This is a genomic window from Piscinibacter gummiphilus (genome assembly GCF_002116905.1).
GTDB classification, from domain to species: Bacteria; Pseudomonadota; Gammaproteobacteria; order Burkholderiales; family Burkholderiaceae_C; genus Rhizobacter; species Rhizobacter gummiphilus.
In genome coordinates, this window is the sequence record NZ_CP015118.1 from 2,928,505 (window position 1) to 2,983,870 (window position 55,366).

The 55,366-nt window shown below is 70.6% G+C and carries 58 protein-coding genes (2 of these 58 running past the window's edge); 48 read left to right on the forward strand and 10 right to left on the reverse strand.

From position 1 onward, the window contains the following. The 8 genes in view from bamA to A4W93_RS13115 are tightly spaced (at most 14 nt apart) and all read left to right on the forward strand, a layout consistent with a single transcriptional unit that may run on beyond the window. Positions 1-2,156 carry the 3' portion of an outer membrane protein assembly factor BamA gene (bamA, locus tag A4W93_RS13080; RefSeq protein WP_085751019.1) on the forward strand. It extends 163 nt beyond the left edge of the window, so 2,156 of the gene's 2,319 nt are visible here — the last part of the coding sequence; the start codon falls outside the window, past its left edge; the stop codon is at positions 2,154-2,156. Continuing rightward, positions 2,156-2,671, forward strand: coding sequence for an OmpH/Skp family outer membrane protein (locus tag A4W93_RS13085; RefSeq protein WP_085751020.1), 516 nt, complete (start codon positions 2,156-2,158; stop codon positions 2,669-2,671). Before bamA ends, A4W93_RS13085 begins: the two co-directional genes overlap by 1 nt. 3 nt (positions 2,672-2,674) lie before the next feature. Next, positions 2,675-3,700, forward strand: coding sequence for a UDP-3-O-(3-hydroxymyristoyl)glucosamine N-acyltransferase (gene lpxD, locus A4W93_RS13090; RefSeq protein ID WP_085751021.1), 1,026 nt, complete (start codon positions 2,675-2,677; stop codon positions 3,698-3,700). Positions 3,701-3,712: 12 nt separating this feature from the next. Beyond that, positions 3,713-4,153, forward strand: a complete 441-nt coding sequence (gene fabZ, locus A4W93_RS13095) for a 3-hydroxyacyl-ACP dehydratase FabZ (RefSeq protein ID WP_085751022.1) — start codon at positions 3,713-3,715, stop codon at positions 4,151-4,153. A 14-nt stretch (positions 4,154-4,167) separates the two neighbouring features. Beyond that, positions 4,168-4,959: an acyl-ACP--UDP-N-acetylglucosamine O-acyltransferase gene (gene lpxA / locus A4W93_RS13100; protein ID WP_085751023.1), complete on the forward strand. Its 792-nt coding sequence runs from the start codon at positions 4,168-4,170 to the stop codon at positions 4,957-4,959. Between the two features lie 5 nt (positions 4,960-4,964). Then, positions 4,965-6,110, forward strand: a complete 1,146-nt coding sequence (lpxB, locus tag A4W93_RS13105; protein ID WP_237357776.1) for a lipid-A-disaccharide synthase — start codon at positions 4,965-4,967, stop codon at positions 6,108-6,110. Further along, positions 6,082-6,747 carry a ribonuclease HII gene (gene rnhB, locus A4W93_RS13110; RefSeq protein ID WP_085751025.1) on the forward strand — a complete coding sequence of 222 codons (666 nt, stop codon included), beginning with the start codon at positions 6,082-6,084 and terminating at the stop codon, positions 6,745-6,747. Before lpxB ends, rnhB begins: the two co-directional genes overlap by 29 nt. After that, entirely contained in the window at positions 6,744-7,514 is a 771-nt protein-coding gene (locus A4W93_RS13115) for a TrmH family RNA methyltransferase (protein WP_085751026.1), read from the forward strand. Before rnhB ends, A4W93_RS13115 begins: the two co-directional genes overlap by 4 nt. A gap of 10 nt (positions 7,515-7,524) precedes the next feature. Here the strand turns inward: A4W93_RS13115 and A4W93_RS13120 are convergent, their stop codons facing one another. Next, positions 7,525-8,454 (reverse strand): LysR family transcriptional regulator, encoded by a 930-nt coding sequence (locus A4W93_RS13120; RefSeq protein ID WP_085751027.1) that lies wholly within the window; start codon positions 8,452-8,454, stop codon positions 7,525-7,527. Between the two features lie 150 nt (positions 8,455-8,604). Between A4W93_RS13120 and A4W93_RS13125 the strand changes: the two genes are divergently transcribed. Next, a complete protein-coding gene (locus A4W93_RS13125) occupies positions 8,605-9,585 on the forward strand; it encodes an MBL fold metallo-hydrolase (protein WP_085751028.1) in 981 nt (326 codons plus the stop codon). Between the two features lie 46 nt (positions 9,586-9,631). Here A4W93_RS13125 and ppsR read toward each other — a convergent pair whose 3' ends face one another. After that, the gene (ppsR, locus tag A4W93_RS13130) at positions 9,632-10,453 is read right to left on the reverse strand and encodes a posphoenolpyruvate synthetase regulatory kinase/phosphorylase PpsR (protein ID WP_085754156.1); all 822 of its coding nucleotides are present in this window, start codon (positions 10,451-10,453) and stop codon (positions 9,632-9,634) included. A gap of 209 nt (positions 10,454-10,662) precedes the next feature. Here ppsR and ppsA point away from each other — a divergent pair, with 209 nt between their 5' ends. The 9 genes from ppsA to dnaB all read left to right on the forward strand — a co-directional run bounded on the left by ppsA (position 10,663) and on the right by dnaB (position 18,996). Beyond that, positions 10,663-13,059, forward strand: coding sequence for a phosphoenolpyruvate synthase (gene ppsA / locus A4W93_RS13135; protein ID WP_085751029.1), 2,397 nt, complete (start codon positions 10,663-10,665; stop codon positions 13,057-13,059). Between the two features lie 18 nt (positions 13,060-13,077). Then, positions 13,078-13,374, forward strand: coding sequence for a hypothetical protein (locus tag A4W93_RS13140; protein WP_085751030.1), 297 nt, complete (start codon positions 13,078-13,080; stop codon positions 13,372-13,374). 80 nt (positions 13,375-13,454) lie between these two features. Further along, on the forward strand, positions 13,455-13,709 hold the full coding sequence (locus tag A4W93_RS13145; protein WP_085751031.1) for a DUF4212 domain-containing protein: 255 nt from the start codon (positions 13,455-13,457) through the stop codon (positions 13,707-13,709). 1 nt (position 13,710) lies between these two features. Continuing rightward, positions 13,711-15,822, forward strand: a complete 2,112-nt coding sequence (locus A4W93_RS13150; protein ID WP_237357777.1) for a sodium:solute symporter family protein — start codon at positions 13,711-13,713, stop codon at positions 15,820-15,822. 109 nt (positions 15,823-15,931) lie between these two features. After that, positions 15,932-16,294 (forward strand): 30S ribosomal protein S6, encoded by a 363-nt coding sequence (gene rpsF / locus A4W93_RS13155; RefSeq protein WP_085751032.1) that lies wholly within the window; start codon positions 15,932-15,934, stop codon positions 16,292-16,294. Between the two features lie 40 nt (positions 16,295-16,334). Continuing rightward, positions 16,335-16,634, forward strand: a complete 300-nt coding sequence (gene priB, locus A4W93_RS13160; protein ID WP_085751033.1) for a primosomal replication protein N — start codon at positions 16,335-16,337, stop codon at positions 16,632-16,634. A gap of 10 nt (positions 16,635-16,644) precedes the next feature. Next, complete coding sequence (gene rpsR / locus A4W93_RS13165) at positions 16,645-16,935, forward strand: 30S ribosomal protein S18 (protein WP_085751034.1); 291 nt, start codon at positions 16,645-16,647, stop codon at positions 16,933-16,935. A 12-nt stretch (positions 16,936-16,947) separates the two neighbouring features. Then, positions 16,948-17,400 carry a 50S ribosomal protein L9 gene (rplI, locus tag A4W93_RS13170; RefSeq protein WP_085751035.1) on the forward strand — a complete coding sequence of 151 codons (453 nt, stop codon included), beginning with the start codon at positions 16,948-16,950 and terminating at the stop codon, positions 17,398-17,400. Positions 17,401-17,559: 159 nt separating this feature from the next. After that, positions 17,560-18,996: a replicative DNA helicase gene (dnaB, locus tag A4W93_RS13175; protein WP_085751036.1), complete on the forward strand. Its 1,437-nt coding sequence runs from the start codon at positions 17,560-17,562 to the stop codon at positions 18,994-18,996. 21 nt (positions 18,997-19,017) lie between these two features. Here dnaB and A4W93_RS13180 read toward each other — a convergent pair whose 3' ends face one another. Both A4W93_RS13180 and A4W93_RS13185 read right to left on the reverse strand, forming a co-directional pair. Then, positions 19,018-19,836: a carbohydrate ABC transporter permease gene (locus A4W93_RS13180; RefSeq protein ID WP_085751037.1), complete on the reverse strand. Its 819-nt coding sequence runs from the start codon at positions 19,834-19,836 to the stop codon at positions 19,018-19,020. A 1-nt stretch (position 19,837) separates the two neighbouring features. Next, on the reverse strand, positions 19,838-20,728 hold the full coding sequence (locus A4W93_RS13185; protein WP_085751038.1) for a carbohydrate ABC transporter permease: 891 nt from the start codon (positions 20,726-20,728) through the stop codon (positions 19,838-19,840). A gap of 175 nt (positions 20,729-20,903) precedes the next feature. Between A4W93_RS13185 and A4W93_RS13190 the strand changes: the two genes are divergently transcribed. Further along, on the forward strand, positions 20,904-22,253 hold the full coding sequence (locus A4W93_RS13190) for a hypothetical protein (protein ID WP_157131649.1): 1,350 nt from the start codon (positions 20,904-20,906) through the stop codon (positions 22,251-22,253). A gap of 19 nt (positions 22,254-22,272) precedes the next feature. Here A4W93_RS13190 and A4W93_RS13195 read toward each other — a convergent pair whose 3' ends face one another. Beyond that, positions 22,273-22,872: a hypothetical protein gene (locus A4W93_RS13195; protein ID WP_085751040.1), complete on the reverse strand. Its 600-nt coding sequence runs from the start codon at positions 22,870-22,872 to the stop codon at positions 22,273-22,275. A 259-nt stretch (positions 22,873-23,131) separates the two neighbouring features. On the opposite strand from A4W93_RS13195, the gene A4W93_RS13200 reads away from it, so the two are divergent. Beyond that, a complete protein-coding gene (locus A4W93_RS13200; protein WP_085751041.1) occupies positions 23,132-23,386 on the forward strand; it encodes a hypothetical protein in 255 nt (84 codons plus the stop codon). A gap of 134 nt (positions 23,387-23,520) precedes the next feature. On the opposite strand, the gene A4W93_RS13205 is transcribed toward A4W93_RS13200, so the two are convergent. After that, on the reverse strand, positions 23,521-23,916 hold the full coding sequence (locus A4W93_RS13205; RefSeq protein WP_157782152.1) for an HrpB1 family type III secretion system apparatus protein: 396 nt from the start codon (positions 23,914-23,916) through the stop codon (positions 23,521-23,523). A gap of 21 nt (positions 23,917-23,937) precedes the next feature. Next, the gene (locus A4W93_RS13210; protein WP_085751043.1) at positions 23,938-25,947 is read right to left on the reverse strand and encodes an HrpF/NolX family T3SS translocon protein; all 2,010 of its coding nucleotides are present in this window, start codon (positions 25,945-25,947) and stop codon (positions 23,938-23,940) included. A gap of 363 nt (positions 25,948-26,310) precedes the next feature. Between A4W93_RS13210 and A4W93_RS13215 the strand changes: the two genes are divergently transcribed. Next, complete coding sequence (locus A4W93_RS13215) at positions 26,311-26,550, forward strand: hypothetical protein (protein WP_085751044.1); 240 nt, start codon at positions 26,311-26,313, stop codon at positions 26,548-26,550. On the opposite strand, the gene A4W93_RS13220 is transcribed toward A4W93_RS13215, so the two are convergent. Then, positions 26,484-29,018 (reverse strand): ATP-binding protein, encoded by a 2,535-nt coding sequence (locus A4W93_RS13220; protein WP_157131650.1) that lies wholly within the window; start codon positions 29,016-29,018, stop codon positions 26,484-26,486. The two genes, A4W93_RS13215 and A4W93_RS13220, sit on opposite strands and share 67 nt — an antisense overlap. Before the next feature lie 152 nt (positions 29,019-29,170). Further along, a complete protein-coding gene (locus A4W93_RS13225) occupies positions 29,171-29,476 on the reverse strand; it encodes a hypothetical protein (protein WP_085751046.1) in 306 nt (101 codons plus the stop codon). A gap of 201 nt (positions 29,477-29,677) precedes the next feature. Between A4W93_RS13225 and A4W93_RS13230 the strand changes: the two genes are divergently transcribed. The 18 genes from A4W93_RS13230 (at position 29,678) to A4W93_RS13315 (ending at position 44,593) form a co-directional block, all read left to right on the forward strand. Beyond that, the gene (locus tag A4W93_RS13230; RefSeq protein WP_169726535.1) at positions 29,678-31,207 is read left to right on the forward strand and encodes a class I SAM-dependent methyltransferase; all 1,530 of its coding nucleotides are present in this window, start codon (positions 29,678-29,680) and stop codon (positions 31,205-31,207) included. Positions 31,208-31,344: 137 nt separating this feature from the next. Next, positions 31,345-33,246, forward strand: a complete 1,902-nt coding sequence (locus A4W93_RS13235; RefSeq protein WP_085751048.1) for a secretin N-terminal domain-containing protein — start codon at positions 31,345-31,347, stop codon at positions 33,244-33,246. Continuing rightward, entirely contained in the window at positions 33,243-34,331 is a 1,089-nt protein-coding gene (locus A4W93_RS13240; protein ID WP_085751049.1) for a hypothetical protein, read from the forward strand. Before A4W93_RS13235 ends, A4W93_RS13240 begins: the two co-directional genes overlap by 4 nt. Further along, entirely contained in the window at positions 34,328-34,600 is a 273-nt protein-coding gene (locus A4W93_RS13245; RefSeq protein ID WP_085751050.1) for a hypothetical protein, read from the forward strand. The genes A4W93_RS13240 and A4W93_RS13245 overlap by 4 nt, the downstream gene beginning before the upstream one ends. A gap of 47 nt (positions 34,601-34,647) precedes the next feature. After that, entirely contained in the window at positions 34,648-35,100 is a 453-nt protein-coding gene (locus tag A4W93_RS13250; protein ID WP_085751051.1) for an HrpB1 family type III secretion system apparatus protein, read from the forward strand. Positions 35,101-35,204: 104 nt separating this feature from the next. Beyond that, the gene (locus A4W93_RS13255; RefSeq protein WP_085751052.1) at positions 35,205-35,447 is read left to right on the forward strand and encodes a hypothetical protein; all 243 of its coding nucleotides are present in this window, start codon (positions 35,205-35,207) and stop codon (positions 35,445-35,447) included. Positions 35,448-35,502: 55 nt separating this feature from the next. Beyond that, on the forward strand, positions 35,503-35,712 hold the full coding sequence (locus A4W93_RS13260; RefSeq protein ID WP_085751053.1) for a hypothetical protein: 210 nt from the start codon (positions 35,503-35,505) through the stop codon (positions 35,710-35,712). A gap of 37 nt (positions 35,713-35,749) precedes the next feature. After that, a complete protein-coding gene (locus tag A4W93_RS13265) occupies positions 35,750-36,187 on the forward strand; it encodes a hypothetical protein (protein ID WP_085751054.1) in 438 nt (145 codons plus the stop codon). Positions 36,188-36,291: 104 nt separating this feature from the next. Next, a complete protein-coding gene (locus tag A4W93_RS13270) occupies positions 36,292-36,765 on the forward strand; it encodes an HrpB1 family type III secretion system apparatus protein (RefSeq protein WP_085751055.1) in 474 nt (157 codons plus the stop codon). 16 nt (positions 36,766-36,781) lie between these two features. Further along, complete coding sequence (locus tag A4W93_RS13275) at positions 36,782-37,201, forward strand: hypothetical protein (RefSeq protein WP_157782153.1); 420 nt, start codon at positions 36,782-36,784, stop codon at positions 37,199-37,201. Positions 37,202-37,215: 14 nt separating this feature from the next. Next, positions 37,216-38,013, forward strand: coding sequence for a type III secretion system inner membrane ring lipoprotein SctJ (sctJ, locus tag A4W93_RS13280; RefSeq protein ID WP_085751056.1), 798 nt, complete (start codon positions 37,216-37,218; stop codon positions 38,011-38,013). Then, a complete protein-coding gene (locus A4W93_RS13285; RefSeq protein WP_157782154.1) occupies positions 38,010-38,714 on the forward strand; it encodes a type III secretion protein HrpB4 in 705 nt (234 codons plus the stop codon). The genes sctJ and A4W93_RS13285 overlap by 4 nt, the downstream gene beginning before the upstream one ends. Next, on the forward strand, positions 38,633-39,442 hold the full coding sequence (locus A4W93_RS13290; protein ID WP_085751057.1) for a FliH/SctL family protein: 810 nt from the start codon (positions 38,633-38,635) through the stop codon (positions 39,440-39,442). Before A4W93_RS13285 ends, A4W93_RS13290 begins: the two co-directional genes overlap by 82 nt. A 101-nt stretch (positions 39,443-39,543) precedes the next feature. Beyond that, complete coding sequence (gene sctN / locus A4W93_RS13295) at positions 39,544-40,863, forward strand: type III secretion system ATPase SctN (protein ID WP_085751058.1); 1,320 nt, start codon at positions 39,544-39,546, stop codon at positions 40,861-40,863. A gap of 10 nt (positions 40,864-40,873) precedes the next feature. Next, a complete protein-coding gene (locus tag A4W93_RS13300; RefSeq protein WP_085751059.1) occupies positions 40,874-41,392 on the forward strand; it encodes a hypothetical protein in 519 nt (172 codons plus the stop codon). Continuing rightward, positions 41,385-42,188, forward strand: coding sequence for a type III secretion system export apparatus subunit SctT (sctT, locus tag A4W93_RS13305; RefSeq protein ID WP_085751060.1), 804 nt, complete (start codon positions 41,385-41,387; stop codon positions 42,186-42,188). Before A4W93_RS13300 ends, sctT begins: the two co-directional genes overlap by 8 nt. A gap of 325 nt (positions 42,189-42,513) precedes the next feature. Further along, positions 42,514-43,974 (forward strand): helix-turn-helix transcriptional regulator, encoded by a 1,461-nt coding sequence (locus A4W93_RS13310; protein WP_157131651.1) that lies wholly within the window; start codon positions 42,514-42,516, stop codon positions 43,972-43,974. Beyond that, entirely contained in the window at positions 43,967-44,593 is a 627-nt protein-coding gene (locus A4W93_RS13315; protein WP_085751062.1) for a lytic transglycosylase domain-containing protein, read from the forward strand. The genes A4W93_RS13310 and A4W93_RS13315 overlap by 8 nt, the downstream gene beginning before the upstream one ends. Here the strand turns inward: A4W93_RS13315 and A4W93_RS13320 are convergent. Beyond that, positions 44,577-46,289, reverse strand: a complete 1,713-nt coding sequence (locus A4W93_RS13320) for a sensor histidine kinase (RefSeq protein ID WP_085751063.1) — start codon at positions 46,287-46,289, stop codon at positions 44,577-44,579. The two genes, A4W93_RS13315 and A4W93_RS13320, sit on opposite strands and share 17 nt — an antisense overlap. Positions 46,290-46,483: 194 nt before the next feature. Between A4W93_RS13320 and sctU the strand changes: the two genes are divergently transcribed. The 9 genes from sctU to A4W93_RS13365 all read left to right on the forward strand — a co-directional run. Next, positions 46,484-47,569: a type III secretion system export apparatus subunit SctU gene (sctU, locus tag A4W93_RS13325; protein ID WP_085751064.1), complete on the forward strand. Its 1,086-nt coding sequence runs from the start codon at positions 46,484-46,486 to the stop codon at positions 47,567-47,569. Beyond that, positions 47,566-49,632: a type III secretion system export apparatus subunit SctV gene (gene sctV, locus A4W93_RS13330; RefSeq protein WP_085751065.1), complete on the forward strand. Its 2,067-nt coding sequence runs from the start codon at positions 47,566-47,568 to the stop codon at positions 49,630-49,632. Before sctU ends, sctV begins: the two co-directional genes overlap by 4 nt. A gap of 13 nt (positions 49,633-49,645) precedes the next feature. After that, positions 49,646-50,233 carry a type III secretion system protein SctP gene (gene sctP / locus A4W93_RS13335; RefSeq protein WP_085751066.1) on the forward strand — a complete coding sequence of 196 codons (588 nt, stop codon included), beginning with the start codon at positions 49,646-49,648 and terminating at the stop codon, positions 50,231-50,233. Further along, complete coding sequence (gene sctQ, locus A4W93_RS13340; RefSeq protein WP_085751067.1) at positions 50,230-51,297, forward strand: type III secretion system cytoplasmic ring protein SctQ; 1,068 nt, start codon at positions 50,230-50,232, stop codon at positions 51,295-51,297. The genes sctP and sctQ overlap by 4 nt, the downstream gene beginning before the upstream one ends. Then, positions 51,275-51,934 (forward strand): type III secretion system export apparatus subunit SctR, encoded by a 660-nt coding sequence (gene sctR, locus A4W93_RS13345; protein ID WP_085751068.1) that lies wholly within the window; start codon positions 51,275-51,277, stop codon positions 51,932-51,934. The genes sctQ and sctR overlap by 23 nt, the downstream gene beginning before the upstream one ends. Positions 51,935-51,943: 9 nt before the next feature. Then, a complete protein-coding gene (gene sctS, locus A4W93_RS13350; protein ID WP_085751069.1) occupies positions 51,944-52,204 on the forward strand; it encodes a type III secretion system export apparatus subunit SctS in 261 nt (86 codons plus the stop codon). Positions 52,205-52,219: 15 nt separating this feature from the next. Beyond that, complete coding sequence (locus A4W93_RS13355; protein ID WP_085751070.1) at positions 52,220-53,119, forward strand: hypothetical protein; 900 nt, start codon at positions 52,220-52,222, stop codon at positions 53,117-53,119. 15 nt (positions 53,120-53,134) lie between these two features. Next, positions 53,135-53,590, forward strand: coding sequence for a CesT family type III secretion system chaperone (locus A4W93_RS13360; RefSeq protein WP_085751071.1), 456 nt, complete (start codon positions 53,135-53,137; stop codon positions 53,588-53,590). Between the two features lie 80 nt (positions 53,591-53,670). Next, positions 53,671-55,366 carry the 5' portion of a sensor histidine kinase gene (locus A4W93_RS13365; protein WP_085751072.1) on the forward strand. 137 nt of this gene lie beyond the right edge of the window, so the window shows 1,696 of its 1,833 coding nt (coding positions 1-1,696); the start codon lies at positions 53,671-53,673; the stop codon falls past the right edge of the window.

The following is a 55,366-nucleotide window of genomic DNA, read 5'->3' on the forward strand; positions in this document are numbered from 1 at the left end:
GCACCGTGTTCGCGGCGCTGCCGTTCCGCGTGGGTGACACCTACAACGACGCCAAGGGTGCCGCCGCGCTGCGCGCGCTGTTCGCCACGGGCCTGTTCAAGGACGTGCGCATCGAGATCGACGCCGACGTCGTCGTCGTGGTCGTCGAGGAGCGGGCCGTCATCGCGAACATCGACTTCGTGGGCCTGAAGGAATTCGACAAGGAAGCCCTCAGCAAGTCCCTGAAGGACTTCGGCATCTCCGAGGGCATGCCGTTCGACAAGGCACTCGCCGACCGCGCCGAGCAGGAACTCAAGCGCCAGTACCTGACCCGGAGCCTGTACGGCGCCGAGGTGGTGACCACGGTCACCCCGCAGGAACGCAATCGCGTGAACGTCACGTTCACCGTGACCGAAGGCGCAGCGGCCCGCATCAAGGAAATCCGCATCACCGGCAACAAGGCGTACTCCGAGAGCACGCTCAAGGGCCAGCTCGACCTGAACGACGGCGGCTGGCTCAACTGGTACACCAAGTCCGACCGCTACTCGCGCTCGAAACTCACCGCCGACCTGGAAACGCTGCGCTCGTGGTACCTGAACCGCGGCTACCTCGAGTTCGCGGTCGAGTCCACGCAGGTGGCCATCTCGCCCGACAAGCAGGACATCACGATCACGATCAACGTGAACGAAGGCCAGCGCTACATCGTCACGGGCGTGAAGCTCGAGGGCGAGTACCTCGGCAAGGACGACGAGTTCAAGACGCTCGTGAAGATCCGTCCGGGCGAACCCTACCGCGCGGAAGAGGTCGCCGAGACCACCAAGGCCTTCACCGAGAAGTTCGGCAACTTCGGCTACGCCTTCGCCCGCGTCGACTCGCGTCCCGAGATCGACCGCGCCAAGGGCCAGGTGGCCCTGACCCTCGTGGCCGAGCCCGCGCGTCGCGTGTACGTGCGCCGCTTCAACGTCTCGGGCAACAGCCGCACGCGCGACGAGGTGGTGCGCCGCGAGTTCCGCCAGTTCGAATCGTCGTGGTACGACGGCCGCCGCATCAAGCTCTCGCGCGACCGCGTCGACCGCCTGGGCTACTTCAAGGAAGTCAGCGTCGAGACCAACGAGGTGCCCGGCACGGCCGACCAGGTCGACCTGAACATGAACGTGGTCGAGAAGCCCACCGGCAACCTGATGCTGGGTGCGGGCTTCTCGAGCGCCGACAAGTTCTCGCTGAGCGGTTCCGTCAAGCAGGACAACGTCTTCGGCTCGGGCACGTACCTCGGCATCGAGGTCAACACCAGCAAGTCGAACCGCAATCTGGTGCTGAGCGCGTCCGACCCGTACTTCACCATCGACGGCATCTCGCGTTCGTACGACCTGTTCTACCGCACGAGCCGCCCGATCAACAGCCAGGGCGAGGACTACAAGCTCGTGACGCCGGGCGGTTCCATCCGCTTCGGCATCCCGTTCACCGAGTACGACACCGTGTACCTCGGCATCGGCGTCGAGCAGACCGAGATCCGCGGCGACTTCGGCCTGCCGTGGCAGTACCGCCGCTACCGCAACGAGTTCGGCGAGAAGAGCACGTCGGTGCCGCTGACCATCGGCTGGACCCGGGACGGCCGCGACAGCGTGCTCGTGCCGAACGACGGCCAGTACAAGCGCATCAACATCGACTGGGGCCTGGCCGGCGACACGCGCTACGTGCGCACCAACGCCCAGTTCCAGCAGTACTGGCCCATCACGAAGCAGTACACCTTCGCGTTCAACGCCGAGGTGGGCTACGGCAAGGGCCTGCAGGGGCTCCCGTACCCCATCTTCAAGAACTTCTACGGCGGCGGCCTCGGCACCGTGCGCGCCTTCGACCAGGGCTCGCTCGGTCCGGTCGACTGGGGCGGCGCCTACCTGGGCGGCTCCAAGCGCTTCAACATGAACGGCGAGCTGTACCTCCCGGTGCCCGGCTCCGGCAACGACCGCACGCTGCGCATCTTCGCGTACACCGACATCGGCAACGTCTGGGGCGAACTGGAAAAGGCCACCATCGACAGCCTGCGGGCCTCGGCCGGCCTGGGCCTGAGCTGGATCTCCCCCATCGGGCCGCTGAAGCTCAGCTACGGCACGCCCATCCGCTCCGAGCGATTCGATAGAATCAACCGTTTCCAATTCCAAATCGGGACCGCGTTCTAATGAAAAGCCCTTCCGTGAAGTGCGTCTTGGCGATCGCCGGCCTGGTCCTGGCCGCTTCGGCGGCACAGGCGCAGGAGCTGAAGATCGGTTACGTCAACAGCGACGTCGTGCTGCGCGATGCGGCGCCGGCCAAGGCCGCCCTCACGAAGCTCCAGGCCGAATTCACCAAGCGCGAGAAGGAACTCACCGAGATGGGCAACCGGCTCAAGGCCGCCGGCGACCGCTTCGACCGCGACCAGCCCACGCTGGTCGAGTCCGAGAAGGTGCGCCGCCAGCGTGAGCTGATCGAGCAGGACCGCGAGTTCCAGCGCAAGCGCCGCGAGTACCAGGAAGACCTGAGCCAGCGCCGCAACGAGGAACTGGCGTCGGTGGTCGAGCGGGCGCAGAAGGCGATCCGCCTGATCGCGGAACAGGAGCGTTACGACCTGGTGGTGCAGGAGGTGCTGTATGCCAGCCCCCGCATCGACATCACCGACAAGGTGATCAAGGCCCTCAACGCCCAAGGCGGCAAGTGAGCGGTGGCCACGATCACTCTGGGTGACATCGCCGCACACCTGGGCGGCGAACTGATCGGCGACCCGAACCAGCCGATCGACCGCGTGGGGCCTCTCGAGACCGCCACGCCCACCACGATCTCCTTCCTCTCGAATCCCAAGTACGAATCGCAGCTGGCCTCCAGCGCCGCGGCGTGCGTGATCGTGGGCCCGGCCTTGCGCGATGCCGCCACGGCCCGCGGCACCGCGCTCGTCATCGCCGACCCGTACCTCGCCTTCGCCCGCCTGACGCAGTGGTGGGCCGCGAAGACCCGCCCGGCGGCCGAGCCCGGCGTGCACCCGTCCGCGTTCGTTCACCCGTCGGCCCAGGTCGCCGCCAGTGCCAGCATCGGCCCGTTCGTGATGGTCGACGCCGACGCCGTGATCGGCGAGGGCGTGCGCATCGACTCGCACGGCCACGTGGGCCGGGGCGCCACCATCGGCCGCGGCACCTGGTTCAAGCCGCACGTGACGCTGTCCCACGGTTGCCACATCGGCGAACGGGGCATCGTGCATTCGGGCGTCGTCATCGGCGCCGACGGCTTCGGCTTCGCGCCGCACGAAGGCGGCTGGGTCAAGATCGAACAGCTCGGCGGCGTGCGCATCGGCGACGACGTCGAGATCGGCGCGAACACCTGCATCGACCGGGGCGCGCTCGACGACACGGTGATCGAGGAGGGCGTCAAGCTCGACAACCTCATCCAGATCGCCCACAACGTGCGCATCGGCGCGTACACGGCCATCGCGGCCTGCACCGCCATCGCGGGCAGCACCACGATCGGCAAGCACTGCACCATCGCCGGCGCCGCCATGTTCGTGGGGCACATCAGCCTCGCGGACCACGTCCACGTGACGGGTGGCACCGCCATCACCCGGTCGATCACGAAACCCGGCGTCTTCAGCGGCCTGTACCCGTCCCAGGAACACGCCGACTGGGAAAAGAACGCCGCCACCCTGCGCAACCTGCATGCGCTGCGCGACCGCGTGCGCGCCCTCGAAAAGAAGAACTAGCCCGAGCTCAACATGATGGACATCTACCAGATTCTCAAGAAGCTGCCGCACCGCTACCCGATGCTGCTCGTCGACCGCGTGGTGCACATCGAACCGGGCAAGGACATCAAGGCGCTGAAGAACGTCAGCATCAACGAGCCGTACTTCAACGGGCACTTCCCGAACCGCCCGGTGATGCCGGGCGTGCTGATGATCGAGGCCCTGGCCCAGACCGCCGGCCTGCTGTCCTTCGCGACGCTGGGCGTCGAGCTGGCCGACGACCAGGTCTTCTACTTCGTCGGCATCGACAACGCCCGCTTCAAGCGCCCCGTGCAGCCCGGTGACCAGCTGGTCCTGGACGTCACCCTCGAGCGCTCGAAGGCCGGCATCTTCAAGTTCAAGGGCCAGGCCTCGGTCGACGGCGAACTCGCCGTCGAGGCCGAGCTGATGTGCACGATGCGGCGCGTGTCCTGACCGGGAGACCTGCGATGGCCACGACGATCCACCCCACCGCCGTGATCGAGCCGGGTGCCCAGCTGGGCGACTCGGTGACCGTGGGCGCCTACAGCGTCATCGGCCCGAAGGTGCGCATCGGCGACGGCACCACCATCGGGCCGCACGTCGTGATCCAGGGCCGCACCACCATCGGCCGCGACAACCGCGTGTTCCAGTTCGCATCCCTCGGCGCCGCGCCGCAGGACAAGAAGTACAAGGGCGAGGACACCGAGCTCGTCATCGGCGACCGCAACCTGATCCGCGAGTTCGTCACGTTCAACACGGGCACCGTGCAGGACGGCGGCGTCACGCGCGTCGGCAACGACAACTGGATCATGGCGTACGTGCACTTCGGGCACGACTGCCAGCTCGGCGACCACATCACCATCTCCAACAGCGTGCAGCTCGCGGGCCACGTCACCGTGGGCGACTGGGTCACGCTCGGCGGTGTCACGCTGATCCACCAGTTCTGCAAGATCGGCTCGCACGTGATGACCGGCATGGGTTCGGCCATCGCGCAGGACGTGCCCCCGTTCATGATCACCACGGGCGCACCCGCCGAGGTGCGCGGCCTGAACAGCGAAGGCCTGCGCCGCCGCGGTTTCTCGCCCGAGCGCCTGGCCGTCATCAAGCAGATGCACAAGCTGCTGTACCGCCAGGGCCTCACGTTCGACGCTGCACGCGAGGCCATCGCGGCGCTCGCAGGCACGGTGCCCGAAGCCGATGGCGACGTGGCGCTGATGACGCAGTTCTTCGCAGCCTCCACCCGCGGCATCTTGCGTTAAGCCCCATGGCAACCGACACACCGCGTTTCGCGATGGTCGCGGGCGAGGCGTCCGGTGACCTGCTGGCCGGCCTGCTGCTCGGCGGGCTGAAGGCGCGCTGGCCAGGGCTCGAGAGCCACGGCATCGGCGGCCCCCGCATGGCCGAGCACGGCTTCCAGGCCTGGTGGCCCCACACGAAACTCGCGGTGCGCGGCTACACCGAGGTGCTGCTGCGCCTGCGCGAGCTGCTGCGCATCCGCCGCGAGATGGGCGACCGCGTGCTGCAGGAGCGGCCCGACGCCTTCATCGGCGTCGACGCGCCCGACTTCAACCTCGGCCTCGAGACGCGGCTGAAGGCGCAGGGCGTCAAGACGATCCACTTCGTGGGCCCGTCCGTCTGGGCCTGGCGCAGCGACCGCATCCTGAAGATCGGGCAGGCCGTCGACCACATCCTGTGCCTGTTCCCGTTCGAGCCCGCGCTGTACGCGAAACACGGCATCGGTGCCACGTACGTGGGCCACCCGCTGGCCGACACCATCCCGATGGAGGTGCCGCGTGACGCCGCGCGCGCCGCGCTGGGCCTCGCGCCGGGCGACACCGTCGTTGCGCTGCTGCCGGGCAGCCGGGGCGGCGAGATCAAGTACATCGCGCCGAAGCTGCTCGCCGCCGCCGAGCTGATGGTGAAGCAGCGGCCGGGCCTGAAGTTCGTGCTGCCGGTGGTGCCGGGCCTGCGCAAGCTGGTGGAACCGCTGGTGCCTCGCCTCGCGCCCACCGCCGGGGTCGTGCTGCTCGACGGGCGTTCGCACGAGGCGCTGGCCGCCTGCGACGTCACGCTGATCGCCAGCGGCACCGCCACGCTCGAGGCCGCGCTGTTCAAGCGGCCCATGGTCATCACCTACACCATCCACTACCTGGAGTGGCTGCGCCTGCGCCGGCTCCAGCTGCAGCCGTGGATCGGGCTGCCCAACATCCTGTTCAACGAGTTCGTGGTGCCCGAACTGATCCAGCAGAAGGCCACGCCCGAGGCGCTCGCGCAGGGCGCCTTCGACTGGCTCGACCAGCCCGCGCGTGCCGCGGCGCTGGCCGAACGTTTCGCCGGGCTGCACCGCGAGCTGCGCCGCAACACCGCCCAGGCGGCCACCGATGCGATCGAAAAAGTCCTCGCGGCCTGAGCAGCTGGGCCTGCACTTCGACGTCACCGGGCTGATGGCCGGGGTGGACGAGGCCGGCCGCGGGCCGCTGGCCGGTCCGGTCGTGGCCGCGGCGGTCATCCTCGACGACCTGAACCCCATCCAGGGCCTCGACGATTCGAAGAAGCTCACCGAGCGCGCGCGCGAGCGGCTCTTCGACGAGATCCGGGCGAAGGCGCTGTGCGCCTGCATCGCCGAGGCCACGGTCGAGGAGATCGACCGGCTCAACATCCTGCACGCCACCATGCTCGCGATGAAGCGCGCGGTGGAGGGGCTGCGCCTGAAGCCGGCCAAGGTGCTGGTCGACGGCAACCGCATTCCCGTGATCAAGATCGCGGCCGAGGCCATCGTGGGCGGCGACGCCAAGGTGCAGGCCATCTCGGCCGCGTCCATCCTCGCGAAGGTGCACCGCGACCGGCTGCTGCAGACGCTGCACGACGCCCACCCGCAGTACGGCTTCGCCGGCCACAAGGGTTACCCGACCGCCGAGCACCTCGCGGCGCTGCGGGCGCACGGCGCCTGCGTCCACCACCGCCGTTCGTTCGCCCCGGTGCGCGAGGCGCTCGAGATCGTGCGGCTGACCGAGGTCACCGCGGTCGTCGAGGTGCGGGCCCCATGACGGTCAAGCACGTCACCTCGCGCGACAACCCGCTGCTCGTGCGCCTGCGGAAGCTCGCGGGCGACCCGGGCGGCTACCGCAAGGCCGGGGAGGTCTGGCTGGAGGGTGACCACCTCGTGTCGGCCTTCCTGCATCGGGGTGGCCGTGCGCCGCAGGCCGTGATCACCGAACGGGGCTGGGAGAATGACCGGCTGCGTGAACTCGCCAACCAGGCGGACGCCGTGGCCATCGTGCCCGAGGCGCTGATGGCGGGCCTGGGCACGCTCGAGTCGCCCGTGCCGCTCGGGTTCGTCGTGCCGTGGGCGGGCGCGGGTGCGCCGCGGCCGAGCGAACCCACGGTGGTGCTGGACCGCCTGCAGGATGCGGGCAACGTGGGCGCCGTGTTGCGCAGTGCATCGGCCTTCGGTTTCACGCAGGTGGTGGCGATCAAGGGCACGGCCGCGCTGTGGTCGCCCAAGGTGCTGCGCGCCGGCATGGGAGCCCACTTCGCGTTGCACCTCGTCGAAGCCGCCGATCCATCGGTGCTCGATGGTCTGCGCGTGCCGCTCGTGGCCACCAGTTCGCATGCCGCCCAGGCGCTGCACGAGGTGCGATTGCCGTGGCCTTGTGCGTGGGTCATGGGACACGAAGGGCAGGGCGTGTCGGCCGACCTGATGGCGCGTTGCGCGCTGGCACTGCGCATTCCCCAGCCCGGCGGCGAGGAGTCGCTCAACGTGGCGGCCGCGGCGGCGGTGTGCCTCTACGAATCGGCGCGCCAGCGCGCCTGACCGGCCCGGATCAGTCCGCCGGTGCGTCGACGATCGACGCGATCACCTCGAACAGCCATCGCAGCGCTGGATCCTGCTCGCGCGCCGCATGGAACGCGATCACCACCTCGATGGGCGGCAACTCGAGTGGTGCCGGAGCGCGTACGAGCCCGAAGTCGCGTTGCCAGGACGGAGCCAGCACGTCCGGCACCGTGGCGATGGCGGGCACCTGCTGCAGCACGCGGGGCAGCGAGGAAAAACGCGGGCTGGTATAGGCCACGTGCCGCGAGCGGCCCAGTGTGCGCAGGGCCTCGTCCACCGTGCCCTCGAGCGCGTTGCGGTAGGTGACGAGCAGGTGGGGCAGGGCGACGTAGCGGTCGAGCGTCAGCGCGGCGTCGCCGCCGAGCAGGCCGGGGCGGTGCATGCAGCAGTAGTGCACGGTGGCCAGCGGGCGCTGGTGTTGCCAGCCGGGGGCGCCGTGGAACCCGCCCACGGCGAAGTCGACCTCCTCGCGCGCCAGCATGTCGGGGAGACGGAAGCGGTCGGTGATCAGCACCTGCACGCGGGCGTCCGGTGCATCGCGGTGCAGCCTGGCGAGCAGCGGGGCGAGCAGCCACGCGTCGACCCAGTCCGGCAGGCCGATGCGGAAGGTGCGCTGGGTGGCCCCGGGGTCGAACGCCGGTTCCTCGGTGACCAGCGCCTGGATCCCCTGGAGCACCGGGACGAGCGCGGCCTGCAGGGCCAGGGCGCGGGGCGTCGGCTGCATGCCGCCGGGAATGCGCACGAGCAGCGGATCGCCGAAGACAGCGCGCAGCCGCGCGAGGGCACCGCTCACCGCCGGCTGGCCCACGTGCAGGCAGGCCGCGGCCCGCGAGACGCTCCGCTCCCGCAGCAGCACGTGCAGCGTGATCAGCAGGTTGAGGTCGACGCCCCGGAAATCGCGCTCCCTGATATCGGTCATCAAGCCAATCGATTTGCGTGATACAGGGTTTCGATTGGATCATGCGTCCCAGCCGATTTCAAACGGCCCTGCGGACACAGGGCTTCGGGGCGGGCGTATTCTCCGCGCCGGATGTCCGCGTTCGATCTTCACCTTTCTGAAAGCACTCCCATGTTCGCCCTGACCCCGCTGAACCGCACCCTCCGCGCCGTCGCGCTCTCCGCCGCCTTCGCGGCCGGCTCGGCCGTCGCACTGCCCGTCCTGGCCGCCGCCCCCCAGGTCAAGACCCAGGCCCCCGGCTACTACCGCATGATGCTCGGCGACATCGAGGTCACCGCGCTGAGCGACGGCACCGTGGACTTGCCGGTCGACAAGCTGCTCGCCGCCCCGGCCGCGAAGACCCAGGCCGCGCTGGCCAAGGCCCACCTGAAGGTGCCGCTCGAAACCTCCGTGAACGCCTTCCTCGTCAACACCGGCTCGCGCCTCGTGCTGATCGACGCCGGCGCCGGTGCACTGTTCGGCCCCACGCTCGGCAAGCTGCTCGAGAACCTGCAGGCCGCCGGCTACAAGGCCGACCAGGTCGACGACATCGTCATCACCCACATGCACCCCGACCACGTGGGCGGCCTCGCCCCGCAGGGCACGCCGGTGTTCCCGAACGCCACGGTGCACGCCGACAAGGCCGACTCGGACTTCTGGCTCTCGAAGGCGAACCAGGACGCCGCCCCGGCCGAGTCCAAGGGCTTCTTCCAGGGCGCGATGGCGTCGTTGAACCCGTACGTGGCCGCCGGCCGCTTCAAGGCGTTCACGGCCGACACCGAGATCGCCCCGGGCGTGAAGTCGAGCGCCGCGCACGGCCACACGCCGGGCCACACCGTCTACGTGGTGGAGAGCAAGGGCGAGAAGCTGCTCCTGATCGGCGACCTGATCCACGTGGGCTCGGTGCAGCTCGACAACCCGGACGTCACCATCGCGTTCGACAGCGACCAGAAGCGCGCGCTGGCCGCCCGCAAGGCCGTGTTCGCCAAGGCGGCGAAGGAAGGCGCCGTCGTGGGGGCGTCGCACCTGCAGTTCCCGGGTCTGGGTCGCCTCGTGGCGCAGGGCAAGGGGTACCGCTGGGTGCCGGTGAACTACACGGCGCAGGTGCGCTGAGGCGGCACTCGGGGAGGGCGCCGCGGCGCCTTCCCGCGCGAGGAGGTCAGTACATCAACCGGTCCGGCCGGATGTCCCGCAGGATCGTGGTGGCGATCTCCTCGATCGACTTGTGCGTGGACGACAGCCACGAGATGCCCTCGCGGCGCATCATCGACTCGGCCTCGGCCACCTCGTGGCGGCAGTTCTCGATGCTCGCGTACTTGCTGTTCGGGCGCCGCTCGTTGCGGATCTCGCAGAGGCGCTCGGGCGCGATCGTGAGGCCGAAACACTTGGCCTTGTGGGGCGCCAGGCTGGCCGGGATGGCCCGCCGTTCGAAGTCTTCCGGGATCAGCGGGTAGTTGGCCGCCTTGATGCCGTGCTGCATGGCCAGGTAGAGCGACGTGGGCGTCTTGCCGCTGCGGCTCACGCCCACCAGGATCACGTCGGCCTGTTCCAGATTCTTGGCCGACTGGCCGTCGTCGTGGGCCAGCGAGAAGTTGATGGCCTCGATGCGGTCCGTGTACTCCTGGCTCTTCGAGATGTCGGAGAACCGGCCCACGCGGTGGTTCGACGTGATGCCGAACTCGGTTTCCAGCGGTTCGATGAAGGTGTTGAACATGTCCAGCACCATGCCCTTGCACTGGGTCTTGAGGATGGCCAGCAGCTCGGAGTCGACCAGCGTGACGAACACGATGGAGCGGCGGCCCTCCAGTTCGGTGGTGTGGTTGATCTCGCGGACCACCTGGTGCACCTTGTCGACGGTGTCGATGAACGGGCGGCGGACGTGGCGCGGCTTGATCGTGAACTGCGCCAGGATCGAGTTGCCGAAGGTCTCGGCGGTGATGCCGGTGCCGTCAGAGATGAAGTAAACGGTGCGATTGAGCATGAAAACCTGCAAGTGCGGGGGTTCCGACATGATAGGCAAAACCCCGTAGAATCCGGCCCAAGTCTTTCCCCATATGCACGGTCGATGCCTACACCCACTCGAACAACGCGCCTGACCGTGCGCGGCCATCTGCTGGAGCCCTCGAAGCATTGCTCGGGTTCGCTGGGCCATGGGAGCACACCGGTTTTTCATCATCACGGAGCTTTCCCATGTCAACCCCAAACCTGGCGACCGCCCTGGTCGTGCCGTTTGAACACCTGAGAATGACCGACGTCGAGTCGGTTGGCGGCAAAAACGCCTCATTGGGCGAAATGATCAGCCAACTGGCGGCCTCCGGGGTGCGTGTCCCCGGTGGTTTCGCGACCACCGCCCACGCGTTCCGGCAGTTCCTCGCCCACGACGGCCTGGCGGACCGCATCGCGAAGCGCCTCTCGACGCTGAACACCGACGACGTCCGAGCCCTGGCCGAGGCCGGTGCCGAGATCCGGCGCTGGATCGAGGAAACCCCGTTCCCGGCCGACCTGCAGGCCGCCATCACCACCGAGTTCGCGAAGCTCACGGCCGGCAGCCCCGGCGCGTCCTTCGCCGTCCGTTCGTCCGCCACCGCGGAAGACCTGCCCGACGCCAGCTTCGCCGGCCAGCAGGAAACCTTCCTGAACGTGGTGGGCATCGACGACGTGCTGCACAAGATGAAGGAGGTGTTCGCCAGCCTCTACAACGACCGTGCCATCAGCTACCGCGTCCACAAGGGCTTCGCGCACAGCGACGTCGCCCTGTCGGCCGGCGTGCAGCGCATGGTGCGCTCCGACCTCGGTGCGGCCGGCGTGATGTTCACGATGGACACCGAAAGCGGCTTCAAGGACGTGGTGTTCATCACGTCCAGCTACGGCCTGGGCGAGACGGTGGTGCAGGGCGCGGTGAACCCCGACGAGTTCTACGTCCACAAGCCTTCGCTGAAGAACGGCAAGGTCGCGGTCATCCGCCGCAACCTCGGCTCGAAGCTCATCAAGATGGAGTTCGCCACGCCGGAAGAGAAGGCGAAGAGCGGCAAGCTCGTCAAGACGGTCGACACCGCCACCGAGCTGCGCAACCGCTACTCGCTGAGCGATGCCGACGTGACCGACCTCGCGAAGTACGCCCTGATCATCGAGCAGCACTACGGCCGCCCGATGGACATCGAGTGGGGCAAGGACGGTGGCGACGGCCAGCTCTACATCCTGCAGGCCCGCCCGGAGACGGTGAAGAGCCAGCAGGCCGGCAAGGCCGAGCAGCGCTACAAGCTCAAGGGCACGGGCACCGTGCTCGTGGAAGGCCGCGCCATCGGCCAGAAGATCGGCACCGGCCCCGTGCGCATCGTGCACAGCCTGGCCGACATGGACACGGTGCAGCCCGGCGACGTGCTGGTCACCGACATGACCGACCCCAACTGGGAGCCGGTGATGAAACGGGCCGCGGCCATCGTGACGAACCGCGGCGGCCGCACCTGCCACGCCGCCATCATCGCGCGCGAGCTGGGCATCCCGGCGGTCGTGGGCTGCGAGAACGCCACCGACGTCCTGAAGGACGGTTCGCTGGTGACGGTCGCCTGCTCCGAGGGTGACACGGGCTACATCTACGACGGCCTGCTCGAGACCGAGGTCAGCGAGGTGCAGCGCGGCGAACTGCCGTACTGCCCCATCAAGATCATGATGAACGTGGGCAACCCGCAGCTCGCCTTCGACTTCGCCCAGATGCCCAACAGCGGTGTCGGCCTGGCGCGCCTCGAGTTCATCATCAACAACAACATCGGGGTGCACCCGAAGGCCATCCTCGACTACCCGAACATCGACCCCGACCTGAAGAAGGCAGTCGAGTCCGTGGCGCGCGGTCACGCGTCGCCGCGCGCCTTCTACGTCGAGAAGCTGGTCGAGGGCATCGCCACCATCGGCGCGGCCTTCTGGCCGAAGCCGGTGATCGTCCGCCTGTCCGACTTCAAGAGCAACGAGTACCGCAAGCTGATCGGCGGTTCTCGCTACGAGCCGGAAGAAGAGAACCCGATGATCGGCTTCCGCGGCGCGGCGCGCTACGTGGCCGAGACCTTCCGCGAAGCCTTCGCGATGGAGTGCGAGGCGCTCAAGCGCGTGCGCGGCGAGATGGGCCTCACCAACGTCGAGATCATGGTGCCGTTCGTGCGCACGCTCAGCCAGGCCAAGCTCGTCACCGAGATGCTGGCCGAGCAGGGTCTCAAGCGCGGCCAGGATGACCTGCGCCTGATCATGATGTGCGAGGTGCCCAGCAACGCCGTGCTCGCCGAGCAGTTCCTCGAGTACTTCGACGGCATGTCGATCGGCTCGAACGACCTGACGCAGCTCACGCTCGGCGTGGACCGCGACTCGGGCCTCGAGATCCTGTCGCGCGACTTCGACGAACGCGACCCGGCCGTGAAGGCGCTGATCTCGCGAGCCATCGCGGCGTGCCGCGCCGTCGGCAAGTACGTCGGCATCTGCGGCCAGGGCCCCAGCGACCACCCCGACTTCGCCGACTGGCTCGCCCAGGAAGGCATCGTGTCGATCTCGCTGAACCCGGACACGGTCGTCGACACCTGGCAGCGCCTCGCCAAGGGCTGATCCAGCGCGACGGCGGCCGTGCCCGAGTCCCTGCTGCTCGCACGGTCGCTGAAGCTGCTGGCCGAGATCGCGCTCCTCGCGTGGCTCGGCCAGGCGGCGCTCGGCGCGCTCCTCGGCGCCGGGCGTGACCGCAACGTGGTGTATGGCCTGTTCCGGGCCGTCACGTCACCACTGCGGTGGGTGTCCGGCCGGTGGCCCACCGGCTGGTCGCCCCGGGTGCGCACCTCGCTCACCGTCGTCCTGCTCCTCCTGCTGTGGATTGGCGCGCTCGCCTGGAAGGTGAGCCTGTGCCTCGGCGCGGCCGCCTGCCGCTGACCGCCACGCGCGGGTTCTCCGGGATCGACACGCCCCGCGGGGGCGACCCAGAATGCCGGGTCCGGTCCGGAGCCCTTCCCGTGCATTCCCCTTCCGCTTCCGATCCACCCCGCTGGCGCCTCGTTCGCGCCGTGACCCTGGTGCTGCTGGCCGTGTGGTTCGGGGTCACCTTCGTCACGACGTTCTTCGCCCGTGGGCTCGACCTCCGCTGGTTCGGCTGGCCGCTGAACTACTGGATCGCCTCCCAGGGGGCGCTGCTCGTGTTCCTGCTGCTGATCGGCGTGTACGCCTTCGTGATGGATCGCCTCGACGCGGCCGACGCGGAGGCGGGCTGACGTGTTCCGTTTCTTCCCGGTGCCGGGGCCTCGTTCGTTCACGCAGCAGCTCAACCGCGTCTACGCCGGCTACACCGTTGGCCTCCTGTTCTTCATCGCCGCGCTGGCCATGCTGGAGCAGATGGGCCTCGGCAAGCGCTGGATCGGGCTGATCTTCCTGCTGTCCACCGTCGTGCTGTACGCGGGCATCGGCATGCTGTGCCGCACCACCGACGCCGACGAGTACTTCGTGGCCGGCCGGCGGGTGCCGGCGGCCTACAACGGCATGGCCACGGCGGCGGACTGGATGTCGGCCGCGTCCTTCATCAGCCTGGCGGGCACGGTGTACCTGCAGGGCTATGCCGGCCTCGCGTTCATCCTCGGGTGGACGGGTGGCTACTGCCTCGTGGCGCTGCTGCTGGCGCCGTACCTGCGCAAGTTCGGCGGCTACACCATCCCCGACTTCCTCGGCGAGCGCTACGGCGGCAACCTCGCCCGCGGCGTCGCGGTGCTGGCCACCGTGCTGTGCTCGTTCCTGTACGTGGTGGCGCAGATCTACGGGGTGGGCCTGATCACCGCGCGGCTCACCGGCGTCACGTTCGAGATCGGCATCTTCCTGGGCCTCGGCGGCGTGCTGGTGTGTTCGTTCCTCGGAGGCATGCGGGCGGTGACGTGGACCCAGGTCGCCCAGTACATCGTGCTGATCATGGCCTACCTGGTGCCCGTGGTGTGGCTGTCGGTGAAGCAGACCGGCGACCTCGTGCCGCAGGCGATGTACGGCGCCCAGCTGCAGCAGTTGAGCGAACGCGAGCGGCAGCTCGAGCACGATCCGAAGGAGCTGGAGGTGAGGGCGCTCTTCCAGGCGCGGGCCGACGAACAGCGCTCGCGGCTCGCCGACGTGCCCGCCGCGCTGGCGCGCGAGCACGACCTGGCCCGCGCGCGGGTCGACGCCCTCCGCACCGCGCAGGCGTCCCAGGCCGAACGCCAGGCGGCCGAGCGGGCGCTGGCCGCGCTGCCGGTGGACGAGGCCGCGGCCCGTGCGGCGTGGACGCAGGCGCAGGCCGGCGACGAGATGCGGTCCCGCCCGCTCGGCGGCATGCCGCCCCACGCGACGCCGTTCGCGGGCGACCCGGACGGCAGCGAGGTCGACCGCGCGGCCTTCGACGACTCGCGCAACAACTTCCTGGCCCTCGTGTTCTGCCTGATGGTGGGCACGGCGGCGCTGCCCCACGTGCTGATCCGCTGCTATACCACGCCCTCGGTGCGGCAGACGCGGCAGTCGGTGACGTGGTCGCTCGTGTTCATCCTGCTGCTGTACCTGTCGGCGCCGGCGCTCGCGGTGATGGTCAAGCACGAGGTGTTCACGTCCCTCGTGGGCACGCCGTTCGACCGCCTGCCGGCCTGGATCGCCCACTGGACGAAGGTGGATCCGACCCTGCTGTCGGTCGTCGACATCAACCTCGACGGGCTGCTGCAGCTGGGCGAGATCCGCATCGGGGCCGACATCGTGATGCTCGCCACGCCCGAGATCGGCGGATTGCCCTACGTGGTCTCGGGCATGGTGGCCGCCGGCGGGCTGGCCGCGGCGCTGTCCACCGCCGACGGCCTGCTGCTGACCATCGCCAACGCCTTGTCGCATGACCTGTACCACCGCATGGTCGACCCGCACGCCTCGGCCCGGCGGCGGGTGATGCTGTCGAAGATGCTGCTGCTCCTCGTGGCCCTGGCCGCGGCGGCGGTCGCCGCGCAGCGGCCCACCGACATCGTCTTCCTGGTGTCGGCCGCCTTCTCGATCGCCGCCTCGGCGTTTTTCCCGGCCCTGGTGCTGGCGGTGTTCTGGCGCCGGGCCAACGGGTGGGGCGCGGTGTGCGGCATGGCGGCCGGCCTCGCCCTGGCGCTGTACTACATGGTGCGCAACGAGACCTGGCTGCGGGGCGTGTTCGGGGTCACGACCGAACCCTGGCTCTGGTTCGGCATCCAGCCCATCTCGGCCGGGGTGTTCGGCGTGCCGCTGGGCTTCGTGGTGATGGCGGTGGTGAGCCTGCTCACCGGGCCTCCCGATGCCCGTGCCATGGCCCTGGTGGACCGGCTCCGGGCCCCGGCGGAAGCGGCTCCCGCCTCCGCGAGGACATGATCTTCCAGACGCCGCTCTTTTCGGAGTACAATCGCGGGCTCACCTTGCCACACCCGACTGAATTGACGCTTCGGGGTGGCTTCCTCCACGGAAATCAGAAGGAGTTCCAATGCGTCACTATGAAATCATCCTGCTCATCCATCCGGATCAGAGCGAACAGGTTCCGGCCATGCTGGAGCGCTACAAGGGCATCGTCACCGCCGCCGGCGGCAAGGTGCACCGCGTGGAAGATTGGGGCCGCCGTCAAATGGCGTACCTGATCCAGAAGCTCGCCAAGGCTCACTACCTGTGCATCAACATCGAAGTCAGCAAGGAAGCCCTTGCCGAACTCGAGACCGGCTTCCGTTTCAACGACGCCGTGCTGCGCCACCTGACCGTCGTCAAGACCAAGGCCGAGACCGGCCCGTCCGTCATGATGAAGTCGGTCGAGCGCGAAGACGCCCGCAAGGCGCCGCAAGAGGCATCGGCCTGACGAACACGACTGTGCCTGCGACGCCGTCCGCGTTGGCCGCATGAACCGCCTGGTTCTGCAAGCCGAAGTGGTCGAACGGAGCGCGGCGCGATACACCCCGGCAGGCTTGCCGGTCTGCGAGTTGAGCCTCCGGCACGAATCGCAGCTCTCCGAAGCCGGCCAGCCCCGCAAGGTCTCCATGGAGATCCGCTCCGTGGGCATCGGTGAGATCGCATCGCAACTCCAGCGTCTGGAGATCGGGGCATCCGGCCAGTTCGCCGGTTTCCTGACCAACCAGCGCAACGGCCGCGGCATCGTGTTCCATGTGACCGAATTCAATCGTTCCGGATCAAATAGTTAAGAGGTGAAATATGGCTCCCCCACGTGGTAAAGGTCGGTTCTCGAAGGACCGCAAGCCCAAGCGCAACCAACAATCCCTGCTGTTCCGCCGCAAGCGCTTCTGCCGCTTCACGGTGACCGGTGTCGAAGAGATCGACTACAAGGACATCGACACGCTGCGCGACTTCATCGGCGAAAACGGCAAGATCACGCCCGCCCGCCTGACCGGCACGCGCGCGTTCTTCCAGCGCCAGCTGACCACCTGCATCAAGCGCGCTCGTTTCCTGGCCCTGCTGCCGTACAGCGACCAGCACAAGGTCTAAGGAGCAACGAACATGCAAATCATCCTGCTCGAAAAAGTCGCCAACCTCGGCAACCTCGGCGATGTCGTCAAGGTCAAGGACGGCTACGCCCGCAACTTCCTGATCCCGACCCGCCAGGCGCGCCGCGCCACGGAATCGGCCATCAAGGAATTCGAAGCCCGCCGTGCCGAACTGGAAAAGGCCGCCGCTGAAAAGCTGGCCGCCGCGCAAGCCCTGGGCGAAAAGATGAGCGGCCGCACGGTCCACATCACCCAGAAGGCCGGTGTCGACGGTCGCCTGTTCGGTTCGGTCACGAACCAGGACATCGCCGAAGCGCTCACGCGCATCGACTTCAAGGTCGCCAAGGCGCAGGTTCGCCTGCCCAACGGCCCGCTGAAGACGGTCGGCGAGCACGCCGTGACGGTGGCTCCGCACACGGACGTCGTGGTCGAAGTGAAGGTCGTGGTCGTCGGCGAAACCGACTGATCCTGCTTCACCCGCGAGTCCGAGGGGCCGGCTTCTGCCGGCCCTTTTTCATTCCGGTCCGCTCTTTTGTGTTCCTTTGGTGCTTGTGCACCGGCTGCCCACGGGAAGTCCACAGACTTGCCCACAGCCGAGGTGCGTCCGCGCCCGTATGATCCGACGATGTCCGCAGTCTTCTCGAACCCCGAATCCCTCTCGTCGCCGGGCGCCGCCACGGGCGACGACGAAGTCGCCCGCCTGCGGGTCCCGCCGCACTCGGTCGAGGCCGAACAGGCCGTGCTCGCCGGCCTGCTGCTCGACAACAGCGCCTGGGACCGCGCCGGCGACCTGGTCAAGGAATCCGACTTCTATCGGGCCGAGCACCGGCTGATCTTCGGTGCGCTCGCCACGCTGATCAACGCGGGCAAGCCGGCCGACGTGATCACGGTGTTCGAGCACCTGCAGACGCACGGCAAGACCGAGGAGTGCGGCGGCCTCGTGTACCTGAACGCGCTGGCGCAGAGCGTGCCCAGCGCGGCCAACCTGCGCCGCTATTCCGAGATCGTGCGCGAGCGGTCGGTGCTGCGCAAGCTCGTTGCCACCAGCGACGAGATCGCCACCGCGGCGTTCAACCCGCAGGGGCGCCTCGCGTCGGACATCCTCGACGAGGCCGAAAGCAAGATCTTCAAGATCGGCGAGGAAGGCTCGCGTTCGCGCGAAGGCTTCCTCAGCATGGACCAGCTCGTGGTCGACCTGATCGACCGCGTCAACGAACTGCACGAGAACGGCGCCGAGGAGGTGACCGGCGTCAGCACGGGCCTGTACGACCTGGACCGCATGACGGCCGGCCTGCAGCCGGGCGACCTGATCGTGCTGGCCGCCCGCCCGTCGATGGGCAAGACCGCCTTCGCGCTGAACATCGCCGAGAACGTCGCCGTCAACGAAGGCCTGCCGGTCATCGTGTTCTCGATGGAAATGGGCGCCGCGCAGCTGGCGCTTCGGGTGGTGGGTTCGCTCGGCCGCATCGACCAGGGCCACCTGCGCACCGGCGCGCTGCGCGACGACGAATGGGGCCGCCTGGCCGAGGCCGTCGAGAAGCTCGGCAAGGTCAGCATGTACATCGACGAAGGCTCTGCGCTGAGCCCGAGCGAACTGCGCGCGCGCTCGCGCCGCCAGGCGCGCATCAGCGGTCAGATCGGCCTCATCGTCATCGACTACATCCAGCTCATGAGCGGCAACGGCGGCGGCAGCGAGGAGAACCGCGCCACCGTCGTGGGCGAGATCTCGCGGAGCCTGAAGTCCCTCGCGAAGGAACTGAAGTGCCCGGTGATCGCGCTGTCGCAGCTGAACCGGAGCGTGGAAACGCGCACCGACAAGCGTCCCATGATGAGCGACCTCCGCGAATCCGGCGCCATCGAGCAGGACGCGGACGTGATCATGTTCATCTACCGCGACGACTACTACAACCGCGAGACCAGCAAGGAACCGGGTGTGGCGGAGATCATCATCGCCAAGCAGCGGAACGGTCCGGTGGGCACCTGCAAGGTCGCGTTCCTGAAGCCGCTGACCAAGTTCGACAACCTGGCGCCGGGCTACGCGCAGGGCGGCGACGAGTACTGATCGGGCGCGACGGCCCCGGCGTCACTTCGTGGCGCCGAAGGTCAGGCCCTGCACCAGCTGCTTCTGGCAGAACCAGCCGAACACCACGACGGGTGCGATCGCCATCAGCGAGGCGGCCGACAGCTTCGCCCAGAACAGGCCCTCGGGGCTGGCATACGACGCGATCAGCCCGGCCAGCGTGGCCGCGTGGGCCGACGTGAGGTTGAGCGACCAGAAGGCCTCGTTCCAGGCCAGCACGAGGCACAGCAGCCCGGTGCTCGCGATGCCACCCTTCGTGAGCGGCAGCACCACGTGGCGGAACTCCGCCCACGTCGACGCGCCGTCGAGGCGCGAGGCCTCGATGATCTCCCTCGGCACGTCCTTGAACGCGCTGTAGAGCATCCACACCATGATCGGCAGGTTCGTCATCGTGAAGACGGCGACGAGGCTCCACAGCGAGTCCAGCAGCCCGGCCGACTGCGCCAGCACGTAGACCGGCAGCAGCGCGCCCACCGCCGGCATCATCTTCGTCGACAGCATCCACATCAGCAGGCCGCGTGTGTTGCGCGTGCGGAAGAACACCATCGCGTACGCGGCCGGTGCGGCGAGCAGCAGGCCCAGCACCGTGGAGGCCACGCTCGACACGAGCGAGTTGCCCGCATGGCGCAGGTAGTCGCTGCGCGCGTTCACCTCGGCGAAGGTGTCCAGCGTCGGGGTGAAGAACGCCCGAGGCGGCACGGCGATGGCCTGCATCTCCGTCTTGAACGCCGTGAGGCCGAGCCAGAACAGCGGGAAGAACAGCAGCAGTGCGGCGCTCCAGGCGGAGAGGGTGCGGACCCACGGGATGGCGAGGCGATTCATGTCAGTCGAGGTTCCTGCCGACGAGGTGGATCAGGAACACCGCCGCGACGTTGGCCAGCAGCACCGCGATCAGCGCCCCGGCCGAGGCCACGCCCACGTCGAAGTTCATCAGCGCCTGCTTGTAGACCAGGAACGCGAGGTTCGTGCTCTCGTTGCCGGGGCCGCCCGACGTGGTGGTGAAAATCTCGGCGAACACACTCAGCAGGAAGATCATCTCGATCATCACGACGACGGCGATGGAACGGCCGAGGTGCGGCAGCACGAAATGGCGGAACCGCTGGAAGCGGCTGGCCCCGTCCAGCCGGGCCGCGTCGAGCAGTTCACGGTCGAGGGACTGCAGCGCGGTGATGAACACCAGGCACGCGAACGGCAGCCATTGCCACGACAGCATGATCACCACCGACAGCAGCGGCACGTCGGTCATCCAGTCGACCGGCGTGGCACCGAAGAATGCCCACACCTGGGCGAGCAGGCCGTGGATCGGGTTCATCATCATGTGCTTCCACAGCAGCGCGTTGACCGTGGGCATCACGAAGAAGGGCGAGACCAGCAGCACGCGCACGATCCCGCGGCCCGGGAACGGCTCGTTCACCAGCAGCGCGAGGCCCGTGCCCAGCACCACCGTGATCGCGATCACCGAGGCGGACAGCACGAGCGTGTGGCGCACCGACGGCCAGAAGTCCGGGTCGGTCAGGAAGTAGTGGTAGTTCTCCAGGCCGGCGAAGCCGTGTTCGCCGGGCTGCATCAGGTTGTAGCGGATCAGCGAGAACCAGACCGTCATCGCGAGCGGCACGATCATCCACAGGAACAGCGTGACCACCGCGGGCGCGAGCAGCAGGCGGCGCGTCCGGTGCGACGGGCGGTGACGGAGGGGGGCGGGGAGGGCGTTCATCGGTTCGGGGAGGATGCCGGCCGCGGATGACCCGCGTGCGGCACGCAGGGTTCCGCCGCAAGTGCCGTGCCGGCTTCGCGGGACTGGCGGTGCCTTCGGGTCCGCACCGCGCGGTCACGGCCACGCCCTCCACGATGGGGCAGTTCTTCGGATTCGATCGACCAGGGAACGCCCGTTGCGACACTTCCACCTGAGCAAGCCATCCTGGCTGAGCCGCTCCGCCCCCGCGGAGAAACCGGCCGAGCCTCGTGCCGCCCCGAAGGGCCCGCCGCCGCTGCCGCCGCGGTCCGCGACGGGGCTGCCGTCGACCCGGCCGGGGGCGACGATCGGCACCACCACACCCATGGGCACCTTCGCCGCCCGGCAGCCGCTGACCACGGGCCTGGGCAAGCTGTCGGCGCTGCGCGACCGCACCGTCACGCCGGCCGCGCAGCCGGCGGTGCTCGCGAGTGTCGACCTGGCGGGCAACCTGGCCACCCGCAGCGTGCGCGTGCCCCCGATGAACGTCTCGGTCACGTGCAGCGATCCGAGGCTGCTCGCGCACTACGGGGACGGGCGCGAGAGCATCGTGCTCCAGCGCCTGCAGATGAAGGCGTTCGAGTCGATCCAGGAAGCTTCCCGCGAGGTGCAGGCGGCCATCCGCGACTTCGACGACGCGATGACCCGGCAGCCGCCCGCGTCGCCCCGGGAAGCCGCGGAACGGCAGCGCACGTTCGAGTCGGTGTGCCGGAACATCGCATCGGCCCAGCAGGCGAACATCGACCGCGCCGTGCAGCAGGAATGGGGGATGCAGAAGCAGCGCGACACGGCGCTGCTGGCCAGCAACGTTCGCTTCGGCGTGAAGCTGACGATGCAGACGGTGTCGGTGGCCGCGAACGCCACCACCACGGCGCTGCTGCCCAATCCGCTCAGTCCCGCGAAGGCCGCCTACTCGCTGTTCCGCATGGGTCAGACGATCCAGCAGTTCGCGAAGGACCGCGAGCAGGCCGCGCGATCCATCGAGAAGGGCGACGCGGCGCTCGTGAAGCTGCAGGCGGGGGACGCGGCCGATGGCGGCGGCGCGCATGGCTGGCGCACGCGCACGCGCGAGCTGGTCTCGGCGGTCCACGTGCCGTTCACGCAGAAGCTGTTCCGCTCGGTGCACCACCAGGAGCAGAAGCTCGACGAGTTCCTCGCGAAGTCGGCGCGTGTCGACAAGGAAACGCGGGCGATGTACGCCCAGGCCCACGAGCTGATGGCCACGCTGGCCGACCTGCCGGAGCCGCCACCCGGCCGGCCCGATCCCCACGCCGACATGCGCCGCGAGGTGGGCGGGCTGCTGGACTCGCTCGGCGACCTGATGCAGTCGATCGAACGCGACAACGCGTTCTACCGGCACCACCAGGACCGCTGCCGCGCCTTCCATGCGAAACAGCCGGCCGGGCTCGCGCAGCAGGCCGACGCCGTGGACTGGGGGGCGTCGGCGCTGCGGGTGGGGCGTTTCGCCGGCAACCTCGCGAAGATCGCCGCCCACCTCGGCGCCTGACGGCGCCGGGTACGGCCGCTCAGTCCCGCTTCCAGCGGTCCTCGTCCTCGGTGCGCTCGGACGACGGCAGCCGGACCTTCGACGGGCCGGCCGGGGCCGGAGAACCGATCGCCTCGGCGGCCATGCCCGTCGGGATGTCGTGCGTCTCCGTCTCGGCTTCGACGCGGTTCGGCGCCTGCGCCTCCGTGGCCTCGGCGTCCGCGGCAGCCCGAGCCTCCGCCACGAACCCGTCGTACTCCGACCGCACGCGCTGGAAGGTGGCTTCGGCCTCCCGCAGGATCTGTCCGGCGATGCCCGCGGCGGGGTGCGACGCCAGCTTCGCGGCCTGCCTGCCGGCCCGCTCGCGGAGCAGGCTGGAGCGGCCCATCGCCTCGGCCAGCGCCACCCCCGCGCGGCGTGTCGCCATCCCGAGGTTCGCGGGCGGCGTGGCGCCGGCCTCCGCGGCGGGGAGCCTCGCCCGCAGGTGCATCGCACCGTGTTCCGCCTTGTCGGCGAGCTTGCGCCCGACGTGCTGGAGCACGCCCGCGGCGGCGTCCTGGACGGCCGGGTCCCGCAGGGTCTGCCGTGCGATGTCGGCGACGGTGTGGAGGGCCCGGGTGAGGTTCGGCTTGTGGCTCATGGTCGTGCCCCTGCGGCAGGTGGAGGTCCTTGCACTGTGGGGGCGAGTGCGGGCCCGGCGGGCCGCACGCCCGAAGCCGGCGATGCCGGAGCGAAGCGCCTTTGCCGATGCACGCCGTGGCGGCGGGATGTGGCCAGCACCGCGCGGCAGGCTTCGCCGGTGTGGCGGCCGCTTCGGATGCAAGGCGTTACCACTGGTTGCGGGCAGCAATAGTCATGGCACGGGTCCGCACCGGAGACGGGCCCGGAAGGAGGACTTCATGCTCACCCAGGAAATGCTCGACACGATCGAACGTGATGCCGCGGCCACCCCTGCCCGGGTTCTGCGGATGCACGCCACCACCATCCGCGCGGACCTGGCCCGGGCGCACGCGCCCGCGCTGCGGGCGGCGGCCGAGGCCTTGCTGCTGAAGCTCGACCACCTGGAGCGGTGCGACCGGGTGGCGACCGCAGGGCCGCTCGCGTACCTGTCGCCCTCGCTGCTCGTGCTGCCGCCCCTGGCGGCCGCGGCCTGACGCCTCCCGGCGTCGCGCGATCCCGGGGACCGGTGAATGCCGGTCCCCTTTTTTTCGTCGCCCGTTCCGGCGGGGAGCGATCCAAAAAAAGGGGCCGGCTCGCGCCGGCCCCAAGGCTCTTCGACCGCGTGGCGCTACGCGGCCACCTCCTCCCGGAGGCCTGCAAGAATCGATGAACCCAGCTCGTCCTGCGCGGCCCGTTCGGCTTCGAACGCGCGCAGGCGCCACGCGGGGTCCTTCTGCGCGTGCAGCGTGTAGGCGAGCAGGGCGCCGACGAGCGGCACGCGGTCCGCGTGCCGCTCGACACCCTCCAGCGCTTCGCGTGCCGGCTGCAGGTCGCCGGCCAGCAGGTGGCGCTGGGCCAGCGCGATCGACAGCTCGGGCCAGTCGGGCCGCGCGGCGTGCAGGGCCTGCAGCGTCGCGAGCACATCGTCGGACGCGCTGTCGTCGGCAGCGACCGACAGCACGCCGACCAGTGCCTCGAACACCTCGTCGGTCAACGGGGGAGGGGTTTGGGAAAGGGATGGCATGCGGTGGGTCTCCATGGTGGATCAGGCCGCCCGCTGCTGCTGGTAGCCGTGGACTTCGTTGGTGACCTGGCCGGTCACCTCGGCCTTGGCACCGGACTCCTCGAAGGCGGTCATCGCACCGTTCTTGGTGGTGCTCTTGGCGGCCTCCTTGCCGGCTTCCTTGGCGAGTTCGCCCTTCGTGATGTCGGTGCTGTTGTTCACCGCCTGGTTCGCCCAGGTCTTGCCGCCGGTCTTGGCGCCCTGTTCGGCCGCCTCGCCCGCCGCCTTGCCGACGGCCTTGCCGCCGCCCGGGATCACGACACCGACCGCGGTGCTCGCCACCCCGATGCCGGCGCTGACCGCGGCACCCTTCACGTCACCGCCTTCCAGCGCCGTCGAGGCGACCTTCGCCGCACCCGAGGCCGCCTTCGCGCCCACCGCACCCGCGGCGGCCAGCCAGCTCAGGCCGGGGATCTTCAGGTTGGCGACCACGCTCAGCACATCCGACACCACCCCCGTGATGAACGAGTAGGCCTTCAGGAAGAAGTTGGCGATGTCGCGCAGCTGGCCACCCTTCTTGTGCTTGTTGTCCGGCTGGTTGTACGTGCCGTCCGACATGTCCTGCGCGGCCTGGGCCGCGGCGGTATTCTGCGTGCGGGCGGCCTGCCCGGTGCGGCCGGACTTCTCCGCGGCACCCGTCTCGGCCGCCGGCAGCGTCTTCTCGGCCGGTGCGACCGTCTTGTTGCGGTCCTTCAGCACACGGTCCAGGTCGCCCTGGCCGATGCTGCGGTCGTCGGCCGCGTGGATCGCATTGCCGCCGTGGCCGTGCTTGCCGTTGTCGAGCATGTTGAACAGCAGCGAACCCTTCTTGTCGAGCAGCGCCGTCGCGGCCTCGCGCACCTCGGGTTTCGCGGCCGGATCCTCGGAGATCTGCTTGAGCTTCTTGTCGTTCAGCGCGCCCTTGCCGAAGAAGGCGTCGCGGTTCTCGTCGAGCACCTTCAGCGTCTTGTCTTCCGAGGGCGTCAGCTCCATCGACTTCGTGACGCGATTGGCCAGCCCGTCCTTGCGGATGGACTCGTTCGCGCCCTTGCCCATGTCCTTCTCCCAGGCGGCCGGGTTGTCGACGTAGAACTTCGCCGCGGCCACGAGCTGCGGCGGGCACTTGCCCTGTTCGGACGTGCCGTCGACGATCTTCTGCAGGCTCTCGCGCGAGACGTGTTTCGGCAGGTTGTCCGAGTAGCGGAAGAGTTCGCGCTGCGCATCGTTGTTGGTGATGGGGCGCGGCTTCGCGTTGGGGTCCTTCGAGTCCGACGGGATGTAGGTCTGCTCGAAGTCCTCGGCCTTCTGCTCGGCGAACGCCTTGTTCGCCGAGTTCGACTGCAGGATGTTGATGTCCTTCGCGCTGATCTTGCCGTCGGTCTTGCCCGTCTTGGCCTTGTCGAGCGCCTCCATCATCTGCGGGTCGGCCTTCAGGTCCTGGATCGCGCGCTTGAGGTCGGGCGGCGTCTTCTCGTCCTTGAGCATCTTGTCGAGGCCGTCGCCGTCCACGGCCTTCTTGAACTTGCCTTCGTGCCGGCCGAGGATCGCGATGGTTTCCATGCGCTTCTGCTCGACCGCCGGATCGGCCGCGGCCGCCTGCGGCTTCTGCATGCAGGGGTCGCACGCCTGCTGCGACTGCGAGTCGCCGGAGATGGGCGACCCGGCGCTGAACGCCGAGTTGCACAGCTGGCGCACGAGGTCGACGAACTTGGCGAAGTCGAGTTCGCCTTGCTGCGGCTTCGCGGCGGGCTTGTCGTTCACGTTCTCGAGGGCGGGCGACGAGGCCGGCTTGTCGAGCGCGCCGCCGGCGGCGCCGCAGCCGCCGCCCTGGCCCTGGGCGCCCTGGAGCTGGCTCCGGAGCATCAGGAGGGCCGCGCCCCAGATGGCCGCGGCGAGGGGAGAGGGCATGCCGGGTGGCTTGCAGGACGCGGGTTGCCGCGCGCAGCCCTGCATCGCGGCGCCGGGCGCAGCGAAGAGGGCCGATTGCGGTTGCCGCGAGACGGTCGTGTTCATGGGTGGATCCTTCGGTGGGTGGAGGAGGGAACGCCGGTCGCGCCGGTACGGATCGACGACGGCCGAAGCCGACGCGGAACCGGCCCCGGCGAGCGGGCCCTCCTTGCCGCCTTTCGGGCAGTCGCGATGGGTGGACGGTAGAGGGGGCGTGCGCGAGGTGGCGGCGCGATCACGAAGCGGCGTCGCGCGGCCCGAAGCGGGTGTCACGGACCTGCCATGCCCGGGGTGTTCCAGGTCCACCGGCCCGTGGAACTTTCAAATTGACGCAGACTTTCAAAACGATTCATCCCGCTTTGAGGACGATTTAGCGGGATGTGTGGACACTGGTTCGAAGAAAGCAGTACCTCAATCCAGGAGCCCACGATGAGCCTCTCGCCAATCTTTCAGCGGGACCTGTTCGGTGCCGACAGCGGCCTGTCGGGCTGGCCCTCGGACGGGCTCGACGACCCGCCCCCCGCGCCGGCCCTCGTGGCCGACCTCCGGACGTCCTCGGCGCGCGCCCTGCGCGTGGCGCTGGGCTTGCCGCCGTCGCCCCGTCAGGGCGACGTGACCGCTCCCGCGGTTCCCTCGGCGCCGCCGGGCGGCGCGTCCGCCGGCGAGTGAATCCGGCCGCCGCCGGGCGGTGTGTGGGCGGGCCCGTCCAGCAGGTCGGGCACATCGCCCGCGGCGAGGGCGCGGCCCTGCGCGCGGGCCCCCTCGAAGGCGAGGTCGCCGAGCCGGTCGCGGGCCAGCGCCTCGGCCCGGAGGGCGGCGGCGCGTTCGTTGGCGACACGGGTCGTGTGGTACAGGTCGTAGCCGGTGTCCCCGAAGCCCAGCAGGCGTGCGGCATCGTGGGGCCGGCCCGCCGTGGCGAAGGCGAGCGCGAGGTAGTCGGCCCAGTAGGGTTGCAGCCCTTCGGCCACCGCCAGCGGCCATGCTTCGCGCGCGAGTTCGAACACCGCGGCGCCGAGGCCCTTGGCGACGTACGCCGCGGCGAGGTTCAGCTGCGCCACACCGAGCACGCCCCGGCGCCGTTCGTCGCGCAGCTGCGTGACCACGGCCTCGCCGTGCGCGATGGCGTCGTCCACGCGCCCCTGTCCGAGGGCCGCGTCGAGCAGGTTGATCTGCGCGTTGGCGACGTTCAGCGAGTCGCCCTGCAGGTGGGCGAGGGCCAGGGTTTCGGTGAGGAACCCGGCGGCGGCGTCGGCGTCGCCCGCCACCGCGGCGGCGATCGCGCACGCCGAGGCGCCGTGCCGCCGGGCCTCGGGCGACAACGACACGTCGAACAGGCGCGCGAGCCGCGTGCGGTGTTCATCCACCGCGACACCCCGCCGCGCCGCGACGACCAGGTGCGCGGCCTGGGCGGTGTATCGGCCGTCCGCATCGCCGAGCGTGTCGTACAGCGGGGCGGCCCGGGTCGCCCAGCGGTCCATCGCGTCCACGTTGCGGTTCCACCAGAACAGCGCGCAGCCGAGGGCCCAGTCGGCCAGCACCCGCGCGGGCAGGCGGTCGTCGGCATGAGGCGCCGTGCGTTCCCACAGGGCCTGCGTTTCGCGGGACCGCGCCTCGGCCGCGACGAAACTCAGCGCCGGCATGAGTGCGCACGCGCCGGCGGGATCGTGGGACAGCGCCCAGGCCATCGCGGCGTGGGCATTGTCGAGGTCGCGCTCCAGCGCGCCCCGCAGGTCGTCGAGCCGCACGCGGTTGCCGTGCACCTCGGCCATCGCCGCGCGGAACCGCGCCACCACGGCGAACGCATGGCGCTGGCGCAGCGGCTCCATCTCGCCGGCGTCCTCGAGGTGCTCCCGCGCCAGCGAGCGGGTGGACTCGAGCAGGCGGAGCCGGTCGGGCCATCCCGCTTCGGCGTGCACCAGCGACTTGTCGACGAGGGAGCCCAGTGCGGCGGTGACCCGTCCCGCGTCCAGGTCGGTGTCGGAGGCCACGGCGGCGAGCATCTCCACGGAGAAGCCGCCATGGAACACGCCGGTGCGCCGGAACACCACCCGTTCGGCCGGGGTCAGCATGCCGAGGCTCCAGTCCAGCGCCGACTTGAGCGTGGCATGGCGTGCGGAGATCGACCGGTTGAACGAGCGCAGCAGCCGGAAGCGGTGGTCCAGCAGGCTCGCGAGCGCGCCGGTCCCGAGCGTGGCCGCGCGGGCGGCGGCGAGTTCGATCGCGAGCGGGATGCCGTCGAGGCGGCGGCAGATCGTGATCACGTCGGTGACGTTCGTGTCGGTGAGCTGGAACCCCTCGGAACCCTGCGCGGCGCGACGCACGAAACACTGCACCGAGCCGTGTTCGAGCGCCTGCGCGGCGGTGGCCGTGGACGCCGGGATCGACAGCGGCTGCAGCCGCAGCACTTGTTCGCCGTCGAGGCCCAGCGGCAGCTGGCTGGTGACGAGCACGCGGATGCCGGGCGCGGCGTTCCGCAGGATGTCGACCACCCGCGTCACCTCGTCGACGACCCGCTCCACGCCGTCCAGCACGATGAGGATCGACAGCGGGCGCAACGCGTTGGCCACCGCACCCAGCAGGTCGGCGGCGTTCTGCCGGAGGGACAGCGCCCGCGCGATGCGGCCGGTCACGGCCTCCGGGTCCGTCACCGCGTCGAGGTCGCACCACGCGGCGCCGTGGAGGAAGGTGTCACGCCGCTCCTGCAGCAGCCGCTGGGCGAGGGTCGACTTGCCGATGCCGGCGGCGCCCACGAGGCTCACGAGTGGATGGCGGCGCACCAGCCGATCGAGTGAATCGAGGTCGGGTTCCCGTCCCACCACCGGCACGAGGGGCGCCGCGGGCGGGCCCGCGGGGGCCGGATGCGGTGGGGACGAGGAGCGGCCCGGCAAGGTCAGCCGGTAGCCGCTGCCCGGCACCGTGGAGATCGCGCCGGGCCCGAGCAGGCGCCGAAGGGCGCTGACGTGGACTGCCAGATTGTTGTCGTCGACGACATATCCCGGCCACACCGCGGCCATGATGTCATTTTTTGTCACCACCTCGCCGGGACAGGCCAGCAGCGTCAGCAGGATGTCGAAGGCCCGTGAACCGACGCGCACGCGTTCGCCGTCGATCAGCAACTGGCGCTGGTCAACGAGCACGGTACAGCGATCGGACAGGTGGTGGACGGTCAAGCGGATGGGCCCGACCGGTGATGCGCGGGGACGGAATCAGGGTGGGCGCGCGGTCGGGACCGGCTTCGGGGGCAAGACACGTGCCACGGCCGACACGGCGGCCTCCGGACCCGGCCGGATCAGGCGCGGGGCGCACGCGGGTCCACCTCGACGTCCGGCCCCATGTCCGGCGACTGCGCCTTGCGGGCCGACAGCATCGACAGCTTGTTGCCACGCGGCGGCATCGGCATGTCCGACGCCGACGGCGTGCCGGCGCGGCCGGCCGGGCCGTTCCCGTCGAGGCGCTGCAGCACCTTCTGGGTCAGCTTGTCCGTGGCGGCCGTCGCGATCGTCTTGCCGGCCTCCGTCGCGAGCGTGCGGGCGGTCTCCGATTGCGCGACCCGCGTGGCGAGGGTCTTGACGGCGGCGGCGATGGGCAGGGCCATGGGGTGTCTCCTTTGAAAGGCCGACACCGACGGTAGCGCCCGGTCGATGCCATGGTGCGGCCTCCGGCGAAGCGCCGTGCCGTCCGCCGAAGTGCCGCCGGCGGGTTCGTGTCCGTGTCGCGCGCTTCGGATTCGGAGACACCGTCCCGCGTCCCGCTGTCCAGACTCCGGTCACCGCAATCGACTGAGAGGAGAGACGAGATGGCTTGGAACGAAGGCTACGTGGTCGAGGAGGCCTACACGAGCGGCTTCTTCCGCAAGCAGAGTCCGGTGCACCTGAGCGTCGCCTGCGCGCTCAACGGCTTCGAGCCGGTCGACACCCGCAAGCCGTTCACGTACCTCGAACTCGGCTCGGGGCAGGGCTTCACCGCCAACGTGCTCGCCGCGGCCAACCCGCATGCGCAGTTCTTCGCGGCCGACTTCATGCCGGGGCACGTCGTGACGGCGCAGGAACTCGCGGACGCCGCCCGGCTCGGGAACGTGACCCACCTCGAGAACAGCTTCGCCGAACTCGCCGCCGGCGCCGCCGACCTGCCGCCGCTCGACTTCATCACGATGCACGGCGTGTACTCGTGGATCAACCCCGAGAACCGCCGCCACATCGTCGACCTCGTGGCGCGGTACCTGAAGCCGGGTGGCATCCTCTACGTGAGCTACAACGCGCTGCCGGGCTGGTCGGCCGCCACGCCGCTGCAGCGCCTGGTGATCGAACACGCGCGGGTCCATCCCCAGCGCCTCGGCACGCAGGTCACGCAGGCCAAGGCCCTGATCGACCAGCTCGTGGATGCCAAGGCCTACTACTTCACCTCCAACCAGGAGAGCACGGTGCTGCGCAGCCGGCTCGACTCGTGGGCGCGCGACAAGCCGGTCTACCTCGCGCACGAGTACCTGAACGCCTCGTGGCAGGCCCTCTACCACGCCGACGTCGTGCGCGACTTCGCCGCGGCCAAACTCGACTTCGCCGCGTCCGCCGAACTGTGCATGAACGTGGACCCGCGCCAGCTGCCGGACGACCAGCGGGCGATCGTCGAATCGATCGACGACCCGGTGCTGCGCGAGACCGTGCTCGACTACATCCAGAACACCGCGTTCCGCAGCGACATCTTCATCCGCGGCGCGCGCCGCATGAGCCCGGCGCGGCGGCAGCAATGGTGGGACCAGATCGGTGTCGCCCTCACGGTGCCGCGCCGGTTCGCCACGCTCGGCCAGCCGGTGGAGGAGGGCGCCAAGGGCTTCGCGAGCCCGCTGCTCGACATGCTGGAGGACGGGCCGATGTCGGTGCTCGAACTCGCCGAGCGCAACCGCTGCGCGCCCGACGCGATCGCGAACGTGATCTCGCTGCTCGTGTGGCACGACCAGGGCGCGCCGTTCATCGTGAGCGCGCAGTCGCCGGCCAAGGCCGCGTCGGTGCGGCTCAACACCGAGGTCGCGCTGGACGCGGTGCTCAACGACCGCTACCAGGCGCTCGCATCGCCGCTGCTGGGCTCGGGCATCAGCTCGAGCGCGCTGCAGCGGCTCGTGTACCACGCGCTGTGCGAGCGGCCCCAACCGGTCGACCGCAACGCGCTCACGCAGTGGATCTGGCAGGTGCTCACCGACCAGGGCCCTCCGATCATCCTGCACCACGACCCGCTGCCGGACCGCGAGACCGAGCTGCAGGAGATCGGCCGCGCGGTGGACGACATCCTCGCGCTGCGCGCGCCCATCTGGCACCAGCTCCACATGGTCTGAACCTGCCGGCGCCGGTTCGTGTTACCGGCGTCCGCTTCGTGCCGTGGAGGCCGCCGGCCTCTCCCGGCCCCTAACGTAGAGCCCATCGAACGACACCCGCGACGGTGTCGTCCCTGAAACCCGGAGCCCCTTCCGTCATGCGATTCGCAAAACTCGTGGGTGTGGTGCTGATCTCGGCGGCCCTGGTGGCCCACGCCAACCTGCCCGGCAAGCGCTTCGTCTACCGTGCCGACGGCAAGCGCCTCACGGAAGTGCTGCAGGACTTCGCGGCCGCCCAGTCGATGTCGATCGTGGTCGACGCCGGCGTCGAGGGCACGGTCAACGGCCAGTTCAACGCCCGGCCCGACGAGTTCCTGACCGCGCTCGGCAAGAGCTACGGGATCATCTGGTACTTCGACGGGGTCACGCTGTTCGTGTACCCGTCGCGCATGATCGAGAGCCGCGTGTTCCGCATGCGCGGCTACAACCGCGACAGCGTGCGCCGCATGCTGTCGTCGATGGGGCTCGGCGATCCGCGCTACCCGCTGAAGTTCAACGACGCGGAGCAGACCCTGCTCGCGTACGGCCCGCCGCGCCACATCGAGCTGGTGCAGACGGTGATCGACACGCTCGACGGCACCGCGCGCGACCGCGTGGGTTCGGCCATCCGCGTCTTCCCGCTGAACAACGTCGTGGCCGCGGACCGGGTCACCGGCAACGTGCGGGTGCCGGGCCTGGCGAGCACGCTCAACAACCTGTTCTCCCGGGGCAGCCGTGCCGCCGGGGGCGCGCCCGAAGCCAACATCGCCCCGGGCAACGAGACCCCGTCGAACGGCAACCCGAACAAGCGCCGTGCGATGGAACAGACCTACGGGGCCCGCGCCGACGACCCGCAGAGCGGCCCGGCGCGCAAGGACGGCGTGCGCGATGCGGCAGGGCGGCTCGTGGTGCCCGAGGCAGGGGTCGACACCGTGCGCGACGACACCCCGTTCTTCCAGGCCGACGAAGGCTCGAACTCGATCATCGTGCGCGGCGTGCCCGAACGCATGAACCAGTACCAGGCGCTGATCCGCCAGCTCGACGTCTCGCAGGGGCTCGTCGAGATCGAAGCGACCATCATCGACGTGAGCACCGAGTCGTTCGATTCGCTCGGCATCGAGTGGGAGTATTCACGCACCGGCAAGGGCAGCATCGCGGTGTCGCCCGGCAGTCCCAGCACGGGTTCGGGCACCGGTCCCGCCGTGACGATCGGCGTGCCGAACGTCACCACGCTCGTGGCCGACGCGGGCCGCTCGCTGCTCACCCGCATCCGCGCGCTCGAAGGCACCGGCAAGGCCCGCATCGTCGCGCGCCCGAAGGTGCTCGGCACCGCGAACCGCATGGCGAGCATGGTGGACAAGCGCCAGGCCTCGGTGCGCGTGGCCGGCAACCTCGACGTGGCGCTGTTCACCGTCGAGGCCGGCACCACGCTGCAGGTCATGCCGCAGATCGTGGCGAGCCCGCAGCGAAGGGAAGTCCGGCTGTCCCTCTTCATCGAGGACGGCAGTTTCGAAGGGGCGGTGGTCGACGCGATCCCGATCGTCAAGAAGACCGAGATCCGCACGGATGCCGCGCTGCTGGAAGGCGAGAGCCTGCTGATCGGCGGCATCTCGGTCGAGGCCGACGTCAATGGCCGCAGCGGGTTGCCGGGCCTCGGCCGCGTGCCGTTCCTCGGGGCGCTGTTCCGGCACGACGAGGGCAACAAGGTGCGCCGGGAACGGCTCTTCCTGATCACGCCGAAACTCGTGAGCCTGACGCCGCAGCAAGCGCCGGTGCCGCCGCAGGTGCCGGCGCCCGAGGTGCCGCCGCTGCCCGTGCCCACGCCGCCGTCGTCCTTGCGCCAGCAGGGCCTGCCGCCGAAGACCGCGGCCCGGGCGCGCGACGCCGGCACGTCCCGCGTGGCGGCGTACCGTACCCCGTTGCCCGAGCCCGTGCAACCGGTCACCGTGTCGCTGCAGGCACAGCAGTTCGCTGCCCTCGGCAGGACCTCGCGCGACATGGCGCCGGAGGCCACGCGATGAAACGCCTGCGCATCCTCACCGGCCGCCACGTCGGCGCGCACCTGGACCTCGCCGAGGGCGTGCACGTCGTCGGCGCGGGCAACGACTGCGACATCATGGTCACCGACTGGACCTTCGCGCCGCTCGAGCTGACGGTGGCGGAGGGGGGCGTGTCGTGCCGTTGGTACGACGGCGCGGAGGTGCCCGCCGCGCCGGACGCCCGGCCCGGCGCCGAACGCCGCGTCGAACTGGGCGACCTCGCGCCACGCGAGTTCGACGGCATCGTGCTGTGTGTCGGCCCGGCCGGGGATGCGTGGCCGAGCGACGTCGAGCTGCTGTCGGCGGTCTTCGCGCCCACGCCGAAACGCGTGGCGCGCTGGGCGCGGGAACGCCTGCCCGCCCGGCTCGTGCCGCTGGGCCTGGCGGCCGGGGTCGTGGGGGCCGTGGCGTTCGCCTGGCCCTGGCTCGAGGCGTCGCCGCCGCCCGTGGTGGTGCCGACGATCGAGGAATCTCGCGCGCGCGTGCAGCACGAGCTCGATCGGGTCACGGGCGGCCGGCTGGTCGCCGTGGCGGAGCAGGGCACGCTGTTCCTCACCGGGCTGGCCGAGACCCCGCAGGACGCCGCCTCGGGCCGCGCCGCCGTCGACGCCCTGCGCGTGCCCTACAACGTGGTGCCGCGCTTCGCGGTCGCCTCGTCCATCGCCGAGACGTTGCGTGGCACCGGCGGACTGACCAACCCGACCGTGCGCCATGAAGGCGGCGGCGTGTTCTCGCTGTCGGCCGAGGTCACCGACGAACGTGCCGCGCGCGCGGCGGTCGACCGCATCGCCGCCGACCTGGCGCCGGCCGTCACCAAGGTCCATGCGAGCTTCGAACGCATCTACCCGACCGACCCGCTCGGGCCGATCCTGTCGCGCTCCCAGCAGGACGGCCTGTCGGTCGTGCAGACCCGCGACGGCGTCAAGCACATCGTGATCGAGGCCGTCCGCGCGGCGGCGCCCGAACCTTCCCCGGAGCCGCCGGCTCCTCCGCCGGCGGCGGTGGCGGTCCGCCCCGCGGCCATGACCACCGCCCACGCCACTTCAACCCAAGGAGCCACCCCATGAGCACCGAAGCCCTGAACCCGCCCGTCAGCCTGGTCGACGACTTCAAGGACCTGCAGATGACGATCTTCCAGGACCGCGACGGCGACAAGACCCGCCAGCTCGTCGCGTACTTCCGCCAGGCCGAGATCAAGAGCCGGGAGATGCAGCTGCGCACCACCGAGTACGAGCAGAAGCAGTACGCCCAGATGCTCGCCGACGCGTTCGCCGCGTCCACGCGCATCCTGCTGGCGGCCTGGCAGAAGGCCCACGGCTCGGACCTGCACGTCTGACCGCGTCGCCGACCGCCCCGATTCCGTCGTTGCACCAGGAGCCGACCATGATCGTTCTCGAGCGTTTCCACATGCCCTTCGCGGCGATGCCGCCCGTGGCCGAGCCGCCGCCGCCGTCGCCGCTGATGTACCAGGTCGAGCTGGTGCGCAAGCTGATCTCCACGATGATGGTGGGCCAGATGCATGGCCAGTCCGACGACGTCGCGCACGTGTTCCGCACGCTGTCGGAGATGCTCGGCGACGGCCGGCACCTGCGCATCAGCCTCGCGCTGGCCAGCGCGATCGGCGGCGATGCCCAGCCGGCGCGCGACCTGCTCGACGAAGGCATGGACGACTGGCCCGGCGCCGAGCCCGCGAAGGTCTCGGTGGCCATGGCCCTCAAGATCGGCGGCGACCCGCGATGGGTCCATGTCTGCGAACAGACGCTGGCCGTCAGCAACGACGACGACGCCCGCCGCTTCGCGCGGCAACTGCTCGACCAACCGTATCTCCAGGCTTAGGCGCCACCTGCAGCCGGCGCCTGGGACGCCCCTTCGCGAAAGGGTCGTTTCGAAGGCTGCGAAACCCGCTCCACCCCACGCACCACCACCCGAAAGGAACGCTCATGTCCGGCAGCAAACTGGGTCAGGTTCTCGACCCGTCCACCAACGCGATGCTCAACTCCGCCTCCGGTGCGGCCACCACGGCGGCCGAGTCCGGCGCGGCCACGAAGTCCGCCGAAAGCATGGTGAACACGCAGATCGGCAACTCCGACAAGATGTCCAAGGCCAACGAGGCCATGAACACGCAGGCCATGCTGAACAACGCACGCAAGGCCGCCTCCGAACTGCTCAAGGGCGCGATCTGATCGGCCCGCGACCTCCTGATCGTCTTCTTCACCCACCCCACTGAAAGGAACTCCCATGTCCGTCTCCACCATCGGCAATTCCGCCTCCGGCGCCGCCACCACCGCCGCCGAATCGGGCGCAGCCACCAAGTCCGCCGAAAGCATGGTGAACACGCAGATCGGCAACTCGGACAAGATGTCCAAGGCCAACGAAGCGATGAACACGCAGGCCATGCTGAACAACGCGCGCAAGGCCGCCTCCGAACTGCTCAAGGGCGCCATCTGAGCGTCGCCGACGCCCCAACCATTCCAAGGAGAGAACCATGACCATGGTCGCAGGCAAGATCGAAGGATTCGCCGCAGCCCAGCCGGCGAACACCGGCAAGCTGGACGTCCTCAAGAACTGCATCGAGTGCCTCGAGAAGCTGAGCAAGGGCGACACCGCCGGCGCGCTGAACGAGCTCAAGGAAGCGTGCGATGCGGCCAAGTCGGCCGCCGAAGGCACGCAGAAGCCCGCCCCGGGGCAGGGCATGGACCTGTACGAGCTGCTGCGCCAGATCCTCGAGCAGGGCCAGAAGAACTCCGAGGCCAACAAGGCCGGCGGCGGTCCCGGCGGCGCGCAGGGCGCTGGCGGCCCCGAGGGTGCCGGCGGCGCCCAGGGCGGCCAGCAGGCCGGCGGCATGGCCGACATGATCAAGATGCTCGTCGAGATGCTGCTGCAGGACATGCAGAAGCAGGGCGGCATGAAACAGGCGGCCTGACCCGGCGTGCCTCGAGCCACGCCCGATCCCCGGATCGGGCGTGGCGATTTCCCCAGACCCCATCCACTGATACGTGAGTCCAGGCGACTGGATCGGAGACCGACATGACTTCAGCCCAGACCGACAAGCCGCTCGTCGAGGCCCTCGCGGCCGTCTTCTACGTCGGCAGTGACCTCGAGGAAGACGAGCAGACGCTGCCCGTGCTGCGCCTCATCCGCCGACTGCGCCCCGACTCGCCGAAACTCGCGGTGGTCGAGGCCCAGCAGCTCATCGAGTGCGGTGACCTGCAGGGTGCCCGGCTGCTGCTCGACGAAGCCGACGAACGCAGCCCCGACACCCCCATCGTCAAGGCGATGCTCGCCCTCGTGCTGCAGCAGCAGCGCAACGGCCTGTGGGCCGCCTATGCCGACGAGGCCCGCAACCTGCCGCACGACGACAAGGCGCAGTCCATCCTCGACTTCCTCGACCGCATCGCCCGCGGAGACCCGTTCGAGGCCGCTGACACCGAGGCGGAGCCCGCGGCGCCCGAACCGGCGCCCGTCATGTCCTACATGCCCTACATGGGTGTGGCCTGCTGAACCGGAGCCCGCCGCCATGAACCCCGTCGAACCCGTCTCGGCGGTCGCCTCCGTCGGCCAGGTGATGTCCGTCGCCGGCGCCGGCCCCGCGTCCTCCGTGTCGTCCCCCGCCGCCAGCGGCCCGTCGGTCGAGGAACTGACCCAGCGGTTCCGCACGATGATGGACACCCCGAACCCGGTCGAGCACGCGCCCTCCGGCCCGCAGGAGAGCCTGCTCACGCACATGATGGCCAATGGCGAGGAGTTTCTGCGCCACACGCACGAGAAGGTCGCCGAACTGCGTGCGCAGGCGCCGCACATGAGCCCCTCGGAGTTCGTCGCCGCCTCCATCGAGGTGAGCAACGCGGCCTCCATCGGGGCGTTCCGCCTGCAGGCGGCGACGTCGCTGGCCTCGGGCACCAACAAGAGCATGCAGTCGCTGCTCAAGAACCAGTGACCGGGAGGCCCGCCATGTCCTTCTTCCGAATCCACCGCGGGGTGGCCCGCGTCCTGCTGCTGGGCCTGGTGGTCGTGCTGGCCGGCTGCAAGCAGGACCTCCATTCGAAGCTCGCCGAGGCCGATGCGAACGAGATGCTGGGTGTGCTGCTGACCGCCGGGCTCGACGCGGCGAAGAAGTCGCCCGACGGCAAGACGTGGACCATCTCGGTCGAGGGCGACCAGCTCGGCGAGGCCTTGTCGGTGCTGCGCGCGAACGGCCTGCCGGCGCAGGCCCACGCGAGCCTGGGCGAGGTCTTCAAGAAGGACGGCCTGATCTCCACACCCACCGAGGAGCGCGTGCGCTTCATCCACGGCGTGTCCCAGGAACTCGCCGCCACGCTCACCGCGATCGACGGGGTCATCACCGCGCGCGTGCACGTGGTGCTGCCGAACAACGACCCGCTGGCCGACAACGTGAAGCCGTCCAGCGCCTCGGTGTTCATCAAGCACCGGCCCGAGGCCAACGTGGCGACGCTGGTGCCCGTCGTGAAGAACCTCGTGATGCGCAGCGTCGAGGGGCTGTCCTACGACAACGTCAACGTCACCGTGGTCGCGGCGGCGCCGCTCGCACCCGCGGTGCGGCACCTCGTCGAGAAGAAGGCATCGCCGTCGCTCGCCATGATGGCGATGCTGGGCCTGCTGGGCACGGTGCTGCTGCTGCTCGGTGTCGCCACGCTGCGCCCGGCCTGGTTGCCCGCCGCCGTGAGCGGCCCGGCCGGCCGACTGCTCGGCCGGCCCGCGGGGGCGGGAGGGCCGGAGGCCTCGGCGTGAACGCGCCGCTGCGGCGGCTGCTGCGGGCCATCGACCGCAAGGCCGGCGCCTGGCCCACGGAACTGCACCCGGCCTGGGTGGACGCCGCCGCCGCGCGGCTCGGGCCACGTGCCGCGGCGTGGTGTGCGCGGGTGCCGCCGCGCCGGCATGCGGCGCTGCTCGAACACACCTACGGGCTCGTGTGGCCCGACCTCGCCGAGTTCCGCGAACCGGCCCACCGCCTCGCGCTGCTCGACCGCCCGAGCCTGCTCAAGGTGCTCGCCACCTGCGCGCTCGACGGCCGCCGCGACAGCGTGCGGCGCTCGGTGGGCCGGGTCGTGCGCGACCTGCTGATCGAGGGCATCGGCGAAAGCGCCTACGAGCGCGTGCTCGACGGCCCCACCCGCGGCCTGCAGGCGGCCGAGCCGCTCGGGGCGGTCGAGGCGAACCCCGAACGCCTCGCCGCCGACGGCTTCCGCGCGCTGTGTTCGCAGGCGGCCTGGCGCCACCCCACGCTGATCACGATGGTGCGGCTCTGCCTGCCGCCCGGCGTGTCCGCGGACGCCGTCCCGGCCGCACCGTCCCCGCGCGGCGCGGACCGGGTGATCGATCGACTACCTGACTACTTTCCGGAGCTCGCATGGTTGTTTGGTTCAGACATGGATCGTGCACTGTCGGTGTCGAGGACGGGCTCGTCCGCGCCGATGACTTCGCCACACTGACGGACCTGGTCGACGCGGCCCGGTCGCTGCAGACCGAACGCGAACGCCTGCTGGCGGGCGTCGGCGAGGAGATCGAGGCGATGCGCGCCGAGGCCCGGCGGGAGGTCGACGCGCAACTCGTGGCCGCCCGCGCGGAGCGCGACATCGCGCGCGAGGCCGGGTTCGCCGAAGGGCTGGAGGGCGCCGCCGCGCGCTGGACGGAGTCCGCGCTGCGCGAGGCGGCCTCGACCCAGCGCAGCCTGATCCGCCAGACGGAGCGGCTGAGCCAGATCGTCTCGCTGGCCCTCGAACGCATCATCGAGCACGAGGACCGCGTCACGCTGTTCAACCGCGCGCTGGCCACCATCACGAAACTCGTGCGCGACGTGCCGATGGCAACGCTGCGCGTGAGCCCGGCCGAACTCGACAGCGCGCTCGCGGCGGTGACGGCGTTCGCGCCGTGCGCGGCGGGCCGGCTGCAGATCGAGGTCAAGGCCGACTCCGGCCTGCCCCCCGGCAGCTGCCTGTTCGAGTCGGACCAGGGCCTGATCGACGCGGGGTTGAAGACGCAGCTCGCGGGCATCCGGCGCGCGATGGCGCGCGCGGCGGAACACCTGCTGCTCGACGAGCCCGGCCCGTCGGCCGCCGGCGAGGTGGTGGGCCTGGAAACGGCCCCGGCCGGCACGCCGTCGGCCCACGCGCAGAACGACGAGCGGGCCGGGGAACCCGCGGCGTCCGACGCGGCCTGAGCGGCCGTTCGGCGGGCCGGCCTCGGCTTCGCGCCGGGCGCCCCGGCCCGCCGCCGGGGCGGTCACAGTGGGACACGATCCCGCAACCTCCCGACGCCCCCATGACCGACCTCCTGCGATTTGCCCGCGCCCTCGAGGACGAACTCCAGCACGAATCGGTGCTGACCCGGACCGGCAAGGTATTCGAGGTCGTCGGCACGCTGATCCGTGCGAGCGGCCTCGACGTGCGCGTCGGTGAACTCTGCGAGCTGCAGGACACGCGGGGCCGCCGCATCCAGCGCGCCGAGGTGGTCGGCTTCGGCAAGGGCGGCGCGGTGCTGTCCCCGTTCGGCGGGCTCACCGGCGTCAACGACACGACGCGGGTGCTCGGAACGGGCAAGCCGCTGTCGGTGCGGGTGGGCCCCGGGATGCTCGGGCGGGTGATCAGCGGCCTCGGCGACCCCATCGACGGCAAGGGCCCGATCGCCGGGGTCGAGGACCGGGCGGTCTTCGCGGACCCGCCCGACCCGATGAGCCGCGCGATGATCGAACACCCGCTGCCGACCGGGGTGCGCATCATCGACGGCCTGATGACCTTCGGCGAGGGCCAGCGCATGGGCATCTTCGCGCCCGCCGGCGCGGGCAAGAGCACGCTGATGGGCATGCTCGCGCGCGGCGCGCAGTGCGACGTCAGCGTGATCGCGCTGATCGGCGAACGCGGCCGCGAGGTGCGCGAGTTCATCGAGTTCATCCTCGGACCCGAGGGCATGGCGCGGTCGGTGGTGGTGTGCGCCACGTCCGACCGCTCGTCCATCGAACGCGCGAAGGCGGCCTACGTCGCCACCGCCGTGGCGGAGTACTTCCGCGACCAGGGCCAGAAGGTGCTGCTGATGATGGACTCGCTGACCCGCTTCGCCCGGGCGCAGCGCGAGATCGGCCTGGCCGCCGGCGAACCCCCGGCACGCCGCGGCTTCCCGCCGTCGGTGTTCGCCGAGCTGCCGCGCCTGCTGGAGCGCACCGGCATGGGCGCGCGCGGGTCCATCACCGCGCTCTACACCGTGCTGGCCGAGGACGAAAGCGGCGGCGACCCGATCGCCGAGGAGGTGCGGGGCATCCTCGACGGGCACATGATCCTGTCGCGGCGCATCGCCGCGAAGAACCAGTACCCGGCGATCGACGTGCTCGGCAGCCTGAGCCGGGTGATGACGCAGATCGTGCCCGGCGAACACGTCGCGATGGCGTCGACGCTGCGCAGCCTGATGGCCAAGTACGACGAGGTCGAGATGCTGCTGCAGGTGGGCGAGTACAAGCCCGGCAACGATGCGATGGCCGACATGGCGGTGCAGCGCATCGAACACATCCGGGCGTTCCTGAACCAGGCCACGAGCGACCTGCGCCCGTTCGACGACACGCTGGCGCACCTCGCGTCGCTGGTGCAGTGAGGAGAACGCCATGGCCGACAACGCCATCCGCAGCCTGCGCGTGCTCGCCGACATCCGCCGCCGGCGTGGCAAGGCCCTCGAGAAGGCCCTGGCCGACCAGCGCGCGGCGATGGACCGCTGCGTGGCGGACACGCAGTCCGCGCGCGAGCGCCGCGACGACACCTCCACGCGGCACGAGCAGGCCCTCGACGGCCGCACGCGCCTGTTCGAGCAGGCCTTCACGCCGGCCCACGTGAAGGCCGCGGACATCGCGATCGAGACCTGCGCCGCCGAAAAGGCCGAGGCCGAGAAGGTCCTCAGGCGGTGCGAGTCGAGCGAACAGCGGCAGGCGCAGGAGGTGACCGCGGCCCAGGCGGCCGTGCGGCGCAACAACGAGCGCATCGAGCGCTTCGATGCCCGCATCGCGGCCGCGCTCGCGGGGAAGCAGTCCGCCGAGGACGAGGCGGCCGACGAGGAGGCCGAGGAGATGGCCAGCGCGCGGATCGGCGGGCGCCGCCGTGCCGCGCGGGAGGCCGCGGAACATGCCTGAACTCGACATGATGCACGTGGGCGCGGCTTTCGGGGACATCCTGAAGACCGTGGCGTTGTGCAGCCTGCGCTTCTACATCGTGTTCCTGGTGCTGCCGGCCACGGCGGGCGATGCGATGCAGGGCATGGTGCGCAACGGGATGGTCGTGCTGTTCGGCATGTTCGTGGCCGCCGGCATGTCGTGGGAAGACGCGGGGGCGCTGTCGGCGTCGACGTGGCTGATGCTGGCGATCAAGGAGGCCATCATCGGCCTGATGTTCGGCTTCGCCGCGTCCACGGTGTTCTGGGTGGCCGAGAGCGTGGGCGCGCTGATCGACACCCAGGCCGGCTACAACAACGTGCAGCTGACCAACCCGCTCAGCGGGCAGCAGAGCACGCCGGTGTCGGACACGCTGCTGCACCTCGTGATCGCCGTGTTCTTCGCGATGGGCGGCATGCTCGTGCTGCTCGGCGCGCTGTTCGAGTCGTTCCGGGTGTGGCCGCTGATGGCCCCGCTGCCGTCGATGCAGGGCTTCTCGGACGTCTTCTTCCTCCGGGAGGTGGACAGCATGATGACGATGACGCTGAAGTTCGCGGCGCCCGTGCTGCTGGTGCTCGTGCTCATCGACCTCGGCTTCGGCCTGGTGACACGCGCGGCGGACAAGCTCGAGCCGCATTCGCTGTCCCAGCCCGTCAAGGGCGCGGTGACCATGCTGCTGCTCGCCTTGCTGGCGGGGGTGTTCATCGCCGAGGTGCGCCAGTTCCTGCTGCCGGTGGACCTGACCCCGCGCCTCGAGAAGCTCCTGCCCGGCCATTGAGCGGGCGTTCCGGTGAAATGTATCCGCGGCGGCCCGCGCCGTGGCGCCGCGGTGTTGCGGCTTGCCGTTCGCGGTCGTGCGACGGTCCGGCTTCGTTCTCCGCGACGGCGCTTCGGGTGGCGAGGCCGGGGTCGCACCTCCGGGCGTCGGCGGGGCGGTCTTTCGCAGAAGTGCGACGGATGCGCCAGGACTTTTCTCACGACCTGTTGCGAAACTCGCCTGACGATTCATGAAATTCCACACGAACCTCCGCTCCTAGCATGAAGGCATCCCACCACCCGCACACCACCTAGGAGCGACGATGTACTTCTGCATGCTGACCGCCATGACCCGGTCTTCCACCGCGCGGGACCTGTTGCCGATGGTCCTCGACGGCCGCGCCCAGCAGGCCGCGTCCCTGGCCCTCGCCACCCTCGACGGCATGGGCGCCACGCGGCACGGCGAACCCGCCGTCGAGCTGTCGAGCCTGGCCGCCGACCTCCTGCTGGCCCAGGACTGCGCCGAGGACGCCGAGGACCTGTACCGCCAGGCCCTGGTCGCCGCGGCCACGTCCCCGCGCGGCCAGGTGCGGGTCATCTCGTGCCGCAACATCGGCATGCTGAGCCTGTACCAGCGCCGCTACGGCGCCGCCGCGAACAGCTTCCAGCGTGTCACGGAAGACGACGCGGCCACGCTGGCCCAGCAGGTGGAGGCGCTCGCGGGCATGGCGCTGACCCACCACGCGCTCGGCCGCAACGAGCTGGCGACGCAGGCGCTGGACGAGGCCGCGGCGCGGCTCGACGGCACTTCGGCCGACGGGCTGATGCCGGCGGTGGCGTCGCTGCGCCTCTTCGTGCGGGTGGTCCGCGCGGAGCTGGCCGTCCAGTACACCATCCGCACGAGCGGCGCGCTGGCCGACCACGTCTTCTGGCAGTCCGACACGGTGTATGCCGGCGCACGCCGCGACGAGAGCGGACTGCTCGGCGAGCTGAACGCATGCCAGGCCGCGGCCGTGGGCCATGCGTTGCTGAGCGAGCGCCTCGCCCAGCTCGCAATGCTGGTGCGGGCCGGCATGGGCCAGACCCGCGGCCTGGCCGCCGTCCACGACCACCTCGCCTGGCTGCGCCGCATGCACCTGGCCGCGCCGGAGCGCGAGGCCCGGCTGGAGTGCGCGCTCGTGGCCATCGCGACGAACCAGCCCGGGCTGGCGCGCAGCCTTCTCGAACCGTTCGGCACGCGGCAGGACGAAGGCCCGCAGCGCTGGAACTTCGAACTGTCGTACTGCCGCGCCAAGCTGTGCGAGATGACCGGCCAGAGCGAGGAATGCCACCGCCACTACCAGCGGTATGCGCTCGAGTCGGCGCGGTGCCTGCGCAGCGAGACGCAGACCGTCGCGCCGGTGGCGGCGACCAAGGGCCGGGTCGCCGAGACCCGTGACGAAGCCGAACTGGCGCTGCCGGCGAAGTACCGCCGCGCGTACCGCTACCTGCTGTCCCAGATGGACCGGGCGGACCTGAGCGTGCGCGAGATCGCCGAACACATCGGCGTGACCGAACGTGCGGTGCAGTCGGCGTTCCGCACCCACCTCGGCATGACCCCGGTGGAAGTGCTGCGCCGCTGCCGCGTCGAACGCATCCGGGACGACCTGCTGAGCGCCGAGGGGTGCGGGCCCACCGTGATCGAGACCGCCGCGCGCTGGGGCATCCGCAACCGATCGACCCTCGTGTCGTCGTACCGCAAGCATTTCCGCGAGACCCCGGCCGACACGCTCGCCCGCCGCGAGCCGCCGGCGGCACTCCATGCGTGACGGTGTGTCGCGGCTGTGCTGGCTGCTCGTGCTGCCGTGGCTGCACGGGCCGGCGTGGCCCCGCGACGGGCTCGTGCTCGCCCCGTCGGCCGGCGGCGGCGCGCTGCGGCTGGAGTCGCTGGCCGGCTGCGGCACCGGACTGGTGCTGGCGGGCGCGGCGCCCCGCGGTTCCACGCGGGTCGACGGCGAACTGGCGCGGCTGATCCACGAGGTGGCGGCCGACCACGGGCTCGAGGCCTCCCTCGTCACGGCCATCGTGCGCGTGGAGTCGGCCTTCGACCCGCGGGCGGTCTCGCACAAGGGCGCGCTCGGCCTGATGCAGATCATGCCGGCCACCGCCCTCGGGCTGGGCGTGGCCGACCCGGCGCGCGACCTGCTGGACCCGCACACCAACCTGCGGGCCGGCGCCCGCCACCTGCGCGCGCTGCGCAACCGCTATCCCGACCGGCTGGACCTCGCGATCGCGGCCTACAACGCGGGCGAGGGGGCGGTGAGCCGGTGGGCGGGCATCCCGCCGTATGCGGAGACGCGCCAGTACGTGGCGTCGGTGCTGTCCTGGTACGACACGTACCGGGACGGCGTGCCCGTCGTCCTGCCGGTGGTCAGAGGCTGTTCATGAGCGGCAGGCGCAGGTGCAACACCACCCGGCCTTCCGGCGCGGGGACGCAGGTCAGGTGGCCGCCGACCTCGTGGGCGATCTCGGCGCACAGGGTGATGCCGACGCGCCCCGACACCCGCCCCACGTCGCCCGTGCCGCAGCCGAGGCTCATGCCGCACGTCGTGCCATCGCTGTCGATGGTGGCGGCCAGGTCGTCGGGCGCCGTCACGCGGTCGGCCTCGATCAGCAGGATGTGCAGCAACACGGCCAGGCGCTGCGCGTCGACATGCACCACGGGCCGCTGGCGCGACTCGATGGCGAGCTGGCGCGTGCGGCCGTGCCGCCAGAGCGAGGCATCGGCCCAGGCCTGTTCGAGGGCCAGCCCGAGGTTCACTTCGCTCGGCTGCGGCGAAGCGCGGTACGAGAACATCTTGAGCTGACGCACGAGCGCCGACGCGGCGTCGACCTGTTCGATCACGTCGTCGAGCGCGATGCGCAGCCGGCCGGGGTCATGGGGCCGGTCGGTGGCGGACAGCAGCTGCCGCAGCGTCGCCCGCACGGCCGCGAGCGGCTGGGCCAGCGCGTGGTGGATCTCGGCGATCAGTCGGCCGATCACGTCCAGCCGCTGCACGTGCACCAGCACCTCGTCGCGCAGGCTGTGCCGGCGTTTCTCATCGCGGTCGGATTCGGCGAAGCTCCAGCGCACCTCGTGGCGTTCCGCCTGCAGCCGGGTGTTGTCGGCCTCGGCCTGCCTCAGCCAGTGCAGGGCCCGGTCGTGCCGGCCGAGCCCGGCATGGAGGGCGGCGAGGCGGCGTTCGGTGGCCCCGAGGTGGGACTGGTTGCGCGCCGCACGCAGCTTGCGCACGGCGTTCTCGAGGCAGGCCGCGCCGCGGTCGGGCCGGTCGCGGCCCAGGTGGTAGTCGGCCAGCGCGAGCATCGCGTAGGTGCGGTACCGCTCGCTCGACCGGTTGCGGCGGGCCTTCGCGACGCAGATGATCGCCGCCTCGCGGGCCGCCGCCAGGTTGCCGAGGCGGGACTGGATCGACAGCCACGTCTGCAGCGCCGCGGGGGCCGCGTCGCTGCGCAGGGGCGGCAGCTCACGCACGGCCGCGCTTCGGTGCGCACTCGCCGCGGCCTCGTCTTCGGCGCCCTCGGCGCGGACGAGGTGGATGCCGGCGGCATTGACCCGCGCGAAGAACGCCCCCGGTCCGCCGTCGGGCAGGGTGTCGTGCAGCCGGGCCGACCGGGCGAGGCAGGCGAGGGCGTTGTCCTGGTCGCCCACCATCTCGAAGACCACGGCCTGGTTGTGCAGCAGCGTGGCGCGCTGCACCGCGTCGTCGGCCGCCTCGGCGAGCGCCAGCGCCCGCGTGGAGTGTTCGAGCGCCCGCACCAGGTCGCCGGTCTCGATGCAGGTGATGAAGCAGTAGTTGAGCGCCCGGCCGCGCCGCGCGGAGTCACCGCAGCGCGCCAGCGCCGTGCCGGCATCGAGTGCCGACTCGTACGCGAGCGCGTAGTCGAACAGCCGGTAGGCGTAGTGCGCCTGCAGCAGCAGGGACTGGCCCAGCACGTCGTCGGAGGCCCCGTCGCGCCGCGCGGCGCTCACCGCGAGGGCGGACAGGCGCAGGCCTTCGGGGAAGTCGAGGCCGGCGGCCGCGGCGGACTCGAGCAGGTGGATCGAGGCATCGACACCGGGGGTGTCGGCGTGGGGCGAGGTCATCGGGGGCGGCGGACGCGGAGGTGACGCGAGGTTGGCGTCGGGTGGCGCGCTTGTCAAGCCGGACCGCCGTCGCGTTTCCGTACGGTGCTTCGGGCACAGCGGCCCGCGCGCCTCGGGCGATCCGTAGTCTGCGATGGCCGGTGCGACGTGCATCGGCGACGCCCCGAGAAGTTCCCGCAGCGAAGCCCACCGACATGTCCGACGAAAAGACAGAAGAGCCGACAGAGCACAAGCTCGACAAGGCGCGCGAGAAGGGCGAGGTCCCGAAGAGCCAGGACGTGGCCGTGGCCGCGTCGATGCTGGGTGTGGTGATCGTGCTCCAGGCGACGGCGGATTCCATCCTGCAGCGCCTGAAGCTCGTGCTGGCGAGGTCGCTCGACTTCGGCGACGGCGACATGCCCCTCCACGAGATCTTCGGCCGCATGCAGGAGATGGCGCTCGAGACCGTGATCGCGGTCCTGCCGCTCGTGATCGCCGCGGCGGTGGGGGCGGCGCTCGGGCTGATGTCCCACGTCGGCTTCCTCGTGGCCATGGAGGCGGTGGCCCCGAAGCCGGAGAAGCTCGACCCGGTGGCCGGCGTGAAGAAGCTCTTTTCCGTGAAGTCGCTGCTGACCTTCCTGATGATGCTCGCGAAGGCCATCATCATCGGCTGCGCGGTGTGGCAGGTGATCCTGATGCTGCTGCCGCTGATCAGCGGCGCCACCTACCAGTCGGTGTCCGGCATCGGCACCATCGCCTGGTCGGCGATCCTCAAGATGCTGATGATCGCGCTGGTGCTCTTCATCGCGCTCGCGCCCGTCGACTTCGCGATGCAGCGCTGGCTCTTCATGAAGGACCAGCGCATGTCCAAGGACGAGGTCAAGCGCGAGCACAAGGGGCAGGAGGGTGACCCGCAGCTCAAGGGCCAGCGCAAGCAGCTGCAGCGCGAGAACGCCAACGGCCCGCCGCCCAAGAAGGCCGTGGCCTCGGCGAGCGCGGTGGTCGTCAACCCGACGCACTACGCCGTGGCCATCCGCTACGTGGCGGAGGAGGGCGGCCTGCCGGTGGTCGTGGCCAAGGGCCTCGACGCGGAGGCGCTGCAGATCCGCCGCCTCGCCGAGTCGCTGGGCGTGCCGGTGTTCGCGAACCCGCCGCTCGCGCGGGCGCTGCACAAGGTGGATCTCGGTGCGGCCGTCCCGGCCGAACTGTTCGAAGCGGTGGCCGCGGTGTTGCGCTGGGTCGACCGCATGGCGCGCCGTCCGGGCGGCGCGGGCGCAACATCTGGAGGCCATGCAACGTGAGTCAGACCATCACCCGCCCGGTGGGCAAGAAGGGGCACGGCGAGGAGATCGGGACGCTGCTCGCGATCGTCGCGATCCTCGCGCTGATCGTCTTCCCGCTGCCCACGCTGATGATCGACATCCTGCTCGGGGTCAACATCACCGTCAGCGTGTTGCTGCTGATGGTGGCCCTCTACATCCCGAACGCGGTGGCGCTCAGTTCGTTCCCGTCGCTGCTGCTTTTCACCACGCTGTTCCGGCTCGCGCTGAACATCGCGTCGACGAAGCTGATCCTGCTGCACGCCGATGCGGGCCACCTGATCGAAGCCTTCGGCAACCTCGTCGTCGGCGGCAACCTGGTCGTGGGCATCGTCGTCTTCCTGATCATCGCGATCGTGCAGTTCATCGTCATCGCGAAGGGATCGGAGCGGGTGGCCGAGGTGGGCGCGCGGTTCACGCTGGACGCGATGCCGGGCAAGCAGATGGCCATCGACGCGGACCTGCGCGCGGGCCACCTGACCGGCGACGAGGCCCGCATCAAGCGCGCCCACCTGGCGATGGAAAGCCAGCTGCACGGCGGCATGGACGGGGCGATGAAGTTCGTCAAGGGCGACGCCATCGCGGGGCTCGTCATCACGGCGATCAACCTGCTCGCCGGCATCGTGATCGGCATCACGTACCACAAGATGCCCGCGGGGGAGGCCGCCAACCTGTTCGCCGTGCTGTCGATCGGCGACGCGATGGTGTCGCAGATCCCGTCGCTGCTGATCTGCGTGGCCGCGGGCGTGATCATCACCCGCGTGGCCGACGACGCGAAGAAGCCGAAGGCGCTCGGCGCCGAGATCGCCGGCCAGATGATGTCGAACCCGCAGGCGCTGTACCTCGCCGCGGCGCTGCTGTGCGGTTTCGCGGTGGTGCCCGGATTCCCGTGGTACGTGTTCCTCGCGCTGGCCGGCGTGCTGGCGATGGTGGCGCGCAAGCTGCAGGGCGGGACGCGCGCCGACCCGGACGCGAGCCCGTACAAGGGCCTGCAGCGCGAGGGCGCGAAGGGCGAGGCCGGGGGCATCGAGGAGGCGCCCGCCGCGTTCAGCTGCCCGCTGGCCGTGACGCTGTCGACGTCGCTCGCCACCTCGCTCGACGGCGCGATGCTCGGCGCCGCGTTCGAGAAGGAGCGCAATTCGCTGCAGGAGCGGCTCGGCCTGCCGTTCCCCGGCATCCGCCTGTGGCGGCAGCCGCTGCTGCCCGAGAACGGGTACGAGGTGCTGGTGCACGACGTGCCGGCGAGCGACGGCACGCTGCAGCCCGGCAATCACCTCGTGGTGTCGCCGTCCACCGAACTGATCGCACGGTGCGAGATCGCCGGGCCGGCCGGTGGCGAGACCGAGAGTTTCTGGCTCGCCGACGCGGAGGCCGCGCCGCTCGCGAAGGCGAACGAGGGCGTCGTGCTGACCCACGAGCAGGCCATCGCCCGGCACGCGGTGCAGGTGCTGCACGACCAGGCCCACCTGTTCCTGGGCATCCAGGAGGTGCAGTGGGTGCTGGAACGCGTGGGCGTCGAGTACCCGGGCCTGGTGGCGGAGGCCCAGAAGGTGCTTCCGCTGCAGCGCATCTCGGAGGTGCTGCGCCGCCTGCTCGAGGAACAGCTCCCGATCCGCAACATGCGGGCCATCTGCGAGAGCCTGATCGTGTGGGGGCCGAAGGAGAAGGACATCCTGATGCTCACCGAGTACGTGCGTGGCGACCTCGGCCGTTACCTGACCCACCGGGCGACCGGGGGCACCGGGTCGCTGTCGGCCGTGCTGCTCGATCCGATGGTGGAGAAGATGATCCGCGAGGCGATCAAACCCACGCCGGCGGGCAACTACCTCGCGCTGCCGCCGGACACCATGGCCACGATCGCCGCGAACATCGGGCGGCTGGCCGGCGGCGAGCCGCAGCCGGGCCTGGCCGTCGTGACGTCGATGGACATCCGGCGCTACGTGCGGCGCATCGTCGAGCCCGAGCTGAAGTGGCTCGCGGTCTACTCGTTCCAGGAGCTCGGGCCGCAGGTGCGGCTGGAGCCGCTCGGGCGCGTGACGCTCTGACCAGGGGCCGGCGATGACCACCCCGGTGCGCGCCCCCACGCCGAACACGACCGCCGTGCCCGGCCGGCCGCTGCCGCCCGTGGGCCAAGCCGCGCGCTTCTCCGAACTGCTGAAACAGCGCAGGCCGCCCGAACTGCCGGAGCCGCCGGTGCCGGACGACATCGCGGAACTGCCGGACGGCGTCGCGCCATCGCAGGCCGCGACGGCCGACACGGCCTGCGACGACGAGCCGGCGCTGCCGCCCGAGGCGGAGGTCCCGCCGGTCGAGGTGGCCGTCGCGACGGTGGCGGCGGTGCCGTGGACGGACGACCGGTGCGGCGCGGCGATGCGCGAGGTGGCGCTGACCATCGCCGGCTTCTGCAACGACCGCGCGGTGAACGACGGCGCGCTCTGGCAGGTGCAGATGGCGCTGCGCGCCGACGTGGTGCCCGACACCACGCTGCACCTCTCGCTTTCGCCGCACTGGCTGACGCTTCGCTTCCACGCCGGCGAGCCCGCGGCCCTCGACCTATTGTCGAGGGGAGCAGAGGCCCTGCGGCAGGTCCTCGACACCACGCTGGCGCGCAAGCGCGACATCGCCATCACCTTCGAATCCCCATGACCTCCTCCGGCGCACTTCCGTACCAGCCCGTCGCCGCGCGCCTGCCGCGGCTCGACCGCACGGCCGCGGCCGCGGCGCGGCTGCTCCACGACCGACGGCTCCGGCCGAACTGGTGGGGCGTGGTCGACGGGCTGGAGTTCGTGCCGCTCGCCGCGCTCCCCGCCGACCCCGTGTTCCGTCTGTCCCTCGACACCGCGCACGGGCCGGTCGAGGCGTTCTTCTGCGCCCCGGCCTTCCCGTCGCTCGCGGTGGCCGCGGCCCAGTCGGCCGGCGTGCCGGCCGCGCTGCAGTCGCTGGCCGCGGAGGCCGTGATGCAGCCGTTGCTGGACGCGTTCGCGGCGCTCGGCCTGCACGACGTGTCGGTGGCCGGCCTCGTGCCGATGGCAGATCGCCATGGCGAGGTGCCGGCGGCGGGCTGGGCGCGCGCGACGCTGCACGGCGAACCCGTTGCGAGCTTCGCCTGCACCCGGCTGCCCGACGCCTTGGCGCGGGGGCTGCGCGAACGGCTCGCCCCGCCGCGGTTCGTGTCGCGGCTCGCGCGTTCGCTCGCGATGCCGGGCCGGGTGCTGCTGTCGGCGCGACCGGTGCGCCGCGCGGTGCTGGATTCCCTCGGCCGTGGCGACGTGCTGCTGCTCGCCTCCGGCGGGCCGGACACCCGCGTGGCCTGCAACGTCAGTTTCGGGGCCCGTGGCGGCCGGCGCTGGTGCGCCGACGTCGCGGTCGACGACACCTTCCTCACCATCCAAGGAGCGGGACGCATGATCGAAGAACACGGAAACGACCACGAGGAGGCCCTCGCCGACGAGGCGCCGGCGTCACCGCCCGCCGACCTCGAGGTGCCGGTGCGCTTCGAGGTGGACACGGTCGCGGTGCCGCTCTCGCAGATCGAATCCATGGCCGACGGCTACGTGATCGAGCTGGCCGTGCCGCTCGCGAGCGCGCCGCTGCGCCTCGTGGCCTGCGGCCGCGTGATCGCCACGGCCGAACTCGTCGCGGTGGGCGACCACCTCGGCGCCCGCATCACCCACCTGGCCCGGCGCGATGCAGAACGAACCGGCCATTGAGGTCGTCCCGCTGCTGGCGGTCATCTTCGCGATCGGCTTCCTGCCGTTCGCGGCGATGATGGTCACTTCGTACACGAAGATCGTCGTCGTGCTCGGCCTGGTGCGCAACGCGCTCGGGGTGCAGCAGGTGCCGCCGAACATGGTGCTCAACGGCATCGCGATCATCATGTCGGTCTACATCGTGGCGCCGATGTTCATGGACGCCTTCGACGCGCTCCAGCGGCAGCAGCACGGGCAGGGCGGCGGCACGCGCCAGGTGGCGCAGGTGATGGAGGCCGCGCGCGAGCCGGTGCGCAAGTTCCTCGCCAAACACGCCCACGCGCGCGAGAAGGCGTTTTTCCTGAAGTCGGTGTCGGCGGTCTGGACACCCGAGCGGGCCAAGCAGGTGAAGGAGGACGACCTCATCATCCTCGCGCCGGCCTTCACGCTGTCCGAGCTGACGGAGGCGTTCAAGATCGGGTTCCTGATCTACCTCGCCTTCGTCGTCGTGGACCTGGTGGTGGCCAACGTGCTGCTGTCGCTCGGCCTGTCGCAGGTCACCCCCACGCAGGTCGCGATTCCGTTCAAGCTGCTGCTGTTCGTCGTGATGGACGGCTGGTCGGTGCTGCTGCACGGTCTCGTGCTGACCTACCGCTAGGAGCACGCCATGGGAACCGAAGACATCTCGCGTGTCACCTCCCAGGCGCTGCTGCTGTGCCTCGTCGTGTCGCTGCCCACCGTGCTGGTCGCGGCGACGGTCGGGCTCCTGATCGCGTTCGTGCAGGCGGTGACCTCGCTGCAGGAACAGGCGATCGGGCAGGGCGCCAAGATGATCGCGGTGCTGATCACGCTGCTGCTCGCCGCGCCGTGGGGCGCCCGCATGATCCTCGAGTTCGCGAACTCGATGATGCGGCTGGCGATGGCCTGAACGACGGAGGGCGAGATGAACACGAACGGCATGAACGCCATCCGCGCGACCGTCGCGGCGCACGCGGGCCAGCAGGCCACGGGCCACGGCAACGCGGCGCCGGGCCACCGGCCCGGCGACCAGGTCGCGCACTACAAGGGCGCGACCCTGCGCACGTCCTTCGCGATGGTGCGGCCCGGCGGCATGGCCAAGGCGATGCTCGCGAAACTCAAGCCCCGGCCGCAGCCGCCCGGCGGCAACGGCGTCGCGCGCACGCAGGCCGAGGCGGTCGAGTCGGCGCTGGAGCAGGAATCGCGCGGCGGGCCGGGGCGGGAGGGCGGTGTCGAGGAGGGGCAGGGCCACCGCGTGCATCGCCGCGACGGTGATGCCGACCGGCGTGACCGGTCCTCCGGAGACGACGAGGACGCGCCGCAGGACGACGACGAACCGGCCGCCGGGGCGGTGCGCCGGGCCCGGCCCCGTGCACGCGCGGCGATGAAACCGCTCGGTGCGATCCGGAGCGGTGCCGGCCAGCTTCGGGCCGACTGGGCCGTGGCGGCGATGGCGTCCGGTGGTGAGCCGGCATTGCACCAGGCGCTCGCGACCCGGCTGTTCCAGGCGGCCCGCGGCCCCGGCACCGCGGGCTGGCGCCGGCCCTGGCTCGGCAACATCGGGGCGTGCCATGCCGCCGCCGGACCCGGGCCCTTCGGTGGCCCGGCCCGGGGCCTGGGCGCGGTGCGCGACGTGCTGGCGCCGATGTCGGCGGGGGCGTCGGCCCTGCGCCTGCTGCCCAACCCGATGCGCGCCACCTTCTTCTGCCTGCTGCCCCTCGTGCTGCTCGACCTGCAGCGCCCCCGCACCGCACGCCAGCGGCAGGAGCAGCTCGTGCGCATCGCCGCGCTCGCCCGCCTGACACCGATGCCGCGGCCCTTCTGACCGGGAACCCGTCCGATGACCTACGAACGCTACGAGGCACTCGTCACCGAGTTGTGCACCACGACCGAACTCGGCGATCCGAAGGTGGTGCTCGAGACCAAGACCCTGGAGGTCGAGGGATTCACTGTGCTGCTGGACCACTTCGAGGACGACCCGGCGGCGCTGTACATGCAGTTCGACTACGGCATCGTCACGGCGGGGCGCACGCTGCGCATCTTCCGCATGATGCTCGAGTCGAACCTGCTCGTGTACGCGCAGGACCAGGCGCAGCTCGGCGTGAACCCCGACACCGGCGGCGTGCTGCTGATCCTGCGGGTGCCGATGGGCGACGACATCGACGGCGCGTGGTTCGCCGACACGCTGGTGCACTACGCCGAACACGGCCGCTACTGGCGCGACCACATGAGCACGTCGGTCGACGACATGTTCGAAGGCATCGCGGCCGGTGACTATGCGTGGCTTCGCGCCTGAAAGTTTGCTAGGCTCCCTCCGGCATCCCACGTTCCCCGCGCCTGCCCGCGCTCCGTCCACGGTCGAGACTGTCTGCCCGCGTGCCACCCGTCCTCTATCCCCATGCCGCGACCGAGGATCGCCCGTCGCTCTGGCCCCACCGGCCGGCGGCCGACGGCCTGCCCGACCACCTCGTCGTGCTGCTCTCGCGGGCCGAGGCCACGTCCGATCCCGAGGCCGCGGGGCGCCTTCTCGACGAAGCCTTGTCGTCGGCCCGCCAGCTGCCCGACGACAGCGTGCTGCCCCGCTGCCTGCACCGCGCCGCCGCCATCCTGCTCAAGGGCCACGACGCCCGCGGGGCCTACGCGATGTGCCTGGAGGCGCAGCCCATGCTGGAGCGGCTGGACGACCGATGGGGCGCCACCCAGGTCCTGAAGCTCCGCGGGCGCTGCTGCCTCGTCGCCGGTGAACACGAGCTGGCCGAGACGCTGCTGTCCGAGGCCACGGACCGCTTCGAGCGCATGGGCCTGGCGGTCGAGGCGGCCCGGTGCGAGTCGCTCCTGTCCTCGGCGTTCCGCAGCGAAGGCAACCTGCTCGCGGCGGTCCACTTCGCCGGCCACGCGCGCGCACGGCTCGACCCCACGCCCACGCACCTGTTGCACCGCCTGGGCGCCGGCGAGGCGTACTCCCGCCTGCTGCTCGCGCGGCGCCTGAAGTCGCTGGGCGAAGGGGCGGCGGCTGACACGCACCTCGACGAGGCGGCGGCCGTGCTGCCACCGCTCGACGAGGTGGACGACACCTCCGGCGGGCAGGCGGCGCTGGTCTTCGACATCGCGGCGCTCGTCGCCGTCGAGCGGGGGCGCGAGGCCGACCGTCGCGCCGCGCTCGCCCGGCTGCTGCGGGTCGCGCGCCTCCTCGGCGAGGCCGACTGGCTCGGCCTCGCGTGGCTGCGCCTGGCGGAGCTGCGGCGCACGCAGCCCGGGCGGCTCGCCGCCACCACTGCCGACGCGCGCCGCGCGGTGCGGCACCTGGAGGCCACACCGCGTTCACCCCGCCTGCCGACGGCGCAGCGGCTGCTGGCCGACGCCCTCGAACGGCAGGCCGACAGCCGGGGCGCCTACGAGGCCTTCGTGTCGGCGCTCCGGCACGAGGCCGACCAGGAGCGCGCGACACTCGCCGAGCGCCTGGAGATGCTCGCGCTGCACGGCCGCGCCGAGCAGGACCTGCGCGAGACCGAACAGACCCTCGCGTACGCGCAGCGGTTCTCGAACGTGGGGTACCTCGTCGCGAGTGTCAACCACGAGCTGAACCAGCCGCTCGCGTCCATCCGTCTGCTCGCCGAGACCACGATCGAGCTGGCCGCCCACGGCCATGCGGACGAGGTGCAGCAGAGCCTGCGGTCCATGCGCGAGCTGGGCCGGCGCCTCGACGTGGTCGCCTCGAAGCTCGCCGCGTTCCCGGTGCGCGAGAACGCGCCGCTGCGGGCCGTGCCGCTGCGCCGGGTCGTCCACGAGGCACTGGAACTCCTGCAGGCGCGCCTCGCCCAGACGCCGTGCGAGGTGCGGTCCCTGCGCGACGACCTGTACGTCCAGGCCGACGAGGCGCAGGTGGTCCACGTCGTGGCCAACCTCGTCAACAACGCGCTCGACGCGATGGCCGGGCAGGACACGCGCCGCATCGACTTCTCGGGCACGGCCGGCGCCCGCCAGGTGACCCTCACGCTGCGCGACAACGGGCCCGGCATTCCCGAGGGCGTGCGCGACCGGCTCTTCCATCCCTTCTTCTCGACGAAAGCGG

Bases quoted from the DNA above. Each gene is read 5' to 3' on its own strand.
- A4W93_RS13085 (WP_085751020.1), top strand. From the start codon at position 2,156: ATGAAAAGCCCTTCCGTGAAGTGCGTCTTGGCGATCGCCGGCCTGGTC.
- fabZ (WP_085751022.1), top strand. From the start codon at position 3,713: ATGATGGACATCTACCAGATTCTCAAGAAGCTGCCGCACCGCTACCCG.
- lpxA (WP_085751023.1), top strand. From the start codon at position 4,168: ATGGCCACGACGATCCACCCCACCGCCGTGATCGAGCCGGGTGCCCAG.
- lpxB (WP_237357776.1), top strand. From the start codon at position 4,965: ATGGCAACCGACACACCGCGTTTCGCGATGGTCGCGGGCGAGGCGTCC.
- rnhB (WP_085751025.1), top strand. From the start codon at position 6,082: ATGCGATCGAAAAAGTCCTCGCGGCCTGAGCAGCTGGGCCTGCACTTC.
- A4W93_RS13115 (WP_085751026.1), top strand. From the start codon at position 6,744: ATGACGGTCAAGCACGTCACCTCGCGCGACAACCCGCTGCTCGTGCGC.
- A4W93_RS13120 (WP_085751027.1), bottom strand. From the start codon at position 8,454: ATGACCGATATCAGGGAGCGCGATTTCCGGGGCGTCGACCTCAACCTG.
- A4W93_RS13125 (WP_085751028.1), top strand. From the start codon at position 8,605: ATGTTCGCCCTGACCCCGCTGAACCGCACCCTCCGCGCCGTCGCGCTC.
- ppsR (WP_085754156.1), bottom strand. From the start codon at position 10,453: ATGCTCAATCGCACCGTTTACTTCATCTCTGACGGCACCGGCATCACC.
- ppsA (WP_085751029.1), top strand. From the start codon at position 10,663: ATGTCAACCCCAAACCTGGCGACCGCCCTGGTCGTGCCGTTTGAACAC.
- rpsF (WP_085751032.1), top strand. From the start codon at position 15,932: ATGCGTCACTATGAAATCATCCTGCTCATCCATCCGGATCAGAGCGAA.
- priB (WP_085751033.1), top strand. From the start codon at position 16,335: ATGAACCGCCTGGTTCTGCAAGCCGAAGTGGTCGAACGGAGCGCGGCG.
- rpsR (WP_085751034.1), top strand. From the start codon at position 16,645: ATGGCTCCCCCACGTGGTAAAGGTCGGTTCTCGAAGGACCGCAAGCCC.
- rplI (WP_085751035.1), top strand. From the start codon at position 16,948: ATGCAAATCATCCTGCTCGAAAAAGTCGCCAACCTCGGCAACCTCGGC.
- dnaB (WP_085751036.1), top strand. From the start codon at position 17,560: ATGTCCGCAGTCTTCTCGAACCCCGAATCCCTCTCGTCGCCGGGCGCC.
- A4W93_RS13180 (WP_085751037.1), bottom strand. From the start codon at position 19,836: ATGAATCGCCTCGCCATCCCGTGGGTCCGCACCCTCTCCGCCTGGAGC.
- A4W93_RS13185 (WP_085751038.1), bottom strand. From the start codon at position 20,728: ATGAACGCCCTCCCCGCCCCCCTCCGTCACCGCCCGTCGCACCGGACG.
- A4W93_RS13195 (WP_085751040.1), bottom strand. From the start codon at position 22,872: ATGAGCCACAAGCCGAACCTCACCCGGGCCCTCCACACCGTCGCCGAC.
- A4W93_RS13200 (WP_085751041.1), top strand. From the start codon at position 23,132: ATGCTCACCCAGGAAATGCTCGACACGATCGAACGTGATGCCGCGGCC.
- A4W93_RS13205 (WP_157782152.1), bottom strand. From the start codon at position 23,916: ATGCCATCCCTTTCCCAAACCCCTCCCCCGTTGACCGACGAGGTGTTC.
- A4W93_RS13210 (WP_085751043.1), bottom strand. From the start codon at position 25,947: ATGAACACGACCGTCTCGCGGCAACCGCAATCGGCCCTCTTCGCTGCG.
- A4W93_RS13215 (WP_085751044.1), top strand. From the start codon at position 26,311: ATGAGCCTCTCGCCAATCTTTCAGCGGGACCTGTTCGGTGCCGACAGC.
- A4W93_RS13225 (WP_085751046.1), bottom strand. From the start codon at position 29,476: ATGGCCCTGCCCATCGCCGCCGCCGTCAAGACCCTCGCCACGCGGGTC.
- A4W93_RS13230 (WP_169726535.1), top strand. From the start codon at position 29,678: ATGGCTTGGAACGAAGGCTACGTGGTCGAGGAGGCCTACACGAGCGGC.
- A4W93_RS13235 (WP_085751048.1), top strand. From the start codon at position 31,345: ATGCGATTCGCAAAACTCGTGGGTGTGGTGCTGATCTCGGCGGCCCTG.
- A4W93_RS13240 (WP_085751049.1), top strand. From the start codon at position 33,243: ATGAAACGCCTGCGCATCCTCACCGGCCGCCACGTCGGCGCGCACCTG.
- A4W93_RS13245 (WP_085751050.1), top strand. From the start codon at position 34,328: ATGAGCACCGAAGCCCTGAACCCGCCCGTCAGCCTGGTCGACGACTTC.
- A4W93_RS13250 (WP_085751051.1), top strand. From the start codon at position 34,648: ATGATCGTTCTCGAGCGTTTCCACATGCCCTTCGCGGCGATGCCGCCC.
- A4W93_RS13255 (WP_085751052.1), top strand. From the start codon at position 35,205: ATGTCCGGCAGCAAACTGGGTCAGGTTCTCGACCCGTCCACCAACGCG.
- A4W93_RS13260 (WP_085751053.1), top strand. From the start codon at position 35,503: ATGTCCGTCTCCACCATCGGCAATTCCGCCTCCGGCGCCGCCACCACC.
- A4W93_RS13265 (WP_085751054.1), top strand. From the start codon at position 35,750: ATGACCATGGTCGCAGGCAAGATCGAAGGATTCGCCGCAGCCCAGCCG.
- A4W93_RS13270 (WP_085751055.1), top strand. From the start codon at position 36,292: ATGACTTCAGCCCAGACCGACAAGCCGCTCGTCGAGGCCCTCGCGGCC.
- A4W93_RS13275 (WP_157782153.1), top strand. From the start codon at position 36,782: ATGAACCCCGTCGAACCCGTCTCGGCGGTCGCCTCCGTCGGCCAGGTG.
- sctJ (WP_085751056.1), top strand. From the start codon at position 37,216: ATGTCCTTCTTCCGAATCCACCGCGGGGTGGCCCGCGTCCTGCTGCTG.
- A4W93_RS13290 (WP_085751057.1), top strand. From the start codon at position 38,633: ATGGTTGTTTGGTTCAGACATGGATCGTGCACTGTCGGTGTCGAGGAC.
- sctN (WP_085751058.1), top strand. From the start codon at position 39,544: ATGACCGACCTCCTGCGATTTGCCCGCGCCCTCGAGGACGAACTCCAG.
- A4W93_RS13300 (WP_085751059.1), top strand. From the start codon at position 40,874: ATGGCCGACAACGCCATCCGCAGCCTGCGCGTGCTCGCCGACATCCGC.
- sctT (WP_085751060.1), top strand. From the start codon at position 41,385: ATGCCTGAACTCGACATGATGCACGTGGGCGCGGCTTTCGGGGACATC.
- A4W93_RS13310 (WP_157131651.1), top strand. From the start codon at position 42,514: ATGACCCGGTCTTCCACCGCGCGGGACCTGTTGCCGATGGTCCTCGAC.
- A4W93_RS13315 (WP_085751062.1), top strand. From the start codon at position 43,967: ATGCGTGACGGTGTGTCGCGGCTGTGCTGGCTGCTCGTGCTGCCGTGG.
- A4W93_RS13320 (WP_085751063.1), bottom strand. From the start codon at position 46,289: ATGACCTCGCCCCACGCCGACACCCCCGGTGTCGATGCCTCGATCCAC.
- sctU (WP_085751064.1), top strand. From the start codon at position 46,484: ATGTCCGACGAAAAGACAGAAGAGCCGACAGAGCACAAGCTCGACAAG.
- sctP (WP_085751066.1), top strand. From the start codon at position 49,646: ATGACCACCCCGGTGCGCGCCCCCACGCCGAACACGACCGCCGTGCCC.
- sctQ (WP_085751067.1), top strand. From the start codon at position 50,230: ATGACCTCCTCCGGCGCACTTCCGTACCAGCCCGTCGCCGCGCGCCTG.
- sctR (WP_085751068.1), top strand. From the start codon at position 51,275: ATGCAGAACGAACCGGCCATTGAGGTCGTCCCGCTGCTGGCGGTCATC.
- sctS (WP_085751069.1), top strand. From the start codon at position 51,944: ATGGGAACCGAAGACATCTCGCGTGTCACCTCCCAGGCGCTGCTGCTG.
- A4W93_RS13355 (WP_085751070.1), top strand. From the start codon at position 52,220: ATGAACACGAACGGCATGAACGCCATCCGCGCGACCGTCGCGGCGCAC.
- A4W93_RS13360 (WP_085751071.1), top strand. From the start codon at position 53,135: ATGACCTACGAACGCTACGAGGCACTCGTCACCGAGTTGTGCACCACG.